42 protein-coding genes, 4 tRNA genes and 1 rRNA gene (1 of these 47 cut by a window edge) are annotated in these 51,135 nt (G+C 41.6%); 6 read left to right on the forward strand and 41 right to left on the reverse strand.

Features of this window, described 5'->3' with window-relative positions; translation table 11 throughout:
- The 4 genes from G586_RS23980 to tnpA all read right to left on the reverse strand — a co-directional run.
- On the reverse strand, positions 1-802 hold the 5' portion of the coding sequence (locus tag G586_RS23980) for an Rpn family recombination-promoting nuclease/putative transposase (RefSeq protein WP_051204942.1). 35 nt of this gene lie to the left of the window's left edge; 802 of the gene's 837 nt are visible here — the first part of the coding sequence; the start codon lies at positions 800-802; its stop codon lies beyond the left edge, outside the window.
- A gap of 25 nt (positions 803-827) precedes the next feature.
- Entirely contained in the window at positions 828-1,274 is a 447-nt protein-coding gene (locus G586_RS0119200) for a hypothetical protein (RefSeq protein WP_026529009.1), read from the reverse strand.
- Between the two features lie 100 nt (positions 1,275-1,374).
- Positions 1,375-1,596, reverse strand: a complete 222-nt coding sequence (locus tag G586_RS0119205; protein WP_026529010.1) for a PF20097 family protein — start codon at positions 1,594-1,596, stop codon at positions 1,375-1,377.
- 246 nt (positions 1,597-1,842) lie between these two features.
- Positions 1,843-2,301, reverse strand: coding sequence for an IS200/IS605 family transposase (tnpA, locus tag G586_RS23985; RefSeq protein WP_051204943.1), 459 nt, complete (start codon positions 2,299-2,301; stop codon positions 1,843-1,845).
- Positions 2,302-2,393: 92 nt separating this feature from the next.
- On the opposite strand from tnpA, the gene G586_RS0119220 reads away from it, so the two are divergent.
- Positions 2,394-3,800: an RNA-guided endonuclease InsQ/TnpB family protein gene (locus tag G586_RS0119220; protein WP_026529011.1), complete on the forward strand. Its 1,407-nt coding sequence runs from the start codon at positions 2,394-2,396 to the stop codon at positions 3,798-3,800.
- Positions 3,801-3,917: 117 nt separating this feature from the next.
- Here G586_RS0119220 and trxA read toward each other — a convergent pair whose 3' ends face one another.
- The 5 genes from trxA to G586_RS0119245 all read right to left on the reverse strand — a co-directional run bounded on the left by trxA (position 3,918) and on the right by G586_RS0119245 (position 12,583).
- Positions 3,918-4,235 carry a thioredoxin gene (gene trxA / locus G586_RS0119225; RefSeq protein ID WP_035773646.1) on the reverse strand — a complete coding sequence of 106 codons (318 nt, stop codon included), beginning with the start codon at positions 4,233-4,235 and terminating at the stop codon, positions 3,918-3,920.
- 311 nt (positions 4,236-4,546) lie between these two features.
- The gene (locus G586_RS26725) at positions 4,547-6,994 is read right to left on the reverse strand and encodes a fibronectin type III domain-containing protein (protein WP_207640731.1); all 2,448 of its coding nucleotides are present in this window, start codon (positions 6,992-6,994) and stop codon (positions 4,547-4,549) included.
- Positions 6,995-7,052: 58 nt separating this feature from the next.
- On the reverse strand, positions 7,053-9,383 hold the full coding sequence (locus tag G586_RS26425) for a fibronectin type III domain-containing protein (protein WP_026529013.1): 2,331 nt from the start codon (positions 9,381-9,383) through the stop codon (positions 7,053-7,055).
- A gap of 24 nt (positions 9,384-9,407) precedes the next feature.
- On the reverse strand, positions 9,408-11,828 hold the full coding sequence (locus G586_RS27125; RefSeq protein ID WP_242832065.1) for a hypothetical protein: 2,421 nt from the start codon (positions 11,826-11,828) through the stop codon (positions 9,408-9,410).
- 191 nt (positions 11,829-12,019) lie between these two features.
- The gene (locus tag G586_RS0119245) at positions 12,020-12,583 is read right to left on the reverse strand and encodes a histidine phosphatase family protein (protein ID WP_026529015.1); all 564 of its coding nucleotides are present in this window, start codon (positions 12,581-12,583) and stop codon (positions 12,020-12,022) included.
- 104 nt (positions 12,584-12,687) lie between these two features.
- On the opposite strand from G586_RS0119245, the gene G586_RS0119250 reads away from it, so the two are divergent.
- Positions 12,688-12,984: a PepSY domain-containing protein gene (locus G586_RS0119250; protein ID WP_026529016.1), complete on the forward strand. Its 297-nt coding sequence runs from the start codon at positions 12,688-12,690 to the stop codon at positions 12,982-12,984.
- Between the two features lie 188 nt (positions 12,985-13,172).
- Here the strand turns inward: G586_RS0119250 and G586_RS0119255 are convergent, their stop codons facing one another.
- From G586_RS0119255 to G586_RS0119295, 9 genes are all read right to left on the reverse strand, one after another.
- A complete protein-coding gene (locus tag G586_RS0119255) occupies positions 13,173-13,850 on the reverse strand; it encodes a TIGR00266 family protein (protein ID WP_026529017.1) in 678 nt (225 codons plus the stop codon).
- Positions 13,851-13,968: 118 nt separating this feature from the next.
- Positions 13,969-16,599 (reverse strand): response regulator, encoded by a 2,631-nt coding sequence (locus G586_RS24005; protein WP_051204945.1) that lies wholly within the window; start codon positions 16,597-16,599, stop codon positions 13,969-13,971.
- A 10-nt stretch (positions 16,600-16,609) separates the two neighbouring features.
- Positions 16,610-17,392 carry a response regulator gene (locus G586_RS25370; protein ID WP_051204946.1) on the reverse strand — a complete coding sequence of 261 codons (783 nt, stop codon included), beginning with the start codon at positions 17,390-17,392 and terminating at the stop codon, positions 16,610-16,612.
- 15 nt (positions 17,393-17,407) lie between these two features.
- Complete coding sequence (locus tag G586_RS24015; protein WP_051204947.1) at positions 17,408-20,854, reverse strand: DegV family protein; 3,447 nt, start codon at positions 20,852-20,854, stop codon at positions 17,408-17,410.
- Positions 20,851-22,902: a response regulator gene (locus G586_RS0119275; protein ID WP_026529018.1), complete on the reverse strand. Its 2,052-nt coding sequence runs from the start codon at positions 22,900-22,902 to the stop codon at positions 20,851-20,853. Before G586_RS0119275 ends, G586_RS24015 begins: the two co-directional genes overlap by 4 nt.
- A 313-nt stretch (positions 22,903-23,215) precedes the next feature.
- On the reverse strand, positions 23,216-24,145 hold the full coding sequence (locus G586_RS0119280) for a DUF1848 domain-containing protein (RefSeq protein ID WP_026529019.1): 930 nt from the start codon (positions 24,143-24,145) through the stop codon (positions 23,216-23,218).
- A gap of 13 nt (positions 24,146-24,158) precedes the next feature.
- Positions 24,159-24,653: a GNAT family N-acetyltransferase gene (locus G586_RS0119285; protein WP_026529020.1), complete on the reverse strand. Its 495-nt coding sequence runs from the start codon at positions 24,651-24,653 to the stop codon at positions 24,159-24,161.
- 52 nt (positions 24,654-24,705) lie between these two features.
- Positions 24,706-26,130 (reverse strand): alanine/glycine:cation symporter family protein, encoded by a 1,425-nt coding sequence (locus G586_RS0119290; RefSeq protein WP_026529021.1) that lies wholly within the window; start codon positions 26,128-26,130, stop codon positions 24,706-24,708.
- Positions 26,131-26,266: 136 nt separating this feature from the next.
- Complete coding sequence (locus G586_RS0119295) at positions 26,267-26,752, reverse strand: DNA-deoxyinosine glycosylase (protein ID WP_026529022.1); 486 nt, start codon at positions 26,750-26,752, stop codon at positions 26,267-26,269.
- 135 nt (positions 26,753-26,887) lie between these two features.
- Between G586_RS0119295 and G586_RS0119300 the strand changes: the two genes are divergently transcribed.
- Positions 26,888-27,232 carry a winged helix-turn-helix transcriptional regulator gene (locus G586_RS0119300; protein WP_026529023.1) on the forward strand — a complete coding sequence of 115 codons (345 nt, stop codon included), beginning with the start codon at positions 26,888-26,890 and terminating at the stop codon, positions 27,230-27,232.
- Positions 27,233-27,424: 192 nt separating this feature from the next.
- Positions 27,425-28,429 carry a hypothetical protein gene (locus G586_RS25855; protein ID WP_081674479.1) on the forward strand — a complete coding sequence of 335 codons (1,005 nt, stop codon included), beginning with the start codon at positions 27,425-27,427 and terminating at the stop codon, positions 28,427-28,429.
- Positions 28,430-28,568: 139 nt separating this feature from the next.
- Here G586_RS25855 and G586_RS0119310 read toward each other — a convergent pair whose 3' ends face one another.
- The 5 genes from G586_RS0119310 to G586_RS0119330 all read right to left on the reverse strand — a co-directional run bounded on the left by G586_RS0119310 (position 28,569) and on the right by G586_RS0119330 (position 33,545).
- Positions 28,569-29,237: a zinc dependent phospholipase C family protein gene (locus tag G586_RS0119310; RefSeq protein ID WP_026529024.1), complete on the reverse strand. Its 669-nt coding sequence runs from the start codon at positions 29,235-29,237 to the stop codon at positions 28,569-28,571.
- Between the two features lie 50 nt (positions 29,238-29,287).
- The gene (locus G586_RS0119315) at positions 29,288-30,832 is read right to left on the reverse strand and encodes an RNA polymerase sigma factor (protein ID WP_026529025.1); all 1,545 of its coding nucleotides are present in this window, start codon (positions 30,830-30,832) and stop codon (positions 29,288-29,290) included.
- A gap of 145 nt (positions 30,833-30,977) precedes the next feature.
- On the reverse strand, positions 30,978-31,637 hold the full coding sequence (locus G586_RS0119320) for a hypothetical protein (protein WP_026529026.1): 660 nt from the start codon (positions 31,635-31,637) through the stop codon (positions 30,978-30,980).
- A gap of 185 nt (positions 31,638-31,822) precedes the next feature.
- Positions 31,823-32,770, reverse strand: a complete 948-nt coding sequence (locus G586_RS0119325) for an L-lactate dehydrogenase (RefSeq protein ID WP_026529027.1) — start codon at positions 32,768-32,770, stop codon at positions 31,823-31,825.
- A gap of 40 nt (positions 32,771-32,810) precedes the next feature.
- Positions 32,811-33,545: an ATP-binding protein gene (locus tag G586_RS0119330; RefSeq protein WP_026529028.1), complete on the reverse strand. Its 735-nt coding sequence runs from the start codon at positions 33,543-33,545 to the stop codon at positions 32,811-32,813.
- A 122-nt stretch (positions 33,546-33,667) separates the two neighbouring features.
- Here G586_RS0119330 and G586_RS0119335 point away from each other — a divergent pair, with 122 nt between their 5' ends.
- Positions 33,668-34,327, forward strand: coding sequence for a Crp/Fnr family transcriptional regulator (locus G586_RS0119335; protein WP_026529029.1), 660 nt, complete (start codon positions 33,668-33,670; stop codon positions 34,325-34,327).
- Positions 34,328-34,501: 174 nt separating this feature from the next.
- Here G586_RS0119335 and G586_RS26435 read toward each other — a convergent pair whose 3' ends face one another.
- The 9 genes from G586_RS26435 to G586_RS0119380 all read right to left on the reverse strand — a co-directional run bounded on the left by G586_RS26435 (position 34,502) and on the right by G586_RS0119380 (position 43,607).
- Entirely contained in the window at positions 34,502-34,678 is a 177-nt protein-coding gene (locus tag G586_RS26435; RefSeq protein ID WP_155834298.1) for a hypothetical protein, read from the reverse strand.
- Positions 34,675-35,655 carry a type I phosphomannose isomerase catalytic subunit gene (locus tag G586_RS24025; protein WP_035773649.1) on the reverse strand — a complete coding sequence of 327 codons (981 nt, stop codon included), beginning with the start codon at positions 35,653-35,655 and terminating at the stop codon, positions 34,675-34,677. The genes G586_RS26435 and G586_RS24025 overlap by 4 nt, the downstream gene beginning before the upstream one ends.
- 72 nt (positions 35,656-35,727) lie before the next feature.
- Positions 35,728-36,936 (reverse strand): hypothetical protein, encoded by a 1,209-nt coding sequence (locus tag G586_RS0119350; protein ID WP_035773650.1) that lies wholly within the window; start codon positions 36,934-36,936, stop codon positions 35,728-35,730.
- An 8-nt stretch (positions 36,937-36,944) separates the two neighbouring features.
- Positions 36,945-37,964, reverse strand: coding sequence for a glycoside hydrolase family 130 protein (locus G586_RS0119355; RefSeq protein WP_051204948.1), 1,020 nt, complete (start codon positions 37,962-37,964; stop codon positions 36,945-36,947).
- On the reverse strand, positions 37,964-39,139 hold the full coding sequence (locus G586_RS0119360) for a glycoside hydrolase family 130 protein (RefSeq protein WP_026529032.1): 1,176 nt from the start codon (positions 39,137-39,139) through the stop codon (positions 37,964-37,966). Before G586_RS0119360 ends, G586_RS0119355 begins: the two co-directional genes overlap by 1 nt.
- Positions 39,108-40,331 (reverse strand): AGE family epimerase/isomerase, encoded by a 1,224-nt coding sequence (locus G586_RS24030; protein WP_051204949.1) that lies wholly within the window; start codon positions 40,329-40,331, stop codon positions 39,108-39,110. Before G586_RS24030 ends, G586_RS0119360 begins: the two co-directional genes overlap by 32 nt.
- Before the next feature lie 22 nt (positions 40,332-40,353).
- Positions 40,354-41,187: a carbohydrate ABC transporter permease gene (locus G586_RS0119370; protein ID WP_026529033.1), complete on the reverse strand. Its 834-nt coding sequence runs from the start codon at positions 41,185-41,187 to the stop codon at positions 40,354-40,356.
- Complete coding sequence (locus G586_RS24035) at positions 41,184-42,083, reverse strand: carbohydrate ABC transporter permease (RefSeq protein WP_034447276.1); 900 nt, start codon at positions 42,081-42,083, stop codon at positions 41,184-41,186. Before G586_RS24035 ends, G586_RS0119370 begins: the two co-directional genes overlap by 4 nt.
- A gap of 45 nt (positions 42,084-42,128) precedes the next feature.
- Positions 42,129-43,607 carry an ABC transporter substrate-binding protein gene (locus G586_RS0119380; protein ID WP_026529034.1) on the reverse strand — a complete coding sequence of 493 codons (1,479 nt, stop codon included), beginning with the start codon at positions 43,605-43,607 and terminating at the stop codon, positions 42,129-42,131.
- Between the two features lie 250 nt (positions 43,608-43,857).
- Between G586_RS0119380 and G586_RS25375 the strand changes: the two genes are divergently transcribed.
- Positions 43,858-44,766: a helix-turn-helix domain-containing protein gene (locus G586_RS25375; RefSeq protein WP_026529035.1), complete on the forward strand. Its 909-nt coding sequence runs from the start codon at positions 43,858-43,860 to the stop codon at positions 44,764-44,766.
- Between the two features lie 2 nt (positions 44,767-44,768).
- Here the strand turns inward: G586_RS25375 and G586_RS0119390 are convergent, their stop codons facing one another.
- The 9 genes from G586_RS0119390 to G586_RS0119430 all read right to left on the reverse strand — a co-directional run.
- Positions 44,769-45,791 (reverse strand): LacI family DNA-binding transcriptional regulator, encoded by a 1,023-nt coding sequence (locus G586_RS0119390; protein WP_026529036.1) that lies wholly within the window; start codon positions 45,789-45,791, stop codon positions 44,769-44,771.
- Positions 45,792-46,393: 602 nt separating this feature from the next.
- The gene (locus G586_RS0119395) at positions 46,394-49,417 is read right to left on the reverse strand and encodes a TOTE conflict system archaeo-eukaryotic primase domain-containing protein (RefSeq protein WP_242832066.1); all 3,024 of its coding nucleotides are present in this window, start codon (positions 49,415-49,417) and stop codon (positions 46,394-46,396) included.
- A gap of 34 nt (positions 49,418-49,451) precedes the next feature.
- Positions 49,452-49,814 (reverse strand): HEPN domain-containing protein, encoded by a 363-nt coding sequence (locus G586_RS0119400; RefSeq protein ID WP_026529038.1) that lies wholly within the window; start codon positions 49,812-49,814, stop codon positions 49,452-49,454.
- Positions 49,814-50,206: a nucleotidyltransferase domain-containing protein gene (locus G586_RS0119405; protein ID WP_026499344.1), complete on the reverse strand. Its 393-nt coding sequence runs from the start codon at positions 50,204-50,206 to the stop codon at positions 49,814-49,816. The genes G586_RS0119400 and G586_RS0119405 overlap by 1 nt, the downstream gene beginning before the upstream one ends.
- A 100-nt stretch (positions 50,207-50,306) precedes the next feature.
- Positions 50,307-50,392 (reverse strand) — tRNA-Leu (locus G586_RS0119410).
- 41 nt (positions 50,393-50,433) lie between these two features.
- Positions 50,434-50,507: transfer RNA gene (locus G586_RS0119415), tRNA-Ile, on the reverse strand.
- A 10-nt stretch (positions 50,508-50,517) separates the two neighbouring features.
- Positions 50,518-50,589, reverse strand: a tRNA-Glu gene (locus G586_RS0119420).
- A 49-nt stretch (positions 50,590-50,638) separates the two neighbouring features.
- Positions 50,639-50,711: transfer RNA gene (locus tag G586_RS0119425), tRNA-Asn, on the reverse strand.
- A 220-nt stretch (positions 50,712-50,931) separates the two neighbouring features.
- Positions 50,932-51,135 (reverse strand): 23S ribosomal RNA (locus G586_RS0119430); the annotation flags it as partial.

The raw sequence follows: 51,135 nt of genomic DNA on the forward strand, positions 1-51,135 counted from the left end.
CAAGAATCTCCTCAGCAATTTTCTTCTCGTCATAATCAGGCTCATGTGACTTGATAACTTCTATTATCTCTTGTATTGTTTCAACAGTTTCTCCCAGAAAATCTGCAATTAGATCTACTGATCTGCCTTTACTGACATTGTCGTTTACTTGCTTTATAAGCCTCCTAAGATCCCCTATGTCCATTCCCTGCTCTAATTCATCATCAAGCATATCTTGTAATGTCATATATTCAGCCCTCCACCTTTTGTCCTCACGCGCTTCGTGCACCTTACGGTCAAGATTCTGTACCAATCTATTGTCGCTGATCTTACCTGCAATATAATCAATAAATGCCTCAAGGTCTTCTGATACATCATTCCTGTGTCCACCTGCACAGATGAAAATTCTGTTAGTGCCATCCTCCATTACTATTTGGTTATCCTCGTTGCAAGCAGGCCTGAAACTGTATTTATGATAACCCGCATCAAATGCGTCAAATGTACAGATAAAAATGATATAACTGTTAGGTAAATCCTTATACTTCTTACCTTCCTTGAGATAATTAAGATCCAGCATTCCCTGATAGTAACGACTTCTTCTGGGAAGTTCACCCTTCTTGCCGGTCTGCATTTCAATGTCAAAAACCTGGTTATTATCGTCTAAGAAATAAACATCAAATCTGATTCCGTGTCCATCCGGCGTAAGCTTTATTGCCTTTTCAGTTACCGGATCTTTTACGATGCTACCTATTTTTCTTCCAAGGATCAGCTCTGTCATCTCTTTGCAGAGATCCTCATTTTCCTCCAGAATCTTGCAGAACATAAAATTGTCCGCAAATGTCAATTCTTCATAATTTTTTTATAAAATCCTGTATCCCAACGATAGCTGCCCCAGGCACTACCAGAATTGCAAATACTATATACATGACTATCGCATCTGTCGCGCTATCCGCATACCATGGACCAAATGTATTTATCAGGACATGAGCTGCAACCGGAGCCAGGTATATCATAAGCGCTGCGAACGCCTGCAAAAGCTCATGTACATTTCTTATCACAAAGATAAGCGCTCCCCATGTAAAGCAGAAATAGAACACGTCAAACAAATAGCAGTCAAAGGGCTGTGGTTCTCTAAAATGCGCTGAGATTCCCAAGTGAATAACATTAGTAGTAAGCAGTCTGTTTCCGGTAAAAGCACCGGCAAACAATATCAGAGACATAGCACCACATATGATAGTCAGTATCCAGAACAGACTGAGTTTTTCCGTTTTCTTCTTACTTTTCTTCTTAGACATTTAATAGTTCCTTGAAATAATTTATTTCCATATTCACCCTCTAGCTGAACAATTGATGAATCATTTCCGATCATCTTAGCATTATCATGGCGGTTCTGCTTTAGTGAATATCGGTATCTATTATAAGCTTTTTGCAACTATTGCAGAAGTAAGAGTCCATAGTTAAGTGCGTCAGCTTGAATTTAGCAGCCGAAAGACGCCCTATTCCGGCGATCATATCAATAGCTCCAGGACCTTTATCGCCCTCCTTCCAGGCAAGACTGTGGGCATTCCCACCAAGAACTCCTTTTTTCATTTCTTTGCCACAATAGGGGCAGATCATTTTTCTGATACCTCGTCTTTCTTTACTTCTTCTTTCTTTTTAAGATACTGGGAAAGTAAAAAACAGCCATTTGTAACTGCTACCAAAAGAAACTAAATACTAGGTGTCATGTGAATTCTCCTCCGAAACATTAGAATATAAATAAGTTGTTGATGAAATAATCTTAATATTCCTATGCGCGGAATTATAATGTATCGGCGAGAAAACTCCTTCCGACATAGTCGGTGGGGGATGAATCGCTGGCCCTCAGCGTTTCGCTTTGCTGTATCGCCCTGTTTTTTCATATTTTCTTTTGTGGTCATCCGTGCGCTGGCTTTCTATATATTTTTTCACTGTCTCAAGTGAAACTGATCCGGTTGTGGCGCAAAAATAGCTCCTGCTCCAGAAAAGAGCATCTCCCCACAGAAATTTTTCTATATGTTCACGGTATTTGATCCTGACTTCTTTAGAGAGCTGGGACTTTAAGGTGTTGATCAGTTTTACCGGAGCAACATCCGGAGGCATGGAGATAAGCATGTGTATATGATCCTCGTCTGTCTCAGCAGAAATCATATCGCAGTTCATCCTTCCACACAGATAAGCGGCGTGATTTTTCATGAAATCCCCCATCTCATCGGTTATCACCTTTTTCCTGAACTTAGTGACAAAAATAATATGATAAGTAAGCAGGTAAACTGAATGTGAACCTCTTCTGTAGTTATCCATAAAAGCTCCTTCTAAAAAGAACAAATGTTTTGATTACTCTTGGAAATTATGCTATAATACTAATATAATCTTTTGGAAAGGAAATCTCAACTGTGTATAGGACAAGGCAGTACAGAATAGCTAAAAACAACACACTATACAGTTACTGCCAGGATATTTGCAGAGCATCTGCAGTTCTTTACAACAGGGCGAATTTCATCATCCGACAGTATGCTTCTGCCACAGAGGCATTTGACTCTTACAGGCCTCTTTTTCCCAATCAGATGCAGGTGTATAAACTTGTAAGTGAAACCCTTGAAGGGACAAAATACCATGTAGTTGGCTCATGGCTTTCTTATAATGCCATTGACTATCTTCTGAAGAGCACCAGGGATAAGGCATACTATGGGCTTCCATCTCAGGCTAACCAGCAGATACTTAAGCTCCTTCTCAGGGATTACAAATCATTTTTTGAAGCAGTGAAGACATACGCCAAGACACCATCTGCATTTACGGGGCGCCCCCGCATGCCGGGATATGTATGCCGGGGAAAATACAAGACTGCCATCCTTACGAATCAGATATGCAGGATAAAGGAAGATTCTTATATACGTTTTCCTGGAACAACCAAGGCTTTAAGACTTGGCAGGGACTTTCCCCAGGGGAAACTTAAGGAAGTACGGATAAAACCACATGGTAAGGACTTTGTAATGGATGTGGTGATCGATGCCTTAACAGTGGGAATAGAGCCTTTGGATGACCGGGAAGTTCTTAAATTTCTTTCATCAAAAGATGACATTTCCGATATAAGGGTCATGTCGATAGATCCTGGTACGGATAATATAGCAGCCGTAGCGAACAACTTTGGCGCAGATCCCTTTGTGATAAAGGGCGGACTGATAAAGTCCGTAAACCAGTTCTACAATAAAGAAATGGGGCGGCTTTCCTCATGTGCCATGAAGTGTAATAACAGATACCGGACCAGGAAAATGAGTATACTCACTGAAAAGCGCAACAGGCGCATAAAGGATGAGTTCCATAAGATAAGCAGACAGCTTGCAGACTATGCGATGGATAACCGTGTGGATGTCGTAGTGATGGGGCATAACGTATTCCAGAAACAGGAAGCGGATATGGGGCATATCAGTAACCAGAATTTTGTGCAGATACCAATGCTGATATTTGCAGATATGCTGAGATATAAGCTTGCTGAATACGGGATCAGGTTTGCGCTTACAGAAGAGAGCTATACATCAAAAGCGGATTTTCTTGCTATGGACGAGATCCCTGTGTATAAAAAGGGAAGTAAGTCTGACTATGTTTTTTCCGGAAAAAGGATAAAGCGCGGACTCTACAGGCACTACGATGGGACAATAACAAATGCAGACATAAACGGAGCTGCAAATATCTTAAGAAAAGTATTCCCAAAGGTAACCCAATGGGATAGAGGCATAGTGGACATGCCCTGTTCTTTGGGATGCGTTAAGCATCCCAAAGGTTCATGCCGCTCTGCGGCATAACAGAAACCTCTTCCGATGCAGAGTCGGTGGAGGTAGTTCATATACTCAGCTCAGCGAATAACATATGTCTATTTTTCCAATAAAAATCGGGCTTCGAAAAGCCCGATTTTTACTGATTTATACAATTTCCTGCAACTTCCTTGCAAGCCTGTCCTTGGGAACTGCTCCAAGCTCATCACTTACGAGCAAGCCATTCTTAATAAGAGCAAAGTAAGGAATGCTCATAACACCATACTTTTCTGCAAGCTCCGGCTGTTCATCGATATTTACCTTGCCGACCTTGACCTTACCGTCATACTCTCTTGCAAGCTCCTCTACTACTGGTCCCATCATCCTGCATGGTCCGCACCAGTCTGCGTAAAAATCTATAAGAACCGGAACTTCACTGTTCACTACTTCTGCATTAAAATTATCTCTTGTAAATCTATACTCCATGATTATCACCATCCGCTCTTGTATGAGCGCCTTTCTATATCAACTATCATCTTCCTGATGATTTTCTCATCTGATAATTTCATTATAGCTAGTATATTTTTTATATCAAGTACGCAGATTATATAGACCTGGTATGAAAAACCGTACTACCATTTTCATTTACCCCTGAAGAATTTCACATTATATAATGTTTTGCTTGCGCGCCAATGCCGCTCCTTTTCTTTAATAAGGAATTACATATTAAAGAAAAGGAGCAACCCTTCATCCTGGTTGCTCCTTCCAAAACCTAACTCATCATCGATAAGCCATATTTACTTAACCTTAATCTTAATAGTCTTTGTTGTAGCCTTTGTCTTACCCTTAGCTCCAACAGTTACCTTAAATCTATAAGTACCCTTTTCGGTTCCCTTATTAAACTTAACAGTAGCCTTTCTTCCCTTGATCTTGATCTTGGCTACGCCTTTATTCTTGCCTGCAGCAAGCTCTTCTACTTTGATCTTGCCCTTGGAGTTTTCAATCTTGATTGTAACTGTCTGGGCTTTCTTCTTAAGCTTCTTAGCAGAAATCTTATCCTTATCATATGAGATCCAGGCTGAATTAGCCTTGCGCTTACCTGCACTCTTCCACTTCTTTCCTGCAGTTGCAGCGGGCGTATATACAGGACTGTTATTATAGTAGTTATAACCACTACCATTTGAGCTGCTGTTTCCACTTCCGTTTGAACTACTGTTGCCATTCTCGTAAGGAGTATCGTCTCTGGGGCTTCTCTCATCGTCAGGTCTGTTATAATCTGAGCCGCTGTTATCCGAACCGCTTCCACTTGAACCGCTGCCACCTGAGCTACTTCCTGAACCACTTTCACCTGATCCGCTGTTGCCTGAGCCGCTATCACCCGATTCGCTGCTACCTGAACCGCTATCTCCGGATCCACTGCTACCTGAGCCGCTTCCGCTTGAACCACTGCCGCTGGAACCGCTTCCCGGATCAGAAGTATCTAAGCCATATCTGGCACCGGTTTTATCAGCCTTTAAGAAGTTGATTCCTGTTTCATCGGCATAGAAATAACTGTTAATACTGTTTTTCTGACCATAAATATTTACCTGAGTTGTCCCCTTTATACAGAACACATATTTAGCGTCAGGATCAAGATTGTAAATGATTGTATTTGTATATGGATACTGTACAGCAACGTAGTTAGCGTCAATGCCGTATATCTTCTCTGCTTCGCTGTAGCTTGCCTTTATCTTATACTTGGAATAATGATCAGGAAGCTTGGCGTAACCTATCCATGTGGTTCTATCCAGATATGGTCTTGCATAATAATCATCAAGAGCGCTCTGAGAACAATAGTTATTAATAGCATATGTCCAGTCAATCTGCGCTGTGGTCCCCTGCCTTGTTATATCAACATCATACATATAACCGGAAACAACATCAGTTTGAAGCTGTCTTCTTATTCCTTCCATAGTCATTCCACCATCAGTAATTACATGTGAAAGATACGGATAAATAGTGGGTGCAGTCAGGTTTGGCTTCTTATAGCTGCACTTCATCATTACAGTATAGCTTCCGCCGGGCTCCAGATTCTCAAAAGTATAGCTCTTCTGGCTTGTCGGAATCTGAATCATATGAGCATCAGCCTTATCTGCAGCTTCTCTGATATTGGGACCATAATTGCTTACAGGACCGTTTTGCTTTCTATCTGCATCATAATCATAGTTTTTTTCTTTGACAATTGAAAGGTATAGCATTGACTCACCCTTGGCAGGATTTATCGTCATGGATGAATCTTTCTGATTTGACCAGTCAATTGTAATGCTTGTTTCTGTAACGCTACTCTGAAACCAGATATCTGAGAATGAAGAACCGGCGCCTGACAAAAATCTTCCATGGTTCAGGGCATCCTTTCTATTATCATAGGATGTATCAGGCTCCACATAATTGTATTTGGCAGAATCATCAACACTGGTGGTCTTTATATCAGTCAGCTGAATGTATTCACTGATGTACTCATATTTATCATTCTCCTTATTGCGTGCTGACCTTTTTACCAACGCAACAAATGTGTAGCTATGATCAGGTTTTAACCCTCTCATCTGATAAGTACCCTGTTTTGCATCCAGTCTGATATCTCTTTTTCCGGCGATTTCCTTAGCCTTCTTAAGGGCAGCTTCATCACCTATTTCCTGGTCAGCATATCCAACGCTTAAATCACTGATACCGGTTGAGTACTTGCTTGAATCAGAAAAAGTCTCCTCAATTTCCTTAATGGCATCTTTTAAATCCACTGTTGCTGTTGAACCTGTTGTTCCAAGCAGCTTAGCGGTTTTGGGATTCCCACCTGTCGTATACGCACTTAAATTCTGAAAATTGTGTGAGCTGCTGCCGCTGCTTCCGGGCCTGGAAATAGCCATATTCCAATCAACTGTAATCTTGTAGCAGGTATTAGGTCTAAGACCTGTGATTGTGTACCTTCTAGAATTAACATCAAGTGCCTTGCTGCCCCTCAGAGACGCTGACGTATTATCGGTATATCCGAGCTTAAAGGACGTGTATTTGGTGGTAGTATATCCTTCATACTGTCTGTCCTGAATAGCCTGCTCTGCAGCTCTGGTCCAGTCAATTGTCAGTGTTGTATCCGTTGCTTCAACAATATGAATCGTATTATCATATGCTTTTGCATCAAGCGGATTAAAAAGCATGAATATCCCCATTACAGCTATCATGCAAATTGTCAAACTTTTAAAAATCTGTTTCATAAAACTTCTTATTACTCCCCTAAAAACTTTCTTCCGGTTAATTTTGTTAACCTATAAATTATTTAACTTTTATTACTACGGTCTCTGTAGTCTTCTTTATCTTCCCCTTAGAGGCCACAGTCACCTTAAATTTATAGGTACCCTTAGGCGTACCCTTATTGAACTTAACTGAGATTTTTCTTCCCTTAATCTTTACCTTGGCTACATTTCTATTCTTCCTGGAAGTAACATCCTTTACGGTAATCTTGCCTTCAGAGTTCTCAACCTTGATACTTACGGTCTGAGCTTTTTTCTTCAGCATTTTATAGGAAACCTTGCCGGTGTTATATAAAATCCAGGCCTGATCATTTTTCTTAGTACCTGCACTCTTCCACTGGCCATTTGCTGTGTTTTCGAATCCCGCAGCACTACCTGCAGGTGTATCAGAGTCAACTCTGGGACCATTACCTGAGCCCTGGTCACTTCCACCGGAACCGTCCTCGCTGCTGTTTCCTGAACCACTTCCTCCGGAACCGCCATCGCTGCCGTTCCCTGAACCACTTCCGCCGGATTCGCCTTCGCCGCCGTTTCCTGAACCGCCACCATCTCCTGGTCTCCAGTCTATTGCATGTCCGTCATACAGAGAATTTGTGGCCTCTGCCTTGATAAAATTGGTACCTGTTTCATCAATATAGATAGTATCTTCTAAATACTTTTCTGTTCCGTAGTTAAACCAGGTAGTATTAAAGCTCACTGCAAAAACATATTTTTCAGCAGGATCAAGTCCATATACTATCGTATTGGTATATGGATAACTGATAGGAAATCCTTCACTTCTATGGTAGGATGCCATCCTTTCGGCTGCTCTATAACTATTCCTGACATCATTCTGAGAATAATTTTTCGGCAGCTTTGCATATCCAACCCAGGTGCACCTTTTATCCATCAGTCTGGCAAAATGTTTACTTAATTCGCTTTGACCATAGTATCCTGAGATAGCACTTGTCCAGTCTACATGCGCTTTTGCTCCCTCACGTCTGACAGCGCCATCATACATACTTGCCTTTGTAATCTTGGTTTTTAATTCACTTTCAACCTCGTCAGCAGTTTTTCCTCCTTCTGTAAGAACGTGAGTCTTGAAAGGATAAATCTTTGAGCAGGTTGTATTGGTAGATTTATAGCTGCATCTCATCATGACCACATAACTTGTAGCAGGCTTAAGATTGGTAAATGTAAAGCTCTTGCTCTTAGGATCAACTTCATATTGTTTTGCATCTGCCCTTACTGCAGCTTCCCTTACATTAGGGCCATAATTGTACTGAGGTCCGTTTATCTTATTGTCTTCATAGCGGTCATAGTGTGCTTCTTCAACACAGGAAAGATAAATCTTTTTCTCTTTTCCTACAGGATTTATCTTCATCGACTTAATTTCCTGCTTCGACCAATCAATTGTGATTGAATTTTTTCCTGAAACAGTCTCAAATTTCAGCGATGGGTTAAAGCCCTCAATATCATCAAGATATCTGTTCCCTGCTGCCTGGTCCTCTCTTGTATCATAGCTTGTACCCGGTGCCACATAGTTATATACATTAGAGTCATCCTCTCCTGTAGGTTTAATTCCCGACAGTACAACATATTCAAATCGATAGTCCGACCTCTTTATCTCGTCGTTATACCCGAAAAGCGGAACCCCTGCTACAAAGGTGTAGGAATGTCCGGGAGTCAAGCCCCTTAGCATATACTTTGTTTGTCCCTGCGGTACATAATAGAACTTTTTACCGGACATCTCCTTTGCTTTTTTTAGCGCCTCTTCTGTTCCATCCTGCTCATCAGCATAGCCGATATAAAGATGTCCTACAGTATATGAATGCTCATCTGCTTTATATTCTTCTATAAGCTTATCAAAAGCAGGTTTGAGATCCAGAGTCGCGGTTGAACCCGTAGTTCCAAGCAGCTCTGCTGTTTTGGTGCGGCTCTTTGTTGTCATCGCATCATCAAGCTGAAAATTATGATACGTAGTGGCAGTTTCACCACCTTTTGTAGAAGTCATCTCATATGAAATCGAAATGAAATAGTCAGTACCGGGTTTAAGCTTTTTGATCGTATATTGCCGCGCACTGGTTTTTATTGATGTACCTGCGCCATTTCTGACTTTATTTATATCACACGGTACCTTTGCATACTTAAGTACAAACTTAGTGAATTTACAATTCTTGTAACCTTCAGCCTTTTTATGTGCTATCAGATCTTCTGCCGCCATACTCCAGTCTATTGTCAAAGTAGTGTCCGTAGCATCTATCACATGCATACGATTATTGTATTCCGCCTTTGCATTAAGTGGACCGGACATTGCAAAAACACTAACCGCCGCTGCGGCGCACAGTATTATTCTTTTAAAAAAATGCTTCATAAATAACTTATTTCCTAAAACTTTTTACTTTACTTTGATTTTTATAGTCTCTGTAGTCTTCTTGATATTTCCGCTTGCAGCCACAGTTACCATAAATTTGTAGGTCCCCTTAGGTGTTCCCTTCTTGAACTTAACTGTGATGTTTCTTCCCTTGATCTTTATCTTCGCAATATTCTTATTCTTCCTGGAAGAAATATCCTTAACAGTGATTTTGCCTTCAGAATTCTCGACCTTGATTTTTACGGTCTTGGAATTTTTCTTCAGCTTCTTATAGGAAATCTTGCCGGTTCCGCATGATATTAAGGCCTGATCACCGGCACCCTTCATCTGACTATCAGCGGTATTTCCTGCAGCGTTGCTGCTGTTGTTGCTGTTCTCAGCAGGAGTCTCGGTATCTACTCTCGGACCGTTACCACCTTCTTGGCTGCTCTCTCCGCTATTTGCTGAACCACCTTCATCGCTGCTTCCTGAGCCGCCTTCATCACTGCTTCCTGAGCCGCCCTCATCGCTGCTTCCTGAGCCACCTTCGTCGCTGCTTCCTGAGCCGCCTTCATCGCTGCTTCCTGAGCCGCCCTCATCGCTGCTTCCTGAGCCACCTTCGTCGCTGCTTCCTGAGCCGCCCTCATCACTACTTCCTGAGCCACCCTCATCACCTGGGCGCCAGTCGATCGGATGTCCATCATACTGAGAGTTTGTCGCCTTTGCCTTCAGGAAATTGGTTCCTGTCTCATCTATAAACAGAACATCATCAAAATTATTCTCCCATCCAAGATCATACCAACTGGTATAGAACTTAACGGCAAAAACATATTTTGCAGACGGATCAAGTCTATGAACTACCGTATTTGTATATGGATAATTAGCAGCCAGTGAAAAATGATCCCAATAATCGGCCTGATTCAATGCTTCTCGATAGCTATTCATAACATCATTCTGTGTATAGCTTTCAGGGAGCTTTGCATACCCTATCCAGCAGCATTTATTGGTCTTTAGCTGTGCAAAATATGGCCTTAGTGCATCCTGTCCATAAAATTCATGAAGAGCATTCGTCCAGTCAAGGTGTGCCAGTGAACCATCACGTCTGACTTTGCCATCATACAAATATGCATCCTTTTTATTCTTATTTACCTGCTTTTCGACATCATCATATGTCAATCCGCCCTCAGTTAATACGCGGCTCGCATAAGGATATATCTTTTTGCAGGTGGTGTTACCATCTTTATAACTGCATCTCATCATTACCACGTAACTTGAAGCAGGATCCAAACCTGTGAAGGTATAACTGGTTTCTTTAGGATCTACACCAATCTCCTTAGCATCTACCAGCTTTCCGGCCTTTCTTATATTGGGACCATAGTTGTCAACCGGTCCGTTCTCTAAGTTATCAGCGTAACGATCATATTGCTCTTCCTTTACACAGGCGAGATATATCTTTTTCTCTTTTCCTACCGGCTTAATCTTGAGTGATTTGTATTTTTGCTTCGACCAATCGATAGTAATTGAATCCTTACCTGCTTCAGTTGTAAATACAACATTGATCTTAATGGGATCATTTACATTTTTGAACCATCTGCCTTCAGCAGCCTGATCTGTTCTGCTGTCATAGCTGGTCTGCGGAGGTACATAATTGTAGATGTCAGAATCATCTACTTCTGCAGTCTTAACATCAGTTAATGTTATATATTCAAATATAGCTTTATCTTTTTCAAAATCATCAAAACCGGCAGCAGCCACAACAGTATATGTATGACCGGGCGTAAGCCCCCTCATCGTATATACTTTCTGTTCCTGCGCCAGCGGATAATACTGCTTACCTGCTATTTCCTTCGCCTTCTTTAATGCAGCCTCCATGCCCATCTCCTGATCCGCATAGCCGACATATAAATCGTCGAAAGAAGGATTAAGCCCCTCTGCCTTATATGCTTCTCTGATCTCCTCAACTGCATCTCCAAAATTAACTGTTGCTGTTGTTCCGGTAACTCCTACAAGCTTCGCCGTTTTTGAATGACCGTTAGTCGTTACCGCAGAGTTAAGCTGAAAATTGTGCCCCCCTGATACCGGGCTTCCGTTTTTAGTGCATGTATAATCGTATGAAACAGATATAAAATAATCTGTTCCCGGCTTAAGATTCTTAATAGTACACTGCCTTGCAGATGTTTTTAATGCCTTACCTCCACCGTTTATCACCTTATTCATATCACAAGGACTCTTAGCATATTGGAGTGTTAGCTTCGTGAATTTGACATTCTTATACCCTTCTGCCTTAAATTCAGCCAGACAATCCTGGGCAGCCATACTCCAATCAATAGTCAGCGTCGTATCCGTCGCATCGATAACGTGCATTGTTTGGTTATAATCTGCCTTTGCATTAAGTGGATTTAAAAAGATACACATCGAAAATACAGTCATTACAGAAAGTAACAACCTTTGACAAACCTGTCTCATATTGATTCCCCAAATAGACCCTTTCCCCTGAAAACAAAACTATAGTTACAGTCCCCTCAAATATGAGTATTTTACATTTTTTCAATAAATATGTAAATAATTATGCCCCCGCTTTTGTGCGATAATCACAATCACCGCCATTATTTACAAAATAAATCCATTTTGTTTGCAGCATTGACCAGACTCAAGCCTTACCTACTCATAACGATCATCTCGCCGTTTTTATAATTCACCTTGTGAGTCCCATTCCTTCTCCCGGGGCCTTTGTCATTCTCCTTGAATCCATGCTTCTCAAGAACAGGAATAAGTGTATGCATGAAAATTCCATGAGTAACTACAACGCAGTCCTCACCGTTTTCAATGATCCTTCTAACGAACTTTTCAGCCCTCTTTGCGGTTTCCCTTTTTGTCTCCTTCTGCCTTTTACTACCGGTAAGCCATTGCAATCGTCCCATAACATACCAGAAAAACAAAGGGAGTCTTTTATCGGTATCAAATGCAGAGCGCAAAGGAACCTCATTTATGAGCTTCGATCTTACAAGCTTCACATCCCCAAATAACTGTCTTGCTGTCTCCTCACTCCTTCTAAGCGTGCTCACATAAATAAGTCGGGTACTGTTTCCCTGTACCACAACGAATTTCTCAGCTAATGGTGCCGTATCATATGCACGGCACTCCGCATCAAACTCCGCGGAAGTACATAAGTTTTTCCACTTGTGAGCCACAGTTCCGTGCCGCATGATCGCAATTCTCATAGTCTTATCCCCGCAATCTTAGTGTGATAATTGTGTGATGATACTAATGATAATATCAAATCATAGAAAACAACAACAACCTTTCCCAAAGGAGGTACCTGATTATGAAGAAGAATACAATCACAACAGCAATAGCATTTGCAGTAGCATTCATCACATTCGCAGCATCTTCAATGACAGCTTCCGCTTCTTACATTCCCATGGAGGATGCAAGAACAATCGCAACAGGAAACGCATGCGTTAAGCAGGAAGAAGTCGTTTTTACAAGTGAAGAAACTGAAGTAATCAACGGAATTGCTCAGTATGACCTTACATTCCGTAAGGGTAATCAGGAATATGAATATGTTCTCAATGCAAATACCGGAGAAGTTCTCCTTGCTAACATCACTGTGATTGAATAATTCCCCCGGAAAAAAATAAACTCGCTACAAAAACATATTTTTAGATAATTTCATAATCAGGGAACCTAACTATTTAATAAACGCAAGAGAGACTGTCACACAGACAGTCTCTTCTTGCGTTTATGTATAAAAATTTATTCTATTACTCTGTCACCCTTTTTCGGATCAGGCTTATCAAATCCGTTCGTTTATTTCTTTCCAACATTCAGCATAGTGCTGAGTGTCATAGCAAACTGTAAGAGCGGCTGTGTCTGGACAATGATGTGTCCGGGGCCTGTAACTACTGTGTTAAAGAGTCCCTCTCCTCCAAAGAGTACATTGCCTATTCCTTTTATCATAACAACGTCGATAGATACAGTGTCATCACACATTACAAGGTAACCTGTATCGATTGTCATTTTCTCACCTGCAGCAAGATCATACTCAATAGCTCCGCCATCAATCTCAATGAGCGCTTTTCCTGTACCGGAGAGCTTGTTCATTATAAAGCCCTCTCCACCGAAGAAGCCTGAGCCTATCTTCTTCTGGAAAAAGATGTCAAGATTTACACCTTCGTCCATAGCAAGGAATGATCCCTTCTGAACAACAATTGATCTTCCTGTAATATCAATCTCACGAATCTCGCCGGGAGAATGAGCTCCGATAGCAATCATGCCGGGAGTGTCAGCAACATAGCGGTTCATGAAAAGTGTCTCACCTGAAAATGCGCGTCCGAGCATTTTTCCGATACCACCACCGGTATTTGTCTCCATTCTGATGCCACCATTCATCCATGCCATAGCACCGGTTTCACACATGATTGCCTGCCCGGCATCCAATGTGCAAATCGCTACAGGAAAATTCCCACCTTTTATCTCGCAATTCATCCAGTAACCTCCTTTTTAATACAAAAATTACCAACTATAACATAAACTGTCTCACAAATGATTATACTATATTACGTTACTATTAGTCACTTAAATTAGTTTATCAGGAGGATATTTATCACCTATCAGCCAAAAGCGAAATAACACCATCATAATCAAAGGAATCAGAAGCTGCCTTTACCTTTTTCCAAAGTTCAGCCTCATTTTCAGGAATAGCATACGAAGACATTTCCTCAAAAGCTGTTTCTAAAGCATCACAATCCATATCCACCGCAGCTTCTTTTATCTGCTTGTATGCCTCAGCCATGAGCCAGTCTTCGGCAACAGTTCTATCTTCTTCATCACTTTCCTTCTCAAATACAGCAGCGACAAGTTCTTTAATAGCGCCATATTCTTCCATGAACTCATTGTGGTGCGCATGGATATATTCATAGTCCTCAGCCTTACCCGCATCCTCGAGGCGCTGGGCAGCTTCGCCGAAGTCCATGGCTCCGATAATCCTTGCTGAGCTCTTTAGTGCATGAACCTTTATAGTGTAATTTTTGTAGTCTTCTCCGGAATAATATCCATTTATCTCTTCTGCCTTAGAATCAGCCGAGTCATAGAAAACCTTAAGAAGCGGCAGATAAGCATCAGCCGTGCCACTGTTTTTAATTCCCTGCTTTATATCTATCTTATTCTGTCCTGAAAGTGGTCTTAATTCTTCAGGGAGACCAGAATCTTCATCAGGTGTTTTCACGGTATCCGAATCATCAACGCGAGCCATTTCAACAAGGTCATCCGGAAGATATTTCATAAGCATATTCTCCAGGCGATCCGGGTCGATTGGCTTTGTAAGATAATCATCAAAGCCTGCCGAAATGTATGTCTCCCTGGCTCCTGAAATAGCATTGGCCGTAAGGCATACCGTAGGAGTATTCAGATTAGGATTATCCTTTTCCTGCTTCATCTCCTGCAGCGTCATGATTCCGTCCTTCTCAGGCATCATATGATCAAGGAAAATCATGTCATACTTCTTATCCCTCATAAGGAGCAGGGCTTCATCTCCGCTGTTTGCAGTATCTGTCATCACCAGCGTCTGCTTAACAAGATTACCAAATACCATCAGATTCATAGGATTATCATCAACCACAAGAATCTTCGCACGCGGTGCAGTAAACTTTTCCTTATAGCCTTCTGTCTTGCTAAGATACATCCTATAGGAATTCTCGTAATCACCAAGTACCTCATCCCCAACAACTTTCTGCTTTAAAATAAAGCTGAAGGTTGAGCCCTCACCGTAAACACTATTCACTACAAGCGCAGATCCCATCATCTCAAGAAGATTCTGCGTAATATTCATTCCAAGTCCGGTACCTTCAATATTGCGGTTTCTCTTTTCCTCAATTCTCTCAAACTCTGAGAAAAGCTTATTCTTATCCTCTTCCTTTATGCCTATACCGGTGTCCTTAACTGACACTTTAAGGAGCACCATATCAGGCTCCTCTTTTATTCTTTCAAAATCCATACTGAAGGTAATGCTGCCCTTTTCCGTATACTTCACGGCATTTGTCAGTATGTTGGTGATTACCTGCTTAACTCTCACAGAATCACCATATAGCTGTTTGGGAATTTCATGATTAAAATCAAGCACAAGCTTTAATCCCTTATCATCAGCCCTTGTATGGATCATATTCACAAGGTCATTGATAACCGATGAAAGGTCATAGTCCACAGGAATTATCTCCAGTTTTCCTGCTTCTATCTTAGAAAAATCAAGAATATCATTGATAATACTAAGCAGCGTATTACCCGCTGTTTTAACATTTTCGGAATATGTGTGGATTTCAGGATCTGATGATTCCCTGAGAATCATTTCGTTCATTCCAAGTACGGCATTAATTGGTGTGCGTATCTCATGGGACATATTTGCAAGGAAACTACTCTTTGCATTGTTAGCGGCATCCGCCTCCTTTATCTGCTCAGTAAGGGATGTTGCCATGGACTGAAGTGCCCTGGATAAAACTCCAAGCTCATCTTCTCTGTCGATTTCAAGCTTCCTGCTAAAGTCTCCCTGTCTATAGCACTCCGCAACCTCAGTGATATGTCTCATCGGCTTCGTGATCGATCTTATATGCACAGAGCACAGAATACCTATCACTATCAGGGTTATACATAGCACCACAAGAAATGTTAGTAGCGTATTCTTTGCCTGTTCTTTCTGCTGCCCTTCATACCATTCCTTGGTAAAGTCAACGGCGACTACTCCGACAATATTCCCATCCGAATCATGGACAGGACTATAGGCACTGTAAAATGTTCCCCATCTATCTGTATAAGGCTTATCATCAACTGCACTAATTCCCTTACTGGCTTTTATCAAAGCATCTGTTGTCACAACTTTATCCCCAAATTCTCCCGGGCTCTCTAAGGAAGGATCAATTGTGATAATAAAGCTTCCATCCTCTTCCTCGCGGATTGCATAGACAGAATCAGCCTCTATATTGTCGCGGAATATGGCAAGCGCATTGTATACTCTCCTGTAACCGGGATTAAGCTCACTACTTTCATTAAGCCTCTTATACGTATCCCCGTCTACTGAACCCGCGGCACAGTTTGCGATATCCAGCATTCTTTGCCTGGCAGATAGCTTAATTGCATTATTTGCCTCAATCATAGAAACAGCACAAAAAGAGCCGGTTGAAAGAAGTATCGCCAGCAACACGATCATCCATATTCTAAAAGCCAGACTTTTCCTGCCATTTATCATGTGTTACACCTCAAATTTTTTTGAGCTTTGTATCAAGATATGCCAAAAGATCTTCTCTCGTGGTGGATTTCAATATATATCCATCAGGCTTTAACTCCATTACTCTTGATACCCCTTCCCTTGTTTGTACACCTGTGAGAAAAACTACAGGTATATCCGCAGTAGCCGGTTCCTGCCGCAGCATCTGCAAAACCTGTGGTCCATCGACCACCGGCATTTCATAATCAAGCAGAATCAGGTTCACACCCTGCTCACGGGGCACCTTCAGTAGAAAACTTATAGCCTGCATTCCGGCTGTAACTATATCCACCTTGTAGTAATCCTTTATCCAGCCGCGGACCATCTTAGCGTAATCCGGGTCATCATCAACTATAAGTATCCTGTTACCATTAGCAGGTCTTGGTTTGTTTAAAAGGGCCGTTTCTATTGCCTTCTCAAGCTCTCCCATATCAACGGGACGATATGCCCAGACGAACTTGCTCACCCCTGTGTACACCTGTCCAAGATCATTCCAGAGCTCTTTCTCCCCGACAAATATCATGCTCTTTCCTTTTTCCTGCATAAAATTACAGATTCTCACAAGCTCGTTTAGTTCTATTGTGTCATCCGCAATCTTTGTCGGAAGATTGAAAATGAAGATATCCGTCTTCTCCATCTTCTCTTCTATCTCGGCGAAATTCCCAACCAGCGATTCCACCTTATTCCCCATTGAGACCAGATTTTTCTCGATACCCCTTGCAACGATACTTGGTTGAAACATAAGCATCACAATTTTTAGCCTGTTCGTTCCCATATTGCCCTCCTATCTTCAATCTTCATCAAGAATAGACAAAACGCCCTCATAATCAAGCTGACTTACTTTCTCGGCGATTTTATTAAACTTCTCTGATTCCTTTTTGGGAATCGCATATCCTTCTATTTCCTTAAGAACTTCTTCCATTGCATCTACATCCATCGACTCCGCTGCATCATGAAGTCCTTCATACAGGCTTTCCATCAAAAAATCGTCAGCTACAGGTCTATCATCTTTCGCCGCACTTTCGGCTTCATCCTTCTCAAATACCTTTGAAAGAGCCGACTTATATCCTTTGTACTCTTCGATAAATACGGAGTGATTTTCCCTGATATACTCTATATTTTCAGCCTTACCTGCATCCTCAAGACGCTGCGCTTTTTCTGATGTTCCAAGCGCTCCTATCAGCTTGCATGAACTCTTAAGAGCGTGAACTTTTATTGTGTAATTCTTAAAATCTTCATCCCTGTAGTATGTTTCGAGTTCTTCTGCTTTTCTCTCAATTGAATCATAGAATATTTCCAACGCGGCTTTGAAAGCATCCTCGGAACCACTATTCTTAATTGCGGCGTCTCCGTCTATGCATTCAATCGATTTATACCAGACAGGCTCATTTTCATATTCCGGCATTCCTGCGCCATCCGCGGATACTTCCGTCTTAATACTTTCTTCCTTACTTGCTTCTGTATCACGGATGATCTCATTATCTGCTGTTACCTGATCATCATCCCCATCATCAATAAGTTCTTTATCAACAATATATGTTGAAAGATTGTAGGACTTATTGGACTTTATGAAATACAAAATACCAAAGGTTCCCGGACCGCAATTGGAAGTAATAGCCGCCGAAGCCTGCTGGAATATTACATGCTCAAAAAAGGCGACCTTACTTATCTCTTCCCTTATCCATAAAAGCGTATCCATGGGCACATCCGCATAAGTAATAAATACGATTTCAGGATCAGGTGCAACATCAGCAGGAAAAGCCTTTGCTATATACTTTTTATAAGCCCTTTTGGTCTTTCCCAGCCATACGCCACCGATTCTTGATCTGTTATTTTTAATCTCCAGACAAGGGTGCATGTTAAGGTTTCTTGCAAGCTTGTCGACTCTGCTACTGATAAGCCCTCTTCTTGCCATATACTCTGTATTGTCAATTATGAAGCTGCACATAAGCCTCTTTTTTACCGTCTCTAATTCCTTAACAAGCTCCTCCACGGAAACATTCATCTGTGCAAGCTTAATTGCAATAAGCACAAGAATTCCTGTGGCAGAGGACAAACACTCGGAATCAATTACAGTAACATTATCAAAGGACCTTGCTGCCTCCGTTGCTGTCTTATAGTCCGTACTCATACTGCTCGTAATTGCTATGTGAATGACATGATGAGCATGTTTAAGCTGCTGTGAAAAGAAATCCCTGTACACTGTTTCATCAGGCGGCGCAGATTCAGCTCTTTTTCCTGATCTTATATATCTTATAAGTTCATCAGCCCCCATCTGATCTCCATCCTTGAATATTCCTTCCTCTGTGTTTACAAGGAATGGAAGGATCGGGATAAACTTATTAGTCATATAATTCGGAAGATCGCACATGCTCGTACTTGTAACGAGAATCGGCATCTTTCCTGAATATCCGGCAGAAGTACTGATATCCTCACGGGCACTTGTCATCTTATTGTTGTTCACAATAAGCTTCTCACTGGAAATATATCTCATCAGTGCATTTTCCAGCGCTTCTCCGGATATCGGTTTTATAAGATAACCTTCAAAGCCTGCCCTGTTATATATATCCCTGTTTTCCGATCCTGCATTTGCGGTGAGCACGACAACAGGCGTGGCGCGGCTTAACCCTCCAACCTGATTACGGATTTTTTCAAAGCACTCTATTCCATCCATTTCAGGCATAAGATGATCCATAAAAATGACGTCATAATGCTCCTTAAGGCACAGTTCCAGCGCTTCTTTTCCGCTCGTTGCCTTATGGATAGTCATTTCAGTTTCCGCAAGGAGCTTGCTTTCAACCTCGAGATTCATCTCATTATCATCAACGATAAGTATTTTTGCTTCAGGTGCGCGGAAACTGCACTCGTAGCTCTTTCTGTTAACAAAACTCTGATTATGGATATTCAGATCACCTATCTGCGTCTCATCAGCAATTCCCTGAAGAATCTGAACCGTAAAGGTGGAGCCTGCACCATAGACACTGTTTACTGTAACAGTGCCTCCCATAAGCTCTATAAGCTGCTTAACGATAGAAAGTCCAAGTCCCGTTCCCTCAATATGACGGTTCTTTTCTTCATCCACTCTCTTAAAAGCATCAAAAAGATAAGGCAGCGCCTCCTTCTTTATACCCATACCGGTATCGGTTACAAAGATGGACAACTCTACTGTCGTTTCATCTTTTTTTTCACTCTCAACATGCAGCTCAACAGAGCCCTCACTCGTGTATTTTACTGCGTTATTTAATAGGTTTACTATAATCTGCTTTATGCGCACCTCATCACCGTAAAGGATTGAAGGCACCTCGGGATCTATGCTGACATTCAGCTTTAACCCCTTATCGTGAGCGCGAATCCAGACCATATTCACTATCTCTGAAAGCATATCGCCCACTTTGTAATTCACAGGAACTATATCCATACTTCCTGCTTCCATTTTTGAAAAGTCCAAAATATCATTTATCAGGGCAAGCAGCATCTTACCTGAGCCCTGTATTCCGGACGCATCCTTTACTATCTCATCTGTCGCATCCTGATCGCGAAGTATAAGCTCATTGAGTCCCAAAATAGAGTTTATGGGCGTACGGATCTCATGGCTCATGCTGGAAAAGAACCTGTTCTGGGCTCTTGTGAGTTCCTCAGCCTTTTTAGCAGCTGCTCTCGCTCTCTCATTTTCTCCCATAAACAGGTAGTTCTGCAGCCACGTCATGGCAAAGCAGACAAAGCCGACAAGAATGATTCCAATATATGAATCTATAAAAAATGCTCTCCTAGTATGTCCGTAAACAAGTTCGGGCATAAAATACTCAATTACATAACATCCAAGAGACACAGCGACGATCAGCACAAATATCACTTTTCGCCATGTACCTGTCATTACAAGGCCGGCATATGTAAACACGAAGATGATCCATAAAACGCCGCCACCTTCAATTCCGCCTCCAAAAAAGTACAGTGCCGGAATTATGATAAACACAAGACCTATGACAGTTATCCTTGTTGCCAGTTTTATTTTCTCCTTGCGGAGGCATATTATCATCAGCGCAGGTACAAAAATGAGAACCCCCACAATAACAGCAATCTCTATAGGACTGTCTTTTGTTATAATATCCCCCAAAAGCGCGATAAAAACCGCTATCTCTGATACTATCGTCAGCGCGAGGTACATCCTCTCATTAAATTCGCGCTCAGGGTCCATAATGGCATTAATAATACTTCGAAATATTCCGCTTTTCCTCATGCTGTCTGCCCTCCCTTACCTGAACCCTTATGGGTAAGTTCTCTGAGCATAACGCGCTCGAAGTCAGCAATACTTATAGGCTTTGCAATAAACCCGTCAAAGCCCTCTTTTATAAACATCTCTCTTGCACCGGAAACAGCATTTGCTGTCAGTGCTATCACGATTATGTTTTTGTTCCGTTCTGCTGCATCAGCCTTGATTATCTTCATGGCTTCAACACCATCCATCTCCGGCATCATATGATCCATAAACACAACGTCATAATCATTGTTTCTGAATTTATTTATAGCATCCTTTCCACTGTCAGCCGTATCTGTCTGTATCTCATAGTCATTAAAAAGACTTCTTACAACCACCAGATTCATAGGCTCATCATCCACTACAAGCGCCCTGATATCCTTAAATACCGGACGTACATCCTGCTCTGTAGCTTCAAAGCTTGCCATATTGCGCCCCTCATTCAACACCCTGATTACAGGATATGAATAAAGCGGCTTTGGCATAACCAATACCCTGCTGCCTGAATTTGGCTTAAATTCGGTACCGGCTGAAACTGCAATAACAATGTCTGATTTGCTCATCTCATCAAAGTATTCAGGATTTTTCTCATACTCCTCCTGTCCCATGAATATTACCGATACGTTCAGTTTCTCCTTAAGACGCTCAATCTCATCAACCGTCTCTGCTGAAAACAACGGAGCCTTTATCCCTGTTGCAAGATTTGTCGCCATGGAACGATAGAATTCACGTACCTTCGGAACCTTGTATTTATCAGACCTGACATGGAAAAGAATATCTCCGCTAAAATCCTTTGAGAGAATAAGACAAGGTGTCGGATCCAGAACCTTTTGAGGAATAGTAACCTTTACTGTGGTGCCGCTTCGCTTCTCACTCTCAATCTTTACAAATCCGCCCATTCTGTGTGCAAATCCATAAACGATAAATAACCCCAGACCTATTCCGCCTGAGCTGCGATTTCTCTTTTTATTAACCTGATACATACCTTCAGCGACGGATGCGAGACTTTTCATATCCATTCCGATACCGGTATCCGTCATTTCAATGCACAGATTGATCCCATACGCGGTGTTCTCCGAAAACAGTCTTACATAAATTCCGCCCTGCTTTGTGAATTTAACGGCATTCTCAAGAAGATGGCGAAAAATCTTGTGAAGCTTTTTCACGTCACCACGCATCTTAGTGGGAACATTCGGGTCCATATCTACAATAAGCTCCAAATTTCTCTCATTGTCCAAGGCCCTGAATCCGGTTACCACATCATTTATAAGGGATGTGCTCATATAGTCATCCTCTTCCAGAATGACTTTATTTCGCTTACACTCAGTGTAGTCCTGAATATCCTCAATCTGATAGGCCAGACGGTCTCCAGCACTTTTTATGGAAAAGGCCTCATCCCCAAGATGCTTTTTTATCTGTATCTGCGACATTCCAAGTACCACATTTACAGGAGTCCTGAGCTCATGGGAAATATTGGATAAAAAGTCCTCCATGTCCGCGTCAACCGCTTCAATTCTCTCGTCCTTTTCCATTTCGGACTGGAGTCTTTCAGCGCGGTCATGAATAGCCTTAACACAGCAAAAATAAACCATAGCTACGATGACAATATATAGAATTATTCTGGAAATATTGATGATATCGAATTCAACTACCTCTCCTGCTTTTGCAAGATAAATCTGAATTCCCATAAGAATGATATACTCAGCCAATAACATGTTCATCATGTAAACCGTATCCAAAAAAGAATACACCGTCATAACAAACACGATCACTATTGCAATATCATAATAAGAAGTTTCATGGATACCATGATAGAAAACAAGAAGCATAGCATAAACCAGGTATGCCACCTTCCTGACTTTATATTCAGGATTACTGGTTATATGCATAAACCAAAGAGATACCATACCGATAAGCATAAGCGGCGGCACCCAGAATTCCCACTTAACAAGGAAGTTCTCTATAGTTAAGCCTATACAGGCTAAAGATACAAGAAAAATGATAAATCTCTCATTATTTGTCCGGTTCATCATATCCCTCATTTATCTAAAGGACACAGCAAGTAACATGCGACGGCTCTCTGCGTACTTCTCTATACAAACCTTTCGCATACCATCCCCGGAAAACTTTTTTACATTTATCTCCCTAATATAAGCTGTCTCATCATTTCTATATGACAGTAAAATGTCATTACTAATTTCTGTTTATAAGAAAATGCACAGCCTGACATATTTTATTATACATGATATTTTTACGGCAAATAATAAAGTTTTTATCAATATTTTATTTAATTATACATAAATTAAAATCAGGCACATAAAATGCCTGATTTCTCTTTCATTCCTAAAACACTAATTTCATCTGTCCATCAATCCAGCTCTTTTGCTCTGCCTCATGAATCTCATCCTCAGGTCTGACATTGCCGATAAGAAGCGGTGACTTTGGATCATGGTTTGCATGATTAGCCATTACTGTCTTCTCATCATAATTTGCATAGCAATACCTGCACATATGGAGACAGGTGTTGTACATCCCAATATCTCCGCCAAGATAGCATGCGCAGGAGGATCTGGCACCTTTGTTTTTCGGAAAGACCATAGTGTTGTGAATAGCCTTTTCATAAATAGGCTGAGTCATACAACCGCTGCAGTCTGCTCCAAATCGCTCCAGCTCCGTGCCTTCACTGCAGGGGCGCAGCACCATTCCATGCTCCCTCGCAATCTTTGCCATATGCTCTCCAAGGTAGAGCCTGTCAGCTCTCTCAACCGCCTTCGCCTCCGGAAAATTCTTTTTTACCTTCTGATACAGATCAATAAAACTGATGACTGCAGTCTCAGTATATCCGTCCAGGGCCCTGGCAATCTTTTCGAACTGCTCGAGATGATAGTCCCTTGTGTACTTCTCATCAAGGAAAATCGGATCATATCTCCATCCCATGGAATCCACGCCGGCAAATTCAGAAAGCCTCTTAAATGTAGTGGCTACCTCCATGGAATCCGGAACCCTTGGCTCAATGTCCCTTCCATAACCCGTGATCGTCACGTAGAAGTATTTTCCATAAGGCTTAAGAAGCTCCAAATGCTCCAGCATAGGCTTTGGATTCTTCGAGCAAAAACATATCAGATCCACCACTGCAGGATTTAAATCATATTTAGTTATGTAGGTCATATTATATGGATTTCTAACGTAGACATAGCCCTCTTTTAGCCTGTTCGCAAACCATTCGGAATAAAAAGCAGGTATGTCTGTCCTGGATCCTGATTGAATTATCATATTATCCTTTTCTTTACAGTTTCTTCTCCATCAGATCAAATCGGCCTTTTCGCCAATCGGCATAGCCTCTGGCTTCATATCCGTTATGACGATACAGTCTCTGGGCAAATGGATTCTGCGTAAAAGTATCCAATCTCATTGACTCATATCCCATATCCTTTACCTGATCTTCTATATGCAAAAGAACAGCTTTTCCGACTCCCTTATTCTGCACCTTTGGAGATACGCAGAACCTGTGCAGAATATATGCTGAATCATCCGCAAATTCCCATTTGGCATTTTTATACTGATCATCACATTCGCCGCTTATCACATAAAAAGCCACAAGCTTATCTTCATCATACACTGTAAAAAGATTATTATTGTCTATATCCTCTTTAAAATCTTCTCTTGTCGGATATATCTCATCCCACTGATAAATATCATGCTTTTCCATCTCTACTATTGCATCTTTTATCAGCGTACAAATTCCGTCCAAATCCTTATGTGTTCCAAGTCTGTAATTCATGTCTCAAACCTCAAGCCTTTCATTTTTTCAAGTTCTACTGTTACAAACTGTATTATCCAAGAACTCCTTTTTTAGAATTCTGTATAACCGGAATTTCAGATTCATCTTTATCATCTATATGCTTGCCACTGTATTTTCTTGTCTCCTCTGCAATAGTTCCCGTAAGGAGCAAAACAGCGACAACATTAGGAATTGCCATAAGTCCGTTTAAAAGGTCAGCAATATTCCAGATCAGATTAAGTTCAACAAGAGATCCTGCAAGGATTCCCAATATCCAAAGAATCTTGTATATAAGAATAACCTTTTCTCCAAACAGATAAACCGCGCAGCGCTCCCCATAGTAGTACCAACCAAGGATTGTTGAAAAAGCAAATGTCACAAGTCCTATCACAAGTACAGGCCCACCGATAACCGGAATCATGGAAAATGCCATCGAAGTAAGTTCCGATCCGTTTCCGCTCATGCCATCTATGGAAGGATGCTTGATTATGCTGGAAACCAGAACCATACCTGTCATCAGACAAACCACAACTGTATCCCAAAAGGTTCCTGTCATGGAAACAAGAGCCTGTCTCTTGGGATTCCTTGTCTGTGCCGCAGAAGCCACTAAAGGTGCTGATCCCATACCGGATTCATTTGAAAAAAGTCCTCTCGCAAAACCGTACCTGCAAGCCGCAGTTATTGTACTTCCGATAAATCCGCCGCCTGCTGCCCTCGTGGAAAATGCGGCAGTAACTATTGTGACAACAGTCTCTCCGAGAACATCAGCGTTCATCACAAGAATAGCAAGGCATCCCAGCACATAAAACGCAGCCATAAATGGCACCAGCTTCTCAGATACACTGGTTATGGACTTAATTCCGCCGATGATAACAAGGCCAACCACTATGCAGAGTACAGCAGCAACAACGTAGGTGATCACCCTACCTGAAGCCTCATCAGTCGCAAAGTTCTGCCTCACGTTAGCCACAACTGCATTAGCCTGAACCGAGCAACCAATTCCAAAGGCGCAGACCGATGCAAGTATTGCAAAAACAATTCCAAGCCACTTTTTATTAAGTCCTCTGTCAAGGGCATACATGGCACCGCCCAGCATTGAACCGTCTTCACTCTTTACCCTGTATTTAACAGCGATCAATGTCTCAGCATACTTAGTTGCGATTCCAAATATACCTGTCAGCCACATCCACAGGACCGCTCCCGGTCCTCCAAGCGCAATAGCAGTTCCTACGCCGATAATATTACCTGTTCCGATTGTTGAAGAAAGAGCTGTTGTAAGAGCACCAAACTGGGATACATCTCCCTCTACATCCGGATCCTTTGTAACTGACAGCTTTATAGCCTTAAAGATTTCCTTCTGAATAAATCCCGTCTTAAAGGTCATAAAAAGATGAGTACCAAACAGCAGTATAATAAGCGGCCATCCCCATAAAAAGCTGTCGATACTCTCAATAATTGACGAAAAACTCACTTTCATTTCTCCCTGCATTTCATATTTGTGTTTACACACTCTGATTATTTTATCACCTTTGGCATTATATTTATCCCCTTATTTTTTATCTCAAATCTTTTATTGTATACATTCGCTTACCCAAATTTTTATTTGCATACCTTCATTTACACTGGTCTTTTATTTGCTTCCATTCACTTTTTAACCTGTCCATATTCCATGCCGCATTGGCCGGGCTGGTTGAAGGAAGACAAATTGCATCTCGCCCTAAAAGCTTCTTAGTATATTTCTCATAGTACTTGTACGCCGTTTTTCCATTCACATAGATATTTCTGATATTTGCTGTATTCAAGATAATACTTAGATCATTTGGAACAACATTCTTTATACTGGCATCTGATGATCCCGTTATGTCACAGGATTTGATCACATCCCACACCGCAATATTATGTCGCAGCAAGAAAGCTCTTTTATCTTCTATTGTTTCTGGTACATCATCCTCAAATATCGAAGCTAATAATTTCCAAAAGCGGTTCTGTGGATGTCCATAGAAAAAACATGCCTCCCTCGATTTCACTGAAGGGAAGCTTCCCAAAATCAATAATTTTGAATTTTCATCATAAACCGGTGCTATAGGATGTATTATCATTACTTTTCACCTTATCCATTTACCTGCGAGTTTGTTTTACTTATTGCATTTTACATCTGATAGCTTTATTATAGGTGGTATAAAAAATATATCAAGTATTCAACCTTTACATATATCAAATGAGGAAAACATACCATGGAAAAAACAAGTAAAAAAGAACCCTTATGTGAAAATATAGCAGGAAAAGACTGTGGTCTGAAAAAAGTCATCGACATTGTCGGCGGCAAATGGAAGATCATGATACTGTGTGTAATCGATTACCAGGAAGTAGTCCGCTATGGAGAGCTCACCAGAGCCATTCATGGCATCACAAACACCATGCTTGCCAATTCATTAAAGGAACTTGAAGCCGACGGACTCGTTGAAAGAAAACAATATGATGAGATGCCCGTAAGAGTTGAATACAGACTTACAGACAAGGCCAAAGATCTTATTCCCATCCTTCTGGAACTAAAGAAATGGGGCGAAGAGAACCTCTGATTGTCTTTATTTGCTGTATAACAGAAATGAATCCTATTAAGAAAACTATGCTCATAATGCATGGTTCCCAAATGGGAGCGTATAATAGGTATATCACTTTTAAAGAGCGATAGTCATGATTTACGTGAAGATAATATTATGGATTAAGGCAGCCCGATTATCCTCTACAGTTAACAGGAAAGGAGTAGAATAATGAAAAACATGATAAAAGTATTGGCAATTGTTATGAGTTTCATGATTTTTGCCGAGGGACCTGTGATTACTGTGCAGGCGAGATCTGACGCAGAGTTTATGAACAATGCGGTAATCTCCTCCAGAGTGATAAAAGATGTTATGCCCGTAGCCAGTGGAGTAGGCGATGTACTGATCGATGGCGAGCCTACAGGTCTGACAGCTGTCGTAGACAATGCAGAGACATACGAACCCTCAGCGATAAAGTTTGCCACCAGCCAGGCAGAACAGGCTGTAGCTGTTGTTAAGATAATCCTTCCTACAAAAATACCTCAGGAAAAAAAGCTGACAGTATCCCTATGGTCACCACAGATCAAGGACAACAGTAACCTTAAAATGTACTGTTACTACAACGACTCGTGGAATGCACTTCCTTTCAATAAACGCTCTGAGCATTTGGATCTTGATATGACGGGAATTTCAGGCAACGTTCTTTTGATTACAAAGTGCCCTTCCTTCCGCTATATACACAACCCGGCAGAGAACAAAAAGGTTCTGGCTGATGCCATAGTAAATCCTGATGCCGTCTATGGTTTTTCTCCAAACCCTGAGTCCACAAGACTTAAGGAATATGTAAATGCCCTGGATTGGACTGATCCTGTAGCAGTAGCTAATGCAAAAAAGGCCAGGGAAGATTATCATAAGAAGAACGAAGAGAATTACCGGCTTATCGAAAGCCTTTTGGCTCAAGGAAAAGATGTTGAAACTATAGCCCGTTCAGTCAGCAAACACCGCAATGAAATAAGACTTGAGAGCCACAAAAACGACCCTGAAGGTCTGGCTCTTTTAAAGAAAAGCAACCTTGAAACCTACGGAAATGAGGAAGGACCTACAGCAGATTCACTATACGAAAAATACGGATCCTGGCAAACTGTAATTGAAAAGGCACTCTCTTCAAATGCAGGAATGGATGCATGCCTTGGATTATATGATGAATACTATGATATTCATGAGATGAACCAGTAAAGCCTACCGTAAAAAAACAGGCTATTTTTGAAATAAAAACTAAAACAATATCCTAAGTAAAAATTTATTGTGCAAAGAAAATGATTTAGACCCACCGCTAAATACAGCGGTGGGTCTAACCTTCTCTTTTATAACTATTCTACTGAAACTCATTCAACTGTCCATATATCCTATCAGGAACTTCCTCAATAAACCACAGCATCATATCAGCTGGATAGTATCTATGTCCGGAAACATCAATAGGCTCTGGCAGATTGTACTGTACGTTAATAAGATTATCCTTCATTTTGCAAATCTCGGCTTTTCTTAAATAATCCTCAAAATCAAATTCCTTTGAATCATGCAAAAGCTTCATTATTTCTTCTGCATTCTGAGTATTTTGGTATAGCCACCTATCTATCCTGAAAGATTCCGGATAATATGCCTCTTTAAACTCATCATAGCCCATAGGCGGAATCATTTTCTTCTGCAATGCTCGCCAGATAAGCAGATCGTTCCAATAATCAGTTAAACAATGAACGACTATTCCCAACAAAAAGCTTCTTTTTATTTGATCCGTTTCATTCACAACATACTTGTTCCAGAACGCTTTTATGTTCACTATCCAATTGTCATAATCCTGTGTATCCCCCCAAGGGCCACAGTTTTCAAACAGATGAGAATGAATCTTCTTCGGCAGATAATCCTCCGAAAAATGCACTGAATCCGGAGCAACAGACCCCAGTATAAATTCTTCTTTCCCCTCATCTATTCCTAACTTCTCTATAAGTTTGTGAGCAATCACCATATGCGTCATCTGACCTGCCATATCTGCTTAACTCCTCCTGCTTTCTCTCTGTACAGCTTTTGTGGCACTCATCACCTTCTAATGTAAAAAGTAGTTACATTCTGATCATCACTACCCTTAGAAAGATACCCTGTCTCGATTACTGCTGATGCTGCCTCTTCAAGCATGCTCCACATTGAAACTATACTTCCAATCTCGCGGGCTTCGCTATACCCCTTTGGCACCTGATTTTCAAGGAGATCAGCTGCACCATCACGGATACCTGCTGCAAGCTCTGCCATGTCATTTATTTCCAGCGCCAGTTTATCCATTATTTCTTTATAACATCTTTCGGATATCTCTACAAAATTAGGGCAAATCATTCCTTCCTCGATGTGCACGATTTTGTCGCTGATCATATCGGACAAAGTCTCTAACTCTGTAGTTTCACTCAGACGCTTTTCGCATGCAAGAAATACCTCCCGCGCGCCTCTCTCAAAAGGATTAATCACCTTGCTGGATAAGGCTTTGTAATTAATTGCGCGCAAGTATCCCTTCTCCAAGCTATACATACCATACATACCATTCATAGCCACCGGGTATTCTCCACGGCATCCCATTACATACCCTTTATATCCATTAGCCTGAAGCGGAAATGAAAGATGTGTCTTCATCTTTTCTTCAGATTTTTGAACTGCCTCCCACAAGATAAGTATCAAAATAAACCATCCCCTGACATTCTCGTCATCGAGATAACAACTATAATCTGTGCCATTAAGAAAACTCTTTCCTTTTTCAACCGCTGCCTTAACAGATTCAATGTTATTTGCAATTGATTCTCCTGCTCTTCTGCGGATTTCACATACATAATCCTTATCAAAAATAACTATTCCGCTATGATATTTCTTACCCTTCTTGATTAAGAGCTTAAAGGCTTCCAGCTTCTCTACCTCTTCTTCAAGATACGGAACAGCAACCCCAACATCCATACTAAGCTCTTCCATAGTCTTTGGGTTGTCCCAAATCGACAACATTATGCTTCCGGGAAGCTTTCTTTCAAACAGTTCCCAGTATCCGTTAGAACAATCTCCAAAATAATTTATTAAAAACTTTTCAGGTGCGTAGCTATATACACCATATTCTCTCTGAGTGTCCATGCCTTTTTTTACCTTCTTTCTGCCTTCGAACAGATATTGCTTAACATTTTGCACGGAAATCTTCAGGTTCTGTGAAATCTTCTCACAGCTTTCACCATGAATATAATGCCTGACCATTATCTCTCGATATGTATTGCTTAAAAGTGCCAATTCTCTTCGCATTAGATTCATGTTTTCTTTGCAAATAAGCTCTTCTTCAGCGGTTATTTGAAATGTTCCAACATATTTATCAGGCATCTCTACGATTTCATATTTCATAGATCTACGCCAATAATTCTTGCATAAGTTATCTGCAACTGCCCAAATATATCCCATGACCGCCTTATCATTTTTTATCCTTTCATACGAACCAAGCAGTTCATAGATTATATCCGATGACACATCCTCCGCATCTGCTGCATTTCCGAGCCTGCGCACGCAATACAGGTATATTTTCTTCATGTTTGCGAGCACAATTTGCTCCATCTGTTCTTTAGTCATTTAATTGATTCCTCACTGTTTTTGAAAGCTTTCACATATATAGTAGCAATATTTATTCATCGGTTAGGAAAAAAAGAAAATTTTTTCTTTATATCACAAAATAAAAAGCACCACATTTCTGCAGTGCTCTCTGAAGCCGATATTCTCAATTCAGACAAAGCTTGTTCTTAATCCGGCACATTGCTTCGATGTGCATGATCCAGTGTCTGGAGAAAGGCATCCGAATCAGTCCTTTAATATCCTTTCCGCACCAATAATCGATCAACCAGAATGCATCTTCATCCTTACTAACTGTTCTGGTTTCGATAATCCTTTCCCTGTCATCATCAGAAAACTTCCTCTTTAAGTCTATGTATTCCAGATCTTTAAGTAGCTCATTTGTTGAATCCATCACTGCCCTGCAGTAGTCATACAAAGCTCTCACATCAAGTTTTGCAGAAAACTCCGCGATTTCCTCTCCCTTCAGTTCATTGCCGGTGGTAATGATAGGACTGTTTATCCTGTGAAGCCAATCATCCGTAAAGAGGATTTGACTGTCCTGAGATATCAGTGTATGTGCCACAATATCCTCAATCCGAAATATATGCCACATGGAATACCCCAGTGTCTTGCTGTGATAACCCTTTGCTCCGGCAAAAGGAATCAGATAAAAGGCTTCTTTCGGGCATGTATTCACTATTGATGTTATCTGACCAAAAAGTTCCTCTCTTAGCTCAAGCAGAACGGTAATCCCTTCATCAAAGCTCTCTTTCTTTCCGATCAGAGCTTGCATTTTCTTGTTTTTTTCTGACCATTCCTTATTCATTTCGATTCACCCTTCAGCAGTGCATACATCTACGCAGTAACCCTAATGAAACCAACTCGCTTATATTATTAAGTCTACCATGTAGCACTAAAAAAGTCCTTACCCACACAGATAATAACCCAAATTTCACTGAATCTATATGAAATCGAATTGCATAAGATATCATTAGTATTCCAAGATACCTTTTACAGCACTTCCTCTATTACCTTTTTCAATGTATCAGCAGAAGCTCTTAAAGCCTCTGTTTCTGTATCATTAAGACTGATCGGCACAGTGCTCTCAACGCCGTCTTTTCCAACAATTGCAGGCATGCTAAGTGCCACATCCGATATGCCATGATTATCGTGCTGCAAGCTTGATACCGGAAGAATGGTTTTTTCATCACGTACTATAGCTTCACAGATCCTGCGTACAGACATTGCAATGCCATAGTAAGTAGCTCCTTTCTTCTCGATTATCTCATAAGCACTGTTCTTTACATTCTCAGCAATCTCCTTCATAGCAGCTTCATGGTTAAAGTGTCCCCTCATCTCACAGAAATCATTTAGCGGAATGCCTGATACATTCGCACTACTCCAGGCTGCTATCTCACTATCGCCATGTTCACCAATTATAAAAGCGTGCACAGATCTGCTGTCCACAGCAAGATGCTCTCCAAGAAGGTATTTAAGCCTTGCAGTATCAAGGGTTGTTCCCGATCCGAACACTCTGTTTCCCGGATAACCAGAAAGCTGTCTTGCAGCATATGTAAGAATATCAACAGGATTAGCCACAATCAGCATTATGGCGTCTTTGTTGACTTCAGCGATCTGGGGTATGATGGACTTAAAGATGCTAACGTTCTTTTTTACCAGATCAAGCCTGGTCTCTCCTGGTTTCTGTCCGGCGCCTGCTGTCACCACGATAACATATGCATCTGCTATGTCCCTGTATTCACCCGCATATATCTTCATAGGCTTGGCAAAAGGAAGTCCATGACTGATATCCAGCGCTTCGCCTTCAGCCTTTTCCTTATTGGCATCTATCAGTACCATTTCTGAAAAAAGACCGCTCTCCATGATCGCAAATGCTGAAGCCGCACCTACAAATCCACAACCTATAACAGCAACTTTTCTGTAATTTAATCCAGCCATGATAATGCCTCCTTTTCCATTACTTTATTCAGAATCCGATTTATTCTATTACTTCACCGTTTCTTGATATTGTTACAACCTGCCAGGGAAGGAACTTGCCACTGTTCTTTATTGCATTTTCAGCGGCTCTCTGAAGCCCGCCGCAACAGGGAACTTCCATCCTTACTATCGTAACACTTGCAATGTCGTTGCTGCTGATAATTTCTGTCAATTTCTCAGTGTAATCCCCTTCGTCAAGCTTGGGGCACCCTATCATTGTGATCTTGCCCTTCATGAAATCCTCATGCATGTTGGCATAAGCATATGCTGTGCAATCTGCAGCAATAAGGAGCTTTGCCCCCTTATAAAAATCTCCTGTTGTCGGAAGAAGCTTTATCTGACATGGCCACTGTTCAAGTCTTGAAGGATGTGAGACAAATCTGTCTGCCAGTGTATAGTTTGAATCCTCCTTTGGATTCTCTTTTTTCTCAAACTTCATAAATCTTGAGCCCGGGCATCCACCTGTGTGACCCTCGTGATGGCCATCCGGACAAGCTTTTAGCTCTTTTGCCTTATTAACAGCTGCTTCATCGTATTCAGGAGCTTCCCTTTCCTCAAATGTGATTGCTCCTGTCGGACATCCCGGAAGACAATCGCCAAAGCCATCACAGAAATTCTCCCTTACAAGCTTTGCCTTACCACCTACCATCTCAATAGCCCCTTCGTGACATGCGTTTGCGCAAATCCCACAACCGATGCACTTATCCTCATCTATCTTTATTATCTTACGTACCATATTTTCCTGACCTCCTTGCTTTTATGATGTCAGTTTAATATGATTTACAATATAAGTATGTTGTTATAACCACATTTTAAAAAAATTCAGAGCCAGGCTCTGAACTAAGTTGGAGAGTTCAAATGGATATCACGATTCTACAGAGAATTCCTCTTTTCAGAGGAATGACAGATAAAGAAATTCAGGATTTGCTTAAATCATTGAACGCCCAAATACAGTCTTATGAAAAGAACGATATTATACTCCACGCCGGCTCCAAGCCCGGAGTCATAGGAATCGTATTGTTCGGTAGTGTCACAATTCTAAGTGATGATATTTGGGGGAACAGGACTATCCTCAGCCATATTGAAAAGGGAGGTATTTTTGCAGAAGCCTACGCCATTCTCGAGGATGCTCCCATGCTGGTCGATGTCATAGCCAATGAAGGCTGCTCTATTCTTATGCTCAAAACAAAAGGAATCCTGAGCTCATCAAAGATTCAGAATTCCTGGAATTACAAATTCCTGTGCAATCTTCTGTTAATATCTTCAAAGAAAAATCTTAATCTGTCCGGCAGAAGCTTTCACACTTCTCCTAAAACAATCCGTGAAAGAGTGATGTCATATCTGAACACTCTTGCCCTTCAAAATGACAGCACCGAATTTGACATTCCCTTTGACCGCCAACAGCTCGCCGATTACCTCAACCTCGAAAGAAGTGCCCTTTCAAAGGAGCTTGGCAAGATGCAGAAAGAAGGGATAATAGAAACGAGAAAAAGTCATTTCAAACTGCTTACACCTTAAATAAGAGCAAAATCCGGAAGCGAAAGAACTATCATGATAGCCTTTTCAGAGATTATGATATACTCAGTTATCTGCGAGCCCCTTACTGTTGGCAGCTGTGGTTTTATCTACTATCCGCTCGGCATGGTGGCGGTGATCTTTCATCTTGTATCCACTACCAGGGCCAAGAAAACCCTACTTCAGGTTATGAGCATTATAGGCACTTTCATCATCTATCTCATAGACATTACAAACTATATCCTCCATCAAAGCCTCATCGCCTTCCATCACCTTCAGCTCAGCCTTAAGATCCGCATCAATCAGTTCCGCCTCTTTCCATCTCCTAAATTCATCTCTGTAATCTCTTTTCATCCTATTCTCCTCTGCTCCTTCTGCCCCGGTGTTGAAGCTATAATCTTCATGTTGCCTTTAAGGCTCGCCTTCTCATATCCCTTTGGTAAGATAAAACTATCTCCCTTTGAGATGGCGCATCCATCCACTTCACCGTATCCTTCCACAACACTTACCAGCATGAATTCAGACACACCTAAAATCTGTGCCCGTCCTTCAACCTTCATCTCATAGACGTGGTAATACTCACATCCGTAAATACTGTGAAGGGTGTTTGCTCTTCTGTCCCTTTTGCATGCAGGAACCAGGCATTCTTCTATTGGTCTTGCCGGAGTCATGATGACGTCCTTACTCTGCTCAAGGTGAAGCTCCCTCTTCTTCCCGTCTTCAAGTCTGTCGTAATCATAGACGCGATAGGTGATGTCACTGTTTTCCTGAGTCTCCAGAATAAGACAGCCCTTCGTAAGCGCATGCACCGTTCCGGGATCTATCTGCAAAAAATCACCTTTCTTTACGGGAACCCTATTTATAAGCTGTCCCCATCTGCCCTGATCTATAAGCTCATCCATTTCACTTTTGTCTCTGGCGCTGTGCCCGATGACAAGACTTGCTTCCGGCGGACAATCAAGGACATACCAGCACTCAGTCTTTCCAAGAGCCCCGTTTTCATGTTCTGCAGCGTACCTGTCATCGGGATGAACCTGTATGCTGAGATCATCTCTGGCATCAATGATCTTAACCAGGAGCGGGAACACATCACTTTCTTCATCTCCAAAGAGCTCTCTGTGCTTCTCCCACAGTTCAGATAAATGCATGCCCTTATACTTTCCTGCCTTAACCGTTACATCACCGCTTGGATGGGCCGAAATTCCCCACAGCTCTCCTATATCATTTCCTTCTTCGTTGCATCCAAACTCATCCTTTAGCCTTGTCCCACCCCAGATGGTGTGCTTACAGACAGGCTCCAAAAATAGTATCTCAAGATTGTTTTCTTTCATTCTCTCCTCCAATTTTTAGGCAACAAAAAAACAGCGATTGCAAAACCGCAAAGTCAATCGCTGTTTACTTGGTCAATCCGTCCTGTTTCCGCATGCGTCAAATCTGCGAACATAGTCCGTCAGATTCTTTAGATTTACCTTAGCTATCCCGATCTTCTGATCAGCCGCCCCATAGCCCATGATCAGTTCATCACCTGCTACCACCGCTCCGGTTGTAAAGATGCAGGGACATGGGAATTTATCGGGAAGTTCCCATTTCTGCCTTGCATAGATCAGTCTTTCAGACATTCGGTGTTTTATTTCGGGAAAATCACCGTCTCTTTCCTTAAGTATCATGAAAGACTGAGTGTAGCCGTAATTCGGAAGCTCTTTTCCGTGATAGGACACAAGCCACTCTCCATCTCCTAGATCCAATGGCGGAAAGCTTGCTCCAACTCTCTCCTGCTCCCAGTCAAACTCACTTTTGGCCAGCAGCTTGTGGGTAGCATCCGCCGTGACAAAGTCTTCAAACTCATCCGCTGCTGCCAGGAAGATCGCAGGAGTTTTTACACTTTCACCTGTCGGAAACTCATAGCTTCTCTCAGGCCTGTGGAGCATAAGAAGTTTCTTTGTTCCACCGATATTCATTCTCTTTGGGAAAAAGAAAACATCCCTGTTGTCACTAAGATTCCCGTCCGTCAGTGGGCCTACATAGGAAAACGCCTCTTCATAACTGCCCTCTTTAAGTTTCTTAAGATCCACTTTGTAAAGGACCGTGACAGTGTCATTTCTCCTTGCAAGCACTCCCACCGGAGAGTCCGGATCCATCACCCAGTCAGGCAGGTTGTCTTTTCTCTTATCCCCTTCCCAGTATGGTCCCGGAGGAAAGAGTCTGCAGGCAACGGTCAGATAGAGCTGCGCTCCTATGTAAAAGAGCCTTGGATCCTCTATACACCCGTTGGCGTAGTTGATGACTTTCTCTCCCTTGTCATTTATCACGTACATATCCTGCTCGTCATAAGCAAGCTTCGGGGCCAGAGCAGGTCTTTCAAAATCAGCCTCAAAGCTTTCTCCCATATCGGTGCTCTTTGCATATCCTAGGAATATCGGATATGGATCTGACTTACCCTTAAGATTTGCCGAGGGCCAGGGGCCTGTTGCCCTGAAGAGCATATGAATGGTCTTTCCATCTTCATCAAGAACCAGTGCAGGATTCAGCACCATCGTATCCGCCCAGGCACAGCCTTCTTTTGGCTCCAGCACAGGCTCTTTTGAATAAATGATGATTGGTTTTTCTCTCATCGCTTCGATCACCGCCTTCCGATCTCACGGTCTGTCTCAGAAGTTTTGCTTTGCGCCTTAATATAGTCGATGATCTCATCGGTATATCCAAATGCCAGCCCAACATAGCTGTCGGCTGCTCCGTAATAGATGGCGATCTGTCCGGTCTCTTTGTTCTGGACAGTCGCGCAGGGGAAGCAGACATTTGGCACAAATCCTCTCTCCTCATACCACTCCTGCGGAGTCAAAAGAAATGTCTCACACCTGTACTTAACAACAGAAGGATTGTCTATATCCAGGATTGCCCCGCCGATAGAGTACACATAGCCGTTACAGGTTCCGGTAACACCATGGTAGAACAAAAGCCAGCCTTCGCTTGTCTCAATGGGAGTTGCTCCTCCGCCTATCTTAAGCGATTCCCACCAGTTCTCGTTTGGTCCCATAACATGTCTGTGCCTTCCCCAGTAAGTCATATCAGGACTCTCACTTATAAAGATATCTCCGAAAGGAGTGTGACCTGAATCTGACGGTCTTGAGAGCAGCATGTACTTTCCTTTTATCTTTCTTGGGAAAAGAACTGCATTCCTGTTAAAGGGAATAAAAGGATTCTCAATTCTCACAAACTTCTTAAAGTCTGTTGTCTTTGCAATTCCTATGGATGCGCCGTAGAAATCCTGGCACCAGATGATATAGTATTCTTCTTCAACTTTTACAAGGCGCGGATCATAGGCGTACTGAGGCATGAAGGGATTTCCGTCTTCATCTGTAAAAGAAATCTTTTCACTGTCTATATCCCACTTGATTCCATCTGCACTCCTGCCCATATAGATTGCAGGAATACCATTTGTCTGCTCTCCTCTGAAGACTCCTATGAATCCGTCCTCATAGGGCATTACTGCACTGTTAAATATTCTTGCAACTCCCTCCACAGGATTTCTGTCAATTATAGGATTGGCATTGTATCTCCAAATAGGAGCTCCTTTACGTCCCTCGGGCTTATCCTGCCATGGCATGCGTTCTGTTCCGGGTCCCAAAATCTCGTACTTCATTAATTTACTCTCCTTAATAATTCAAGGTTTCTGTTTATCAAATCGTCTCTTTGTCTTACACACAGGACCGACCTTCCGGGATCCTGCGGTGTGTTAAAGCAGTAGTCAAGAAGCTTGTCCACTGTGGTTGTTGCAACATGCATCCGTGTATCTGATGATGCATAATAAATAAACACCTCTTCTTTCTCATTAACTATCGCTCCGTTTGTGAACACAACATTGGAGACATCCCCTACCCTCTCATCGCCTCTGGGTCCTATTAAAAGACCTGATGGCTCAGCGATAACCTTAGACGGGTCCTTTAGATCTGTCACAAAGCAGTAGAGAACGTATCTGAGCCCCGCTGCTGTATTTCTTACTCCGTGAGCTATATGTATCCATCCTCTTGCTGTCTTAATCGGCACAGCACCGGCTCCGTTCTTGGCCTCGGTGATGGTGTGGTACTTGCGGAGGCTCGTCATCTTCTCCTCGTCGATCACTGCCTGAGTGATATCACTGCAAAGTCCAAAGCCGATTCCGCTACCGCTTCCTGTCTCAATAAAATCATCCATTGGTCTTGTATAGAAGGCATACTTGCCATCGACAAATTCCGGGTGAAGCACAACATTTCTTTGCTGAGGGCTTCTTAATGTAACAAGGTTAGGAAGTCTCTCCCAGTTCTCTAAATCTTTTGTTCTTACTATTCCGGCTGATGACACAGCTGCAGAGAGATCACTTACTGATGTATCCTTACTCTCTGAACAGAAAACTCCGTAGATATAGCCATCCTCATGCTGTGTAAGCCTCATGTCATAGACATTTGTCTCTTCCTTGCAGGTATCCTCCAAAAGAACCGGGTGATCCCAAAATCTGAATCCATCTATTCCATTCTCACTCTCTGCAACTCCAAAGAATGACTTCCTGTCATTTCCCTCAATCCGCGCAACAAGGTAATACTTCCCGTTCAGATAGATAGCTCCCGAATTCATGACTGCATTTACTCCAAGTCTCTCCATGAAATAGGGATTAGTGTCTTTATCAAGATCGTATCTCCAGGTAAGCGGAATATGTTCTCTTGTAAGAACAGGATTTTTATACCTGTTATAGAGGCCGTTATAAAAATCAGATAGATCATTCTTCCTTGTGATAAGCCTCTCCTGCCTTTCAAGCTCCTCGTAATACTTTTCGTGAATCATCTGCTGCTCCTTTTTTAAGTCTGTTTATCATTTCAAAGCACATTCTGCCGTTGTGATAGGGACACTTCCAGGGCTCTACTATAGGTCTTTTGCCCGGATTCCTATTTTCATCAACCTGCCAGAACCACTCCGAGCCCTCTCTCTTGTCGATGATGTAGCTCTTTGTGTACTGCCATATGCTCTTTGCAGCCTGCAAATACTCAGGCTTTTCGCTTCTTAAGTAGCCATTTACAAACCCTACCATGGCCTCCGACTGCACCCACCAGATCCTGGTATCATCCCTTGCTCCGACTTCGCATTCATTTACAAAAGATCCGTCAACCAAGGCTTTGTTATAGGTGTTCTCCACCATAGCAAGAGTCATGTTCCTGATCTCCTCTGCATCTTTTGCCCTCAAGTACTCACCGCCAAGAGTATCGAGTGCAAGATCGATAAGCCAGGATGCTTCTATATCATGACCGAAGCTGTGAAGGTCTATCAGAGAGTTGTAGTATATGTCAAAGAAGACCTCCTGCCTGTGTTTCTTTTTGTTGTAGATCCTGTCCTTAAAGATAAGGAGCAGGTCTGAGAGTTTCTTTCCGATACACTTTTTGATGTCAAGATCATCTGTCACATCATATAAGAGTGTGTAGGCTTCAAGCACGTGAAGTGCTGTATTCATGGTTCTGTCAGCCATAACTCCGTTCTCGGAGAGCTTGTCGTTGGGAAGAAGGTTAAAGTCTTCATCAAAAGCCTCCAGGTACCCGTCATTGTCCCTGCACATCTCCTCTATCAGAAAGAAGAGCTTGTGAGCAAGAAAAAGCGCCTGTGGCTCAGCGGATGCCTTGTAATACTCTGACAGAGCATATATAGCAAAAGCCTGATTGTATGTATGTCTTGTACTATCAAGAATCTTGCCGTCATAGGTTACAGACCAGCAGATTCCCTTGCTGCCATCGCCAAGCATTTTCTCGACCATAAACCTGTAGGCGTGGTCTGCTTCTTCAAGAAGCGATATGTCTTTTAACTCATTAAATGCCCTTGAAAAGAACCAGAGAATGCGGCTGTTCAGTATTGCACCCTTCTCAGCTTTTTTATCTACCTTAAGATCAAAATCCATAAGGCCATGGTAGCCACCGTATTCATCATCTCTAAGCCCTCTCCAGAAGGGTATGATATGTTCCGTTAATTCTTTTTGTATTTCCTGATACATTTCTAAACCTCAAAAAACTCTTTTATCCCTTTACCGCACCCTGCGTGATTCCGCTGTAAATCTGCTTCTGGCAAAGGATAAATACTAAAAACGCCGGGAAGATCGAAATAAGGACACCTGCGCAGATCAGGTTGTACTGGCTTCCCATGGGACCAACAAAGGTATAAAGGGAAGTGGACATGGTTCGTATCTCCTTGTCCATAAGATAAAGATTGGCGCAGTAGTACTCGTTGTAGACCGATACTCCTTTTAATATGCACGCCGTCACAACTGCGGGCTTTAAAAGCGGCAGAATGATCTTCCAATAAACTGTCCAGTAGGAAGCGCCGTCTATGATCGCCGACTCATCCACTGAATTTGATATATTCTCCATAAACTGAATGAAGATATAAATGGAGATGACGTCAGTTCCGCACATCATGATGATGTAGCCGTAGAGGTGATTTACAAATCCCAAGGTACTCATGATCTTGTACACCGTAACCTGCATGGCAATTGACGGAAGGAGTGATGCAAACAAAAACAGATTTCTTATGAGGGTATTTCCGAAAAACTCAAAGCGGTTCAGTACATATGCAAGCTGTGTACCGACTACGACAGATACCACAAGAACAACCACCATTACTATGAGGGAGTTCATAAATGCTCTGCCCATGTTTGCTGTCTGAAAGGCTTTGACGAAGTTGCTGAAATAAAACCAATTTGATGGAGGGGTTATTACGTTTGTCGTCTGATACTCTTCCGATGTCTTGAATGCTGTAAATATGCAGGATACTACTGGTACCACAGCTGCAAACGCAAAGAATACAAGGATCAGGTATTTAATTATGTTTATGAATAACTTTCTTATCTTCATGCGTCTGCCTCTCTGAAAACATATTTAAAGAACAGTTTCTGCAATATGGTGACTATGAATATGATCACCAGAAGTACCACAGCCATGGCGCTTGCAAGTCCAACCTTCTGCGTGACATGAGCTATCTCGTTCATGATAACGAAGTAGGTTCCTGTTCCGTTAGCACCTCCCGTTATTACAAACGGAGGTTCAAAAGCACTTAAGGATCCGGTTATTGAAAGGATCACATTTAAGGTGACAATGGTCTTGATACTCGGAAGAATTATGTGGAAGAACTGCTGGAAGCGATTTGCCCCGTCCAGGGACGCTGCCTCATAAAGTTCAGCATCCACCGACATGATTGCTCCGATAAAAAGGACCATGTTTTGTCCAAAGTAGCGCCATACAGAGGTCGCCACCAGGGACCAGTTATTTACACTCTGATCTTTTAGCCAATAGGGAAGAATGTCCTTGTTCACTCCAATAATCCCCAATATTGAATCAAGGACAAATCCTCTTGTGTAAAAGAACTTGAAAATAAAACCGATAGCAATTCCACTTATGAGGTAAGGAAAGAACATCATTCCTTTAAAGACATTTCCACCCTTTACCCCAAAGCTTAAGATCGTTGCCAGAAACAGTGCCAGTGCCAGCTGGAACAGTGCTCCGGCGCAGTAATAAAAACTAAGTTTTAACGCTTTGAAACAGTCGTCTCTTGTAAATACATCAATATAGTTTTTCCATCCCACAAAGACTCTTTTGTCCGGTGGGGTAAGATATTTCATTTTATAGAAGCTAAACTGTACCATCTGCGCAAAGGGCAGGTAGGTAAAGATAGCAAGAAGAAGTAATGGGACAGTGATAAAGCTGATTATTATTACAGTCTGTTGTCCCTTTCTACTTTTAAGCCATTTCATTGTCCCTTCCTCCTTGGTTTTCAGGTAAAAAACAAAGACTTAACCTTACTCATTTACAGATACGCCGAGAACTTCCTGAGCCTGTGTCCACTTCTCGTTCCACTCGTTCATGATGTCATCAAATTCCATATCGCCAATTGATGCATGCTCGATGATGAGCTGGATTTTTCTGTCACCACCTGCTCTGTAGTTGAGCTCTGACTCTGAGTTGAGCTCGTTGAGAAGATCCTCTTCTCCCTCTGCTGCAGGTGCTTCCTGAAGGAATTCAACATTGTCAAATGAAAGCTTTGTCTCAGTGCTTCCTGCCTTGATTGGAAGACCATCCTCGTTATATACAAAGCCTGACTGCTCAGTCATCCACTTTACAAAGATGATTCCTGCCTGCTTCTCATCATCGGAAGCATTCTTGTTGATACCGTAGCAGTAGTCAGGACCTGCAAGAGCATACTGCTTGCCACCTACTGTTACAGGGAATGGCATATATCCGATATCTGCTGCGTTATCTCCTGCAGCTTCCATCTGAGGGTAAGCCCAAGATCCAAGGACCATGCATCCAATCTCGCCTCTGTTAATCATGCCCTTGCAGCCTTCCCAGTCAGTTGTTGAATAGTCATCCTCTGTAAGTCCCTGTGCAACTGCATCATAGAGAATCTTGTATACAGCGTAAGGGTGGGTTGAATCGCCATAATCTCTGAAAGGATCCTTCTCATGAAGAAGTGTTCCGTTGGTGTAGTTTACATCACCTGTTGCACTGATTCCTGTGTAATCATCCCAGCTTCCCATTGTCCATCCAGCAGCGTAGTTGGTGTAGAGAGGGATAATTGAAGCATCGTGCTCCTTGATCTTCTTAAGAGCTGCGATGAAATCCTCAGGAGTCTTGGGAAGCTCTGTTACACCTGCCTCCTCAAACACTCTCTTGTTGTATACGATACCTTGAGCTGTTGCTGTTGAAGGTACTCCATAAACCTCCCCCTGGTACTCCCACTTATCAGCGTAGTTGATCTGTCCGTTCATAACATCAAGAGTTCCAAATGACTCAAAGTATGAAGAAAGGTCTGCCTTATCAATTGCAGGAATGAGGATTACTGTCTCATAGTCTCCTGACTGAAGGTGTGTCTTGGCATCCTCTGCGTAGTTTGTATCTGTGATCACATTTACTTTGATATCAGGATAAACTTCATTGAAGGCCTCAATGTATTCCTTCCATGTAACTCCGCCATAATCCTCTGAATCAAGGTCTGTTCTGTTGCTGAAGAAAGAGATCTCTGCATTAAGATCAGTAAAGTCTTCACCGAGAACAAGATCGGCATAAGACTTAATGCCTTCTGTTTCAGATGAAGGTGCATCTGCTGCAGCTACCTGCTCGTCTTCTGCCTGTGCTGCTGCAGCTACCTGCTCGTCTTCTGCCTGTGCTACTGCACCTGTCTCCTGACCGCTTTCAGATGCGGTTGTCTCCCCGCAGGCAACCGTACCTGCTGCCATGATTGTAATAAGTGTAACCGCTAAAGCTCTTTTCAATTTCATATTCATCCTCCTTTTATTGAGCTTCTGTTTCATTTACTGATTGAAGAATACATTATTTACTTTTTTTAATCATCTATTATTCTTGCATTTTATAACTCATTCTTGCGATTATGAATTTATCTGCCGTTTTATGAGCTTTTTACTTAATTATTTAACTCATATTACCTAACCAACTTAAATTTTTAGTTAATTTCAGATTGATATTTCCCTTTTTACTTACTATAATGTTCCCATAAACAGGAGTAATATCATGACACCGTCTAAATACACCACGATCGATGAACTGAATAATATCTTCCGTTTCCACAGACTCTTCGGGAGTGATACGTCTTTTACCGATGTTCTTGACACCAAGAGATTCATGGCCTGTGGCTGCGAGTCTTTAGATCCTCTTATCCTCCGGGCAGTCTTTGGAGGAGCCATTACCTACGGTATCCCAACCACCTTTGAATGTATCGATAATCCATTCTATTTATTGTTATATATCGAAAAAGGGGATGCCTTGATCAAGACAAAAGACAGCATAACAATGCCCGAAAGAAGCATGATCCTTCTAAAACCCTACGAGAATTTCCGCTTTGACACAAAAAGTACCCCATGCTATTTTCACTTGTTTTTGTTATCGGGGGAATCCTTAAGATTATATACAGAACATTCATCTAAGGTTATAGAATTTAAAGAAAAGCATATAGGAACGCAGCTCTCCTACCTGCAAAGGCTGCTGCTAAGGCAGGGAGCGGACTCAGAGCTTCTAAGAGCAAGAATCCTTACCGACATTCTCACAGAAGGTTATCTGGCAGGTTCAAAGGCCTTTGCCCCCTCAGTCACTCCCGGTATACCGAGTTATATCCAGGATATGAAGTCCATTCTGGATCAGGAATATAACACCTTTATTACTTTAGATAACCTTGAGCAGAGGCTCCTTGTAAGTAAATACAGGCTCTGTCGTGAGTTCAAAAACTACTACGGCCACTCACCTCTTCAGTATCTCAACAACGTCAGGATCCAGCAGGCCAAGACACTTCTTGAGCAGACAGATATAACGGTAAATGCCGTTGGGTACGACGTTGGCATCGCCAACACCAGTCATTTTATCAAGCTCTTTAAGAGAGAAACCTCTCAGACACCTGCCGAATACAGAAAAAACAAAAGCTCTTAGCATCAGCTAAGAGCTTTCACACTGTCTTTTTCTATGAGATGTCCCGTAATAATATGTGTTCCCCTTTTCACATCCTCTCCCTTTAAAAGAGATGTCAGACAGGAAACTGCCTTCTGCACCATAACAAGCATATCTACTTCATAAGTGGTTATCTCCACGTCACATACTCCCGGGAAGATAAAGTTATCATATCCTACTACCGAGAAATCTTCAGGAACCTTGTATCCCTCTTTCTCCAGCCTCTTAATAAGTACTCCTGCTGTAAGATCGCAGTTACATACAAAAGCTGACGGAAGCTCCAACGGAAGCGGGAGCTTATCAGGTTCAAAGATGATTCCTGTATTCTTATCTCTGTCCTCAATCTGCCAGTCAGGTCTTACCTGAATGCCATGCTCCATCATGGACTTTACATATCCAAGATATCTGTCGGTAATGGATGTTGTCTGCAAAAGAGATCCGACAAAGGCAATATCTCTGTGACCTTTTTCAAACAGATAATTGGTCATGTAGTAGGAACCGTAGAAGCTGTCTGATATAACAGACACTTCATCTCTGGACTCATCGCAGAAATCCAGATATACTAAAGGAATATCTCCAGCCACACTCTTTATAAACTCACAGTACTGCCTTGTAAATTCGCCTTGCATCACAAGGGCATCAATCTTGTTTTCCTTAAGCAGATTTGGAGCCGTCAGCTCTTTTTCCATGTCATGGGTTACAAGCTCTAAAATAGTATAGTCACCCTGAGCACCAAGCTGACTTGTGAGCATCTGATACATTTGCAGATAAAATGAATTGTATTTTCTAAAATACTTGTCGTGAATGATAATGCCTATGTTGTGGCCCTTTGTTTCACTGCGGATAGCAGCGGAGGGCTGAATGTATCCCATCTCATCAGCAAGCTTTAAGATATGCTGACGGGTACTCTCACTGACACCCTTCTGTCCCGTGAGGGCTTTGGATACCGTGACAACACTCACTCCAACTTTTTGGGCTATATCTGCCATCTTAACTGTCTTTGCCATGTAAGTAATCCTTTGGTGGTTTATTTAAGAGCTTGGTGTAAATCGAGGTCATTCCTAATCCCCCCGAACATCCCTTGCTATTGTCCCTTCTATATATAATAGAGGATTTAAAATATATTGTCCAAGATTTTCCTTTGTCTTACGCTTCTCTTTTACTAACGGCAACTGGTGAGCAAACTTTTAGTAGCCTCTGAATATAGTCTTTAAGACTCGTGGTAAAATGTGAGTGCATACAGAATTGCTAAAATAGCAATAGGTTAAGATTCCTGTGTACATTCAACAATCTCTTGTCCTTAAAATACAGGTATATCAAGGGATGGACCACATTTGGACCGAAATGGACCACTTTAGTTAAGCAAAGAAAAAAGCTGCAAACCCAGATATTATCTAAGTTTGCAGCCACATAAAATTACTGCCGGCGACCGGAATCGAACTTTTGTGACATCTCAGAACCCGCATGGAAAGGAGCCTTGCGGACTCACCTTCTTTTCTGGTCCAATTTCTGACCCACTTTCGTATGATAAAGGATACTCATATTTATTGAATAACAAACAATATTTACAGCAGCGATATCAATCTTTAAAACATATCTGTATCTTTGATTATCCAAAAGTAAGCTCCAATAGTTCAAGCGCTGCTTCTTTACTCTTAACTCGAATCAGATTGTCATCAGGCTTAGCTCTGGATAGTAGATTCATACTTCCATACCACACAATCTCATTGTCAATAATTGCATAGTGTTCATGCATGTGATCCTGTATTCTGACGTTTACTCCGTTGTCCTTTAATAACTGCACAATGCCTTTGGTATCTTTAATCCTTTCCTCCGGATATCCTTCTGGGTTAAGGGTGACAACAGTGATTCTGATCCCATCTTCCTGTTTTTTCTTTACAAGCCTAATAAAAGATTCAACTTTAGAATGATTTAAGCCTGGACTTGAAATAACAATTTCCTTATTTGCTTCCAAAAGATCCTTCTCATAAACACTTTCATATGAATCCATGTCAAAGATAGAATTTGCATCCTGCTTGTCTATAATCGCATTATTCCAAATTTCATACCCTATCTTCTTATAAGCTCTAAGGCGCTTGTGGTACATTTTTTCAAGAACTCGGATATGCGAATCTACGTAATCATATATTATTACTTCCGTCTTTGTCTTATAATCTCTATGTAACCTCCCGGCAAATTGCTCAATATTGCCTTCAGCTGCTGCAGGCATTGCCAGCATCAATGTATCAAGTCTTGGAAAATTAAACCCTTCACCAACATATTTATCAATTGCCACGAGTATTACAGATTCATCATCAGAAGCAGCTCGCATCTGCAATCTCATTTCATCTTTAGCTTTTCTACTTCCTCCGCCTTGCAGAAGGTATACATGATCTGCTTTTCCCTGCAATCTCTGATAAATCAGCTCCGCATGTTCTTTGTATTTGGTTAATACCAGCGGAGTTCTACCATCCTTAATACAGTCTTCCACATCAGATATTATCTGATCATTCCTAGAATCACACTCAATAACAGCTCGGTTTGCGTCTGTTATCTTCAGATCTGTAGAACTTACAAGCCTCGTAAATCGAGGATAAACAAAATGCGCTATGCCTTGTTTCTGCGCTCTCTCTTTAGCAGTATATCTGAACCTGATAGGCCCAAACTGCATAAACACTTTCTTTTCAAGCCCATCTTCTCGTTTAGGAGTAGCAGTTAATCCATAAACATATTTTGCTTTTGCTGCTCCAATAACATCTTCAACCGTTTGCGCAGCTCCATGATGACACTCATCCATAATTACCATTCCGTAGTTTTCAATAATAGGATTGATTTCATCACCCTTGCCAAGAGAAGAAAAAATAGCAACATCAACTATTCCAGTCATTGAATCATGTCCGGCATATAGTTTTCCGATCAAGTTTTTTCTCTTTTTAATTCTTCCTGTTTTTGTTTTATATTCAGGTAATTCAGCTTTAATATCTAAGAATCTGCTTAAATCTTCAATCCAGTTCTTCTGAATTTCTGTGTTATGAACAAGAATTAGTGTATTCACCTTTCTTTGGGCAATTAAATATGCACCTACAACCGTTTTCCCAAAAGATGTCGTGGCTGCTAGTACACCGTTGTCGTGCTCCAAAATTGCTTGTGCACCTCTCATCTGTTCCTCATATAAAGCACCATTGAAAGAAACATCTAAAGGAGTTCCCTTACATCTGTTATCAGTAAGAGAAAATGGAATTCCAGATGCATTTAATTTTTCAATTAGTGAATCTAAAAGAGCTCTCGGAATACAAATATAATCTCCATCATCATAACCACAAGAAATGATTCTAGACATACCTTGCGTTGAAAAGCCCATACCTGCAGTCTTATAGAACTCCGAATTGCTAAATGCAGCCATTCTCCTTATAGCATTCTGCATTTTATATTGCATTCCTTTTGAATTAATGTATATCTTATCAGAAATGATGATTTCTACTACGGAAGGTGCATCTTCCTTACAAAAAGAAAGTTTCACTTTTTCCCAAGGCTTCTGTTTTCTCGCCATGGTATCATCTGCATCTTCATCAAAATCATTACATAGGCCCCCTAATAAGCCATCTGCTCCCCAGGCCTTTATCTTTTCTTCAACAATCTCTTTAGAGATTCTTTTAACATTCTTGAGGCACTCCCATTGATCAGGATATGCATTCCAGTTTTCATCTATGAAAGCACTATTCCCAGCCTGTAAAGCCAGTCCCTGTAATGGCAGCGCTATCAGATTTCCTAATCCAGATCTCCCAGTCTTTGCATTAATCGGAATATGGTCCTGAGCTGGGAGCATTCTGTCGTAATATGTGAATTTTTTCATATTAACAGATTCGGCACCTTTGGTTAGCAAAGCTGTTCCAAATCTTCTTGCTGTAGATGCCAATATCGGCTTTTCAAAGAATATCCAAAAATGGGCTCCCTTGCCAGATCTTGAGCGCTCAACTAAAATCGGCACGTCATTGTCTTCACATATCTTCCTAAATGTGTTTACTTCAATCATCCATTCAGAATCAGGATTTGCCCAATCATCACCACAAACATCATCATTATGACAATCAAAGTCAAACACAAGAAAGTTTATAGTTTCATCAAGAAGTAGCGGGTATACCCCTAATACATCCGAAGCATCTTCCTTCTTTCCTCTCAGATGCTCATAAACCACTTCATCCGTCAATTCCTTATAATTCGGATTTCTACATTCACCACAAGAAAACTTGGGATTATTTCTCTTTGGACACAATCCATCTTTCCAAAAATACCAACACTGAGTATAGTAGCTGTGCTTTCCGGTTTTCTTATTAACCTTTCCATAACGCAGACTATAAACATCGTTTCGTCCGTTAAACAAGTTGCGGAAGAATTTTATTCTATGCTTGGTTATTTCCAAAGGTCTGACTCTGGCACCTTGATTATCGTCAAATAGAATGTTCTTGTCAGGAGATAGATCTTCAATATTCTTTGCTTCTTTTCTATAAGTAATACCAGCCTCATCGAGCAAACTATGCAAATAACCTATCTCTTTTTCAAGTTGATTGATTCGTGAAATATATTGATCTTCGTTCATATACGTTATCTCTTCAAATATCCTTCCATTTGTCAAAAATGGGTACGGCATAAGCCATACCCACAAAATATCATTTTAATTTCTTTTGCCATTCATCAGCGACCCTAATGACATGTGCTATAGTATCTCTCCTGATAACGCTTGTTGGATAATATCTGGACACCACTTCCCAGGATGTAATCATCTTAGCCTTTTTACAAATAAAATCAGGTACATCAACGCCATTTTGTTGGGCTAAAATTACAAGTTTTGTAATATCATGTCCCCAAGGCTGTCCTCCCGTTTTTAGAGAAATAGCATACTTTAAAGTTTTCTCTACACCCTGCTGAGTCAAATAGGTAGCCTGATGCTTTTGATACTTATCATCACTGTTAACAAGGTTCTTAGCAGTTTTTATATCAGCTTTTGCAATTGATAACAAAGTATTCCCCATTACGCAGCCTGCCTTTTATAAATAATCTGTCCCTTCTCCGCTAATTCCTTGCAGATAGGAGCTTTTTCTTTTTTCTGATAAATTTCATCAATAGATTTAAAATATAGGAAATCATATTCCTGGGCAAAATCCAAAAGATACAAGTCCTTCATAAATTCGTTAAAGGATTTTCTATCACTAAGCGCATTGACTGTTTTCTTACTGATGATAACAATATCTATGTCAGATTTTTCTTTACATCTCTCTTCCAACACGGATCCAAACAGCATAATAGCATCAATATCCGGGCACTTTTTTGCTGTACTAATGATGTGCCTGATAATCTCAGCTTTATAATCCGCAACCATTACGGATGAATCATAATTTGTATTAACTTTGATAAGTTTGCACATAAATGATCACCACCTATCCATCAATAACTATGATTTATAGCATTATTATACTTTACAAACATCGTAAAAAAAAGAGAAGCATCTTACGCTTCTCTCTTACTGCCGGCGACCGGGATCGAACCGGTACGGGTATCGCTACCCACGGGATTTTAAGTCCCGGGCGTCTGCCAGTTCCGCCACGCCGGCATTTTATTAACAAAAAGCCGCTATTATAGCGACTTCTTTAGTGGAGCTTCGGGGACTCGAACCCAGGACCGACCGGTTATGAGCCGGTTGCTCTAACCAACTGAGCTAAAGCTCCTTATTGTTGATGACTCCGACGAGGCTCGAACTCGTGTTACCGCCGTGAAAGGGCGATGTCTTAACCACTTGACCACGGAGCCGTGTTTCCTGTATTACAGGTTTTTCGATTGTAGGTCTCCGTACAACCAGCTCCCCAAGTAGGACTCGAACCTACGACACTTCGGTTAACAGCCGAATGCTCTACCGACTGAGCTATTGAGGAAAATTAAACCATGCGATGCATGGTTTAAACAGTGATCTGAATGCTTGCATTCAAGGCACTGTTTAAATCGTGCATCATAGGGCGCAAGCCCGACAGTCGGGATTGCTTGCAATCGCGACGGAGGCATGGTTTTAAGCATCGAAATGCTTTAGCCTTTCCGTACCTTCAAAACCGAACACTGAATACATTCTAGATCCGCTTCTTTTGTTCTATATCCATATTGGACAAGCCCTCGACCTATTAGTACACATCAGCTGAACACGTTACCGTGCTTACACCTTGTGCCTATCTACCTCATAGTCTCTAAGGGGTCTTACTCCATAAAGGAGGGATATCTCATCTTGAGGGGGGCTTCACGCTTAGATGCCTTCAGCGTTTATCCCTTCCGGACTTGGCTACCCAGCCTTATGCATCTGGCGATGCA

This window comes from Butyrivibrio sp. VCD2006 (genome assembly GCF_000423925.1).
In the GTDB taxonomy this organism is placed as follows: Bacteria; Bacillota; Clostridia; order Lachnospirales; family Lachnospiraceae; genus Butyrivibrio.

Excerpts from the sequence above, each read along its gene's own strand:
- G586_RS0119355 (WP_051204948.1), bottom strand. The coding sequence starts at position 37,964 with ATGAAGTACGAGATTTTGGGACCCGGAACAGAACGCATGCCATGGCAG.
- G586_RS26425 (WP_026529013.1), bottom strand. The coding sequence starts at position 9,383 with ATGAAGCATTTTTTTAAAAGAATAATACTGTGCGCCGCAGCGGCGGTT.
- G586_RS0119300 (WP_026529023.1), top strand. The coding sequence starts at position 26,888 with ATGGAAAAAACAAGTAAAAAAGAACCCTTATGTGAAAATATAGCAGGA.
- G586_RS24025 (WP_035773649.1), bottom strand. The coding sequence starts at position 35,655 with ATGAAAGAAAACAATCTTGAGATACTATTTTTGGAGCCTGTCTGTAAG.
- G586_RS25855 (WP_081674479.1), top strand. The coding sequence starts at position 27,425 with ATGAAAAACATGATAAAAGTATTGGCAATTGTTATGAGTTTCATGATT.
- G586_RS0119330 (WP_026529028.1), bottom strand. The coding sequence starts at position 33,545 with ATGGTACGTAAGATAATAAAGATAGATGAGGATAAGTGCATCGGTTGT.
- G586_RS0119205 (WP_026529010.1), bottom strand. The coding sequence starts at position 1,596 with ATGATCTGCCCCTATTGTGGCAAAGAAATGAAAAAAGGAGTTCTTGGT.
- G586_RS0119290 (WP_026529021.1), bottom strand. The coding sequence starts at position 26,130 with ATGAAAGTGAGTTTTTCGTCAATTATTGAGAGTATCGACAGCTTTTTA.
- G586_RS0119250 (WP_026529016.1), top strand. The coding sequence starts at position 12,688 with ATGAAGAAGAATACAATCACAACAGCAATAGCATTTGCAGTAGCATTC.
- G586_RS0119335 (WP_026529029.1), top strand. The coding sequence starts at position 33,668 with ATGGATATCACGATTCTACAGAGAATTCCTCTTTTCAGAGGAATGACA.
- G586_RS25375 (WP_026529035.1), top strand. The coding sequence starts at position 43,858 with ATGACACCGTCTAAATACACCACGATCGATGAACTGAATAATATCTTC.
- G586_RS0119320 (WP_026529026.1), bottom strand. The coding sequence starts at position 31,637 with ATGAATAAGGAATGGTCAGAAAAAAACAAGAAAATGCAAGCTCTGATC.
- G586_RS0119310 (WP_026529024.1), bottom strand. The coding sequence starts at position 29,237 with ATGGCAGGTCAGATGACGCATATGGTGATTGCTCACAAACTTATAGAG.
- G586_RS0119295 (WP_026529022.1), bottom strand. The coding sequence starts at position 26,752 with ATGATAATACATCCTATAGCACCGGTTTATGATGAAAATTCAAAATTA.
- G586_RS26725 (WP_207640731.1), bottom strand. The coding sequence starts at position 6,994 with ATGAAACAGATTTTTAAAAGTTTGACAATTTGCATGATAGCTGTAATG.
- G586_RS0119280 (WP_026529019.1), bottom strand. The coding sequence starts at position 24,145 with ATGATAATTCAATCAGGATCCAGGACAGACATACCTGCTTTTTATTCC.
- G586_RS26435 (WP_155834298.1), bottom strand. The coding sequence starts at position 34,678 with ATGAAAAGAGATTACAGAGATGAATTTAGGAGATGGAAAGAGGCGGAA.
- G586_RS0119405 (WP_026499344.1), bottom strand. The coding sequence starts at position 50,206 with ATGTGCAAACTTATCAAAGTTAATACAAATTATGATTCATCCGTAATG.
- G586_RS0119400 (WP_026529038.1), bottom strand. The coding sequence starts at position 49,814 with ATGGGGAATACTTTGTTATCAATTGCAAAAGCTGATATAAAAACTGCT.
- G586_RS0119275 (WP_026529018.1), bottom strand. The coding sequence starts at position 22,902 with ATGAACCGGACAAATAATGAGAGATTTATCATTTTTCTTGTATCTTTA.
- G586_RS0119255 (WP_026529017.1), bottom strand. The coding sequence starts at position 13,850 with ATGAATTGCGAGATAAAAGGTGGGAATTTTCCTGTAGCGATTTGCACA.
- G586_RS24035 (WP_034447276.1), bottom strand. The coding sequence starts at position 42,083 with ATGAAATGGCTTAAAAGTAGAAAGGGACAACAGACTGTAATAATAATC.
- G586_RS24030 (WP_051204949.1), bottom strand. The coding sequence starts at position 40,331 with ATGTATCAGGAAATACAAAAAGAATTAACGGAACATATCATACCCTTC.
- G586_RS25370 (WP_051204946.1), bottom strand. The coding sequence starts at position 17,392 with ATGGGAACGAACAGGCTAAAAATTGTGATGCTTATGTTTCAACCAAGT.
- G586_RS0119200 (WP_026529009.1), bottom strand. The coding sequence starts at position 1,274 with ATGTCTAAGAAGAAAAGTAAGAAGAAAACGGAAAAACTCAGTCTGTTC.
- trxA (WP_035773646.1), bottom strand. The coding sequence starts at position 4,235 with ATGGAGTATAGATTTACAAGAGATAATTTTAATGCAGAAGTAGTGAAC.
- G586_RS0119350 (WP_035773650.1), bottom strand. The coding sequence starts at position 36,936 with ATGAGAGAAAAACCAATCATCATTTATTCAAAAGAGCCTGTGCTGGAG.
- G586_RS0119285 (WP_026529020.1), bottom strand. The coding sequence starts at position 24,653 with ATGAATTACAGACTTGGAACACATAAGGATTTGGACGGAATTTGTACG.
- G586_RS0119370 (WP_026529033.1), bottom strand. The coding sequence starts at position 41,187 with ATGAAGATAAGAAAGTTATTCATAAACATAATTAAATACCTGATCCTT.
- G586_RS24005 (WP_051204945.1), bottom strand. The coding sequence starts at position 16,599 with ATGATAAATGGCAGGAAAAGTCTGGCTTTTAGAATATGGATGATCGTG.
- G586_RS0119380 (WP_026529034.1), bottom strand. The coding sequence starts at position 43,607 with ATGAAATTGAAAAGAGCTTTAGCGGTTACACTTATTACAATCATGGCA.
- G586_RS27125 (WP_242832065.1), bottom strand. The coding sequence starts at position 11,828 with ATGAGACAGGTTTGTCAAAGGTTGTTACTTTCTGTAATGACTGTATTT.
- G586_RS0119325 (WP_026529027.1), bottom strand. The coding sequence starts at position 32,770 with ATGGCTGGATTAAATTACAGAAAAGTTGCTGTTATAGGTTGTGGATTT.
- G586_RS0119315 (WP_026529025.1), bottom strand. The coding sequence starts at position 30,832 with ATGACTAAAGAACAGATGGAGCAAATTGTGCTCGCAAACATGAAGAAA.
- G586_RS0119360 (WP_026529032.1), bottom strand. The coding sequence starts at position 39,139 with ATGATTCACGAAAAGTATTACGAGGAGCTTGAAAGGCAGGAGAGGCTT.
- tnpA (WP_051204943.1), bottom strand. The coding sequence starts at position 2,301 with ATGGATAACTACAGAAGAGGTTCACATTCAGTTTACCTGCTTACTTAT.
- G586_RS24015 (WP_051204947.1), bottom strand. The coding sequence starts at position 20,854 with ATGAGGAAAAGCGGAATATTTCGAAGTATTATTAATGCCATTATGGAC.
- G586_RS0119390 (WP_026529036.1), bottom strand. The coding sequence starts at position 45,791 with ATGGCAAAGACAGTTAAGATGGCAGATATAGCCCAAAAAGTTGGAGTG.
- G586_RS0119245 (WP_026529015.1), bottom strand. The coding sequence starts at position 12,583 with ATGAGAATTGCGATCATGCGGCACGGAACTGTGGCTCACAAGTGGAAA.